Genomic DNA, 57671 nt, shown 5'->3' with positions numbered 1-57671 from the left:
ATTTTGATAACTACACCTGTGGATATAGAGAAATTAAAATTTCTAAAGGAAATAGAAAGATAAAGATTATGTCTAAGAAAAAAGAAAAGATGGAGTTTAATTTAAAAAAAGGAATTGATTATATTATTATTAATGGAAACTTTGATAATAAATGGAGTGTAACATTTTCAGAATATTTTCCTATAATGGAATGCTTATAGAACTATAAGTACAATGGAAAGGAATTGCAAGAGACTGGTATGTATGATTATGGGGCAAGGATGTATATGCCGGATATTGCAAGGTGGGGTGTTGTAGATCCGCTGGCGGAAACTTCCAGAAGATGGTCTACATATGCTTATGCTTTTAATAACCCCATTAGATTTATTGATCCAGATGGTAGACAAGGTACTGATATATATGAGTTGAATAAAAAAGGAGAATTAATTTGGAAAGCACAATCTGAAAGAGATGTTATTTATGCTTCCAAAAATTTTGATAAGAATGGTAATCTTAGCGCTAGTAATGATGGAGGTGTAGATGTGGGTGAAAAAGGTTATATAGAAAAAAACTCTCAGGAAAAAAAATTAAGTTCGCCAATGACAGATAATGAAGGTAATAGTAGTGACAAACTATCTACATTAAGTTTTTATAATAATGAGTCAAAAGCATCAGAAGTTGCCGAATATTTTTACAATAATACGAATGTAGAAACAGCAAATTCTACTTATAAATCATCTACTTCGGGTAATAATTTTTCTGTAATATCAACTTATCATTTACCCAGTACTTCTCCACTTGATCCTAAAGGAACGGGATATATGTCTAATTTTTCAGTAGGAGGTGATAACTTTTTTCAAAGTAATTTAAAAGCACAAGATCATAATCACCCTCCTAATTATCAATTATCTCCAAGTGGATTTGATTATGGGGCAAAAGGATTTAAAGTAAACACTTTTGATTGTGGTTTAGGTAAAAAATGTGATATAAACGTAGCAAGAACCCATGAGAATATTAAACTTAGGGTATACTCAACTTTTTTAAAAAAATATATTAAATATGATGGCTCAAATGCAAATATTGAATAGAATGATCTTTTTATGTGCTATAGCATTTGCAACTTTAAGTTGTTCTGCACAAAAATTTAATGTGAATCACATTGTTGATACTTACATTGACTATTATTCTCCGAGAAATAAGATTTTCACTCCTACTAAAACATTTCTGCAATTAGGAATCGATAATGAAGAAGGAAATCTTAAAGAAAAAAATATTCATATAAATAATAATTGCTTTGATTGTATGGGGAAAATCAGCGATCAAAATTCAATAATTGAATACAGAGGCTATAAAGTCGTTATCTATTCAGATAATGATGAGAATAAAAATATTTTGTTATCAAATTTTAAAAATACTAAGAAGACGAGCGCCTTTTTTCTAAATAAGCTTGATAATAATATTATTAATGATGTTGGAAGTTGGACGTTTAATTATAATGAAAATGCAAAAATATCTTTTTTTTGCAATAGTAACCCCATGAAAAATATGAAAGAGGATATGAGAGAGATTAAACAAAAGCTAGGTATCCAGAATGTCAGAGATTGTGTGTCAGCTCTACTAAATGATATTAATTGAAACATAAAACCACCGCATTTTGCAGTGGTTTTCTTGTTCTATTTTGTATTACGAAATAGAACAAGAAAAATAAATCTTTCCAGTTGATCCACAAGCATTAGGAATGACAAACTTTTCATCTTATGAGGGAGTTTTTACACTAACAAAACAAGATCATAATCACCCAGGAAACAGTCTTCCAAGTGGATATTTTCCTTGGGGAAATGTTGGCAAAAATAGAGATGCTTATGAAGGAACATATGATTATGATAACACAATTAATCCAATATATAAAGATACTATTTTTAGAGTTTATAGAAATGGTTTTTACACAACATACGATAAAAATGGAGCATATGAAAAATAAATTATTACTAATTCTGATTCTGATATCCCAGTTAGCTTGGTCGCAAATTCCATGCATATCAAAAAATTATAAAATTAATAATTTTATTGATGCATTTATTTATACAAATAATGATGAAAATTTTACACCAACTTTATCATCAATTTATGTATCAAGTTTATATTACGAGAATCAAGGATATATGATTACCATTACTAGGGAAAATAATAGTGATATTAATATAAATCCTAAAGCTAAAAATTTAACCTTCTTTAAGTATAAAAAATTTAATTTACTATTAAAGGGTAATACTCCTGAAGATCTTAACTTTTTAAATAAAGCCATTATAAATAAATCTATTTCAAATAACTCTGACTTAAAATTTACCCCCCCCGCTGGCGCGAGCATCTTGCTCGTGTCCAACATATAAAATAAACCTTCGCTATTGCGAAGGTTTTGTTTTCAACCACAATTCTTTTTCTTATTTTAGAACATGAGCAGAAAATATAAATTTCATGAGAAGGATGGAGCTTACTTTATAAGCTTTGCTACAGTGTTCTGGATTGATGTTTTTACCAGAATAGAATATTTTGATATTGTAATTAATGCTCTGGATTATTGCAGGAAGAATAAAGGCATGTCTATATTTGGATATTGCATTATGCCCAGTCATATTCATTTACTCTTCCGTTCAGAGAAAGGAGAACCATCCGAACTGATAAGAGATTTTAAAGGTTTTACTTCAAGAACATTGTTAAAATCAATTGAAGAAAATTCTCGGGAGAGCAGGCGAGAATGGTTGCTTTGGATGTTTGAGAAAGCAGGCAAAAACAATTCTAATGTAAAAAGATATCAGTTTTGGCAACAGCATAATAAACCAATAGAAGTCTGGTCTTTAAAAGTATTTGAACAGAAGTTGAATTATATTCATCAAAATCCTGTTGAAAATGGTTTTGTTGTAAATCCATGGGAGTGGAAATATAGTAGTGCCAGAAATTATTGTGATGACTATCAGGAAGTATTAGAAATAGATGCCAATGTATAGACAGAAGGCTAATGAGCACGAGCTGGAAGCTCGCGCCAGCAGGGGATTCTGCATCAGCAATGAGTGTTGCTGCTTTTGGTACTCCTGATAACGGTTCATATATAAGAGAAACTCCTGCATCCAATTCACCGGAAGCAGCAATGGGAAATCCATCGGGACAGTTAGCTGTTGCGGGTCTATATGGATTGCAAGGAGCAGCAGCAGAAATTGGATTTTCTAAGGCATTAGGAGCAGTAGCAAAAGTTGCAACTACTTCAGATGGGTTTTTATTTGGAAGTATTAATATGAAAGCTCCTTTTGATATTCCTGCTCAAAGATTTGGGCAAATGTATATTGGAAAGAGTGATTTTTGGGGTGTAAGAGTTGGAACTAGCGAATTTGCAAATAGAACAGTAGTGGCAATAAAACAAGAGTGGAATCCTTTAACACAATATACTTCAGGTATAGTCCCTAAAGGAACTCCAATTAAAATAGGAATAGTTGGACCTCAAGGTGGAGGATTCTATACAGGGGGATCTATTCAATTTTTGACAGAGTCTAAAAGTGTAGTAAATCAAGCAACTAGAATGATATCAAGATAAGATCAATGAAATTAGAAAACCCATTAAGCTTTAACGTTAATATAAAACTCCCAAACGGAAAAGAAGTTTTGTATTTAAACACATATGAAATTTGCCAAGGATGCCCTGAGGTTGGGAAGCTGTCCATTGATGGAAACATTTTAAAAAAAGAAGTGTTTGGTGGTCCGTTACTATATAACAATGGATTTATTTATATCCCTTGTTTTAAAAGAAGATGGTTTAACTCAGGATTTTATTTAGCTAAAATAAATACTTCTACTTTAGAGATTATTTTAATATCAGATATGTATCAGATAATAGACTTGATAAAAATAGAAAATTTCACCATTTATTTTTATGATAATTTAGAACAAAAAGAGATTCGAGAAGTTTCTTTTTAGTAATAATAAAGGCTCCTCAGCTGCCGCACGAATCCTTTCGCGTGGCCTTTTTATTATTGACAATGCAAAAAATAAGTATATTTACCACTATACATATCATTTAGGAAATGTACGTTTAAGTTATATGAACAACGGATCCGGAGTAGAGATCATTGAGGAAAGTAATTACTATCCTTTTGGGTTAAAGCATGAAGGATATAAGATCCTGACCGGAAATGCTGCGTATCAGTACAAGTACAACGGCAAAGAACTGCAAGAGACAGGTATGTATGATTATGGGGCAAGTATGTATATGCCGGATATTGCAAGGTGGGGTGTTGTCGATCCGCTGGCGGAAACCTCTCGAAGATGGAATCCTTATACCTATGTTTATAATAATCCTTTACGATTTATAGATCCCGATGGAAGGCAAGGACTGTATTTTGTAAGTTTTGCAGTAGTGGGTTGGCTTGATGTATTTATCAGAAATGAATATAAAGAGCTTTTGTTAGAAAGTATAAGATTTTGCCAAAAACAAAAGATTTAGAAATCATGTTTAGTGTATTATGTCCAGTCATGTACATTTGGTTTTTAGAGGTATAAACAAGCAGAAACCAGATTTATTGATTGGAGATTTGAAAAGATTTACAAGTAATTCAATTATAAGGGCTATTAAAGAAAATCTTAAGGAAAGTAAAAAAGAAATTTTATCAGATTACTTTTTAAAAGAAGGTACAAAAAGCTCAAATGTTAACAAATACCAGTTTGGGTGGCATGATACTAAACCTGTTAAGTTATGGACTAATAAGGTTATCAGTCAGAAAATTAACTATATTCATTAAAATCCGGTTGAAGCAGGTTTATTTTTTTGTGCAGAAGATTATAAATATAGCAGTGCAGTTGATTATTCTGATGAAAAAGGGCTTTCGGATGACAGTATAGTTTTTAGAATATTTGATTTATAGCTTGTTAGACACACGAAAGGAGTCGTACGGTAGCGTGGAGCGGTTTATAATGAAACCACAATTTGGCCAGGCGGATTTAATCCTGAAGATTTTGGATGCATTTTACTTTAATAAATTTCGTTATGAGACTTTTTTTAGATATTGACGGTGTAATGGTTCATGCTAATCCATATAAAAAAGTGGACATGGGAGAAGATGGGTTTTATAAATTTAATGCAAATGCTATTGACGTTATAAACTCAATTGATGATTTAGAAATAATTTTATCAACTTCACATAGATTTAGATTTGATATTCAAGAATGGAAAAATATTTTTCAGAGGAGGAATATTAAATTTAAAGAAATATCTATTATGAATTTAAAATTGGATTCCAAATTTTCAAGAAGAGAGGAAATAGAAAAATGGATAAATGATAATAAAATTGATCCTGATGATTTGATTATAATAGATGATGATAAGTCATTAAATGGGTTACCAGATAACTTAAAAAGAAGATTAATTTTAACAGATCCTTATATAGGTTTGAATAACGCTGCTCTCCAAAATTTGCAACTTCGGAACAGATAACAAAAAAACTCTTCAGCTGCCGCACGAATCCTTTCGTGTGGTATTTTCTTAATAATTACTTTCCATAAGATAGCTCATTTTATATCTTTACTTAAAAACATATTATGATGAGTAGAAATTATAAATTTCATAATCCAGAAGGGCTATATTTTGTAAGTTTTGCAGTAGTGGGTTGGCTTGATGTATTTATCAGAAATGAATAATAAGCATTAACAAAAAACACTTTCCCTACTGATGCATTTCATTATAAGAATAAACAAAAATTTGTATTTTTAGCTTATTCCTGAAAAGAAAAAGAAATGGCATCAGACACAAAAATTAAAACGTATCATTTTCTCCCCAATAAGTACGGTCTGGAACTGCTTTTGGATATCGGGCGCATCGAAACATTGAATCATTTTGTATTAGACGATACCCTACATCAGCTTAGCTTTTACGAAATTCTTTTCATTGAAGAGGGAGCCGGAACTTTTACGTTAGACGAAAATAAGGTATTGATAACCCCACGAACCATTATTTTCACAAGTCCCGGACAAGTTCGTCGCTGGGAAATTAAAGAAAAGGTAAAAGGATATATCTTATTTTTTGAAAAAGACTTTCTTCATCTTTTTTTCTCGGATGAATTATTTCTCTATCGGTTTCAATATTTCCATCAATATACAAGCCCTCCCGAAATGAATATTTCAGAAACCTCATTTGAAAAGTGCAGGGAGCTTTTATATGGCATAGAACAGGAATTCGGGCACCTTCAGAATGACAGCAGTCATTTGATCAGGTCACTTCTCTATCAATTATTAGTTATTCTCAATCGATACTATGCAGGTATTTATCATGTTCAGAGAGACACCTACGTTCATCCGGATTTTTATAGATTCCGGTCTTTACTGGAAAAACAATTTATGAAGGACCGGAGTGTTGAAGCCTATTCGAAAATACTTAACATCAGTGCAGGATTTCTTAATAAAATTTGCAGACAATATAGCGGACAATCAGCCCAGCAAATGATTCATTACAAATTGATTTCAGAAATTAAAAAACAGCTCCATCAAAACAAATCTGCAAAAGAAATTTCTTATGAGCTGGGCTTTTCGGATCCCTCAAATTTCAACCGCTTTTTTAAAAATATTACAGGCAATACCCCTCAACAATACCGAAAGAACATATAATGATCATTTTAAAGATAAAATGACCTTTTTATAAGGTCAACCTATTCCTAATTTTACAAAAAAAAAGGAATATGATAAAATATACATTGAGTTTTGTCCTGTTTATGATGGCTGTACTTTCGGTAGACGCAGAACAATTATACGTCAATCCCCGGACGGGCAACGATGTCAATACCGGAACAAAGTCACAGCCGTTAAAGACCATCATAGAAGCATCAAAACGTGTCAACCTCAACAAAGAGCCGGAAGCAACTACGATCATCCTTTCGGAAGGAATACATCTTCTCACCCAAACCGTTATATTTAATAATGACAAGTATACCCTCGCCAATCGCCTTGTCATTTGTGCAGAAGTGATGCCTGACGATTCAGACTGGACTCCGCAAAAAATGCCGGTAGTAGTAACAGCTTCTCCGCTTGAAGCGGGTGTAGGCGGACAGGAAGCCAAAGGGATACAACCGGAGGTTAGTCATGTGACGATAGAAGGCCTTCGCTTTACCGGCAGCCCGGATTACTCTTATATTGATGGTACCAATCTACGCCGTTCCTATCCCATATGGCGGGATGGTAAAAGCCTTGACGATCTGTTGATATCCCAATGTCTTTTTGCCGGAAATGTTGATGTATTGCCACTCCATGTAGGAGTTATTGCCAATGGTTATGGATTGGTTATTGATCATTGTGTTTTCTACAACTGTAAAATTCCTGTTGTTTTCTGGAAAAATGACGGAGGAACAGGTAGCCGTAGTGCCATGCGCCATTCACTGGTTTATGGTGGGTATTTCTGTGGCGTCTGGACTACACAAGGTACCAATGGGAACGAATTCGACTTCCATCACAATATCATTGCCGGCACCAGCACAATATGGATCAGAGAAAAAGGAAGTAAACGCCGGTACAAAGCTTCTGATTGCATTTTTACCGATTATTCTAAACTGGCAGGATATGGAAGTGGACCGTTAAGCGACAGTGATGCGACCTCAACCGATTTTCTGGAAATGAAAAATGTACAAACTACAGGAACCATCACCATTGAAAAAGATCAAAGTAAGCGTAATTACCTGCAATTAGCAGAAGGTTCAGCAGGTTCAAACCTGATGGCAGGGCTTTTTAAAAAGAAGCGCCAGTAACAATAAAAGATCATCCGTGAATAACAAAACATTTGAGAAATGGAAAAAACAGAATTTCAGATAATCATCCATCTACTGTTTTTAATTGTAATGGCAGGCAGTTCAGTGTCAAGTTGTAAAAACAGTACAAAGAAACCCTCCCCCGCTACAAAGACTTTAAAACAGGCACAATACCTTATTCCTGTTCATAATAATAAAATAAACGAAATGAAATTGGAATTGATTGGGGGATATTGAAATCTAACTTATCATCTTATTTACCCTTCCAGTATTTTGTTTATCAGAAAAATAAATGATAGGGTATAAATAAAAAAACCTTCAAAACTGAAGGTCTTTTTTATTATTTATAAGCTTCGATCTTATCGGTCAAAGTATTGATAAAATTCTGTAACGGTTTTTCTACCATCATTTTGATAAATGGATTGAATTTCCCTTCGAATAACATCTGTACTTCAGTCTGGTTTTCGCTGATAGGGTTCAGAGTTGCCGTTAATGAAAAATCTAAACTTGAACTTGCTGATTTCAAAACAGCTTTCTGATCATTTACCTCATCAATTTTCAAAGCAATTTCAGGCATTCCCTGTAGTCCGAACTTAAAACCGTTGTCTCTGGTTTCAAATTTCTGAAGACCGTCCGGCATAAAATCCTTATAATTTTCAGGGGTCTTCAACAACTCCGATAACTCTTTAGATGATTTATTGACAATTATTTTTCGTCCTTCTAAATTCATTTTTTATTTTTGTATTTAAATTCTTAACTATTACAAATGTATAAAGTTTTTGTCAACGAAAAAAAATTATTGATATCTAAGCATGCCGAAGAACTCGAAAAAAAGCTTAGTTATGAAAATTACACCACTTTAGAGATCGCATTGGATCTTTTGGAGAATACTTCTGTGCAGGAACTGAATGTTTTTGGTGAGAATATTGATGAAATCTGGAGTGAATTTCAGAAACTTTTCAGAATCATAGAGGCAGCAGGTGGAATTGTCAATAATCCTGAAGGAAAAACACTTTTCATCAGAAGATTAGGCAAATGGGATCTTCCCAAAGGCAAAATGGAAAAAGGAGAATCCAGAGAAGAATCTGCTGTACGTGAAATTGAAGAAGAAACCGGACTGAAAGATGTTGAACTGATACGATTCATCAACACCACTTATCATATTTATGTGGAAAGAAATGGTGAAAAAATCTTGAAATGCACGCATTGGTTTGAAATGAATTTCGACGGAGAAGATACCTCAAAACCTCAGATAGAGGAAGGAATCACTGAAGTAGCCTGGAAAAATACTTCACAGATAGAAACTGAAGTTTTTCCAAGTACTTTCAAAAATATTAAACTCATTGTAAAAGAGTTCTGGAATTCAAAGAAATAAATTATTTGGACCGGAAGCCGGAAGAATGGACCTGGAAGTACTGCCAAACGGTTTACTTCCGGTGATCAGCTAACGATCGAACCATTCATAAAAGAGAAATCATTTATATTCTGCTTTTCAGCAACTCCCCTCTTCCGGCCTTCTGTCTTCCTTCTAAAAGATATAAGACTAAATAAAATCTATTATTTTTTCTAAAGCAACCCCTCTTGATCCTTTTAACAATATGTTTTCTGAGGAAATTTGATGCTCCTTCAGATATTCGGTGAGTTCCGCTGTATTTTCAAAAGCAAGGTTGGATGGGTTTATTGCTTTAAAATGTTTACCTACTGTAATGATTTCATCAAAAGAAAGTTCCTGGGCCAGTTTTAAGATATACTGATGCTCTTTCTCGCTCTCAGCACCTAATTCCAGCATATCACCGATAATAATCGTTTTACGCCCCTCAAAAGTGATAAAATTATTCAATGACGCTGTCATAGAACTTGGATTGGCATTATACGTATCCAGCACCATTGTTCTGTTATTTTTTTTCACCACCTGAGAGCGCATGTTTGTAGGAGTATACTGTTCAACAGCATGTTTTATTCTGTCGAAACCGATTCCGAAATGAAGCCCAAGACATCCAGCCGCACAAAGGTTAGTAAAATTATACTCGCCTGTTAATTTTGAGACTGCTTTTACTCCTTCATATACCATTCCTACAAAATGTTCTTCAGAAAAAGATTCAAAATTATAATCAGAATTTTCTTTTCCAAAACCAATTTTTGAAGAATAACCTTCTGTTTTCTCAACCTGAATGGGATCATTTTCATTAACAACAATTGTTCTGTTGTTATGGATAAGATAATCGTACAATTCTGACTTTCCTTTAATCACTCCTTCAAAGCCACCAAATCCTTCCAGATGTGCTTTTCCGAAATTGGTAATATATCCAAAATCAGGTTTTGAAATTGTACACAAAAATTCTATTTCCTTCTGGTGATTGGCCCCCATTTCTATAACAGCCATCTCATGTTCAGGTTTAATAGAAAGAATAGTCAGGGGAACTCCGATATGATTATTCAGATTTCCCGATGTATACTGAACATTGAACTTTTCTGAAAGTACAGCATGGATCAATTCTTTTGTTGTTGTTTTTCCATTGCTTCCGGTAAGACCGATTACAGGTATTGAAAGTTGATTCCTATGATATATCGCCAGCTGCTGCAAAAACTCTAGTGTTGATGGCACATAGAAAATATTTTTATCTCTGTTTTCAAATTCTGTCTGTTCTACAATGACAGCCAAAGCACCATCATGGATGGCTTTTTCTGCTAAAGTTGCTGCATTAAAGTTTTCGCCGGAAAAGGCAAAAAAGATATCGTCCTTAGCTATTTTTCTGCTATCAATTGTTACTTTATCAGCCTTTAAAAATAGAGGATAAAACTGTTCTATATTCATGTGGAAAATATATATTTTTTTAAGAGGTCACATGCAATCGCCAAATCTATATGAGTATTTCAGACTTTTTAACCAAAGCAATTTCATGATCCAAAAATAAAAAAACCTTCCGGAATTCCGAAAGGTTTTTTATAAGTATTTTGATAAATATTATCTTCTTGTTCTATTCTTATCGTTCGTTCTTGCATCCTGAGCAACACGGAAACCAATCCAGCCATATGCTTTTCCTTGGTTTTTATATCTTCTTTGTCCCGGATCCAACCAATATGCTGTATCCTGCCAAGAACCTCCTTTTACTACTCTGATGTCGTTAGACATTGCTGAAGTTCTGTCCTTGGAATCTTTCTGCATTTTTACTCTACCTGTACCATCAACGATAAATCTTTGTCTAGGTGAATTGTACATATCGAAAGATGAAGCAGAATCTGAAGCTCTGTAATACTCTAAAGAAGATTGTCTGTCACCGTCTCTATAGTTTCTGTAGTCAGCAATGGTTTCTCTTTCAAATTGTCCCGGAAGACCTCTATACACTAATCTACCATCAGCTAAAGTATCATATTTGATAGTACCTTCGTCGATCATTTTGTAAGTTCCGTCACCATTTTTCACTACTGCCTGAGGCATATTTCCTCTGTAGTAGTTGAAGTCATTGAAATCTTCATCAATGATAGGTCTGTACACGTCGGCAGTCCATTCAGCAACGTTACCGTACATACCATAGATTCCTAAATCATTGGACGGATATTGTCTAACATCAGAAGTTTGTGCAGACCCGTCATTTTTCCATCCTGCAATACCAGAATAATCCCCTTTACCCATTTTGAAGTTTTCAAGGAACATTCCTCTGGTTTTTCCTTTGGTACCTCTTAATCTTTCAATTTCTGGTTTTTTACCTAAGTATTGGTTATATTCTCTGTTTTTTGCCATTCCCAAAGCTGCGTATTCCCATTCAACTTCAGTAGGAAGTCTGAATTTTTGTACCATTGCAGAATTAGGAGCTCTGTTTGCAGACAATAGTCTTTGGTTGGTCGTTTTCATACCACTCTTTTGCTGCATTCTTTTTTCATTAATATATCCCTGCATTTCCGGATCATTCGATTTGAATTTATCCATGTTGAATGCAGTTCCTCCCTGGTTATTGGATTCGTTGATATATAAATCTTTAGCGATAACCCCTGCCTGCATCAAAGCTTTTTCATTAGCTCTGTCAGTCAGCCATTCGCAGTATCTGTTGGCTTGAGTCCATGAAACCCCTACTACCGGATAGTAGTCGAATTCCGGAGAACGCAAGTAGGTCTCATTATAATCGTTTCTAGCTAATTTATTATCCCATAATAAGGTATCCGGTAAAGCACCGTTATAGATCTCCTTAAAACTTGGGTCACTTGGTGGGAATACATACTTCAACCATGTAAGGTATTCGCGGTATTCGTAGTTAGTAATTTCAGTTTCTCCGATAAAGAATGAACTCACCTGCATTCTTCGCGGTGTGTTATTCCAATCATGCATAACATCATCTTTCACTAATCCCATTGTAAAAGTTCCACCTTCTACATATACCATCCCCGGCCAACCTTTCTGCTTCTGTTGCTTTCCTGCAAAAAACCAACCCTGTTTTTCGTTTGGTTTCCAACCTGTTTTACTGACAAATTTTTTGGTACCGCCACCTTTGCTGGTTCCTGATCCGCCACAACTGGTTAATGCAAGTGTAGAACTTAATGCTATTAATGAAAACAACTTTAGTTTTTTCATAGTCGATATAAATATTTTCAAGAGTACAAAGAAAAAATAAATTATTCAATAAATCAAATAAAGATTTGATTTTTTTGAAAAACGTTAACAATTTAATTTTATTGTATCACAATTTAATTCTAAAATTTTCATTTATTTTGTAATTTAGCAATTTCAATAATAAACATGAGACGAAAAATCACGCTTTTATCCCTAATCGCTTTAACCTCAACATTATATGCCCAAAGAAACACCATAGAATGGAATGGTTCTAAAATTCAGGATTTTGGTGAAATAAAATTAAATCTTCCCAATTTCAAAAATGAAGGCTTTTCTTTCAGCCAAAATAATGTTTTTATAGCAACAAAACAAAAAATAGGTGAAAAGCAATTAAAGATTTCTGACCTGGTTTGGGAAAGCGTTTCCAATCAGGATTTATTTGAATTGAATAGAAACAGTCTTCCTGATTATGATATTGCTGATGTTTCCTATTATACATTAGAAGGTGACAGATATGCCAATATCAATGTCGCATTATTTAAAAATGTAAAAGGACGTATACTCAGACTATCTTCTTTTAATGTTTCCGAATCTTCAGCCTCATTAAATACCGCTGGTGGAGTCAATAAAATAGGAACTCAGGGAAACCCTCTGACTAGCGGCAATTTTTACAAAATAAAAGTTGATAAATCCGGGATCTTTAAAATCACCACTCAGTTTTTAAGAGATAATGGAATCAACCCATCTTCCGTAAATCCAAGAAATTTCAGAATCTATGGTAACGGAGGGATAATGCTTCCGGAATTCAATCAGGATCCGAGATTTGATGCCCTACAGGAAAACGCAATCCAGGTAGTTGGAGAAGATGACGGAATCTGGAATGATAATGATTATGCCCTCTTCTATGCTCAGGGACCCAACGGATTTAATCTTTATGACAATGGTAACGGTAACGGGTTCAAAAGAAGAGATACAAGAACGGACAGAAGCAACGGAGTAAAGAATATCTACGAAGATTTTTCCTATTACTATATTAATTTTGACAAAGGCGCCGGAAAAAGAGTTCAGCCCATTGACGGAACCCTTCCTGCCCAAATGATCACAAGATATGATAATTACCAGGTCATCAATAACGACCAGAAAAATCTCTTGAAAGTAGGACGAATCTGGGTTGAAGACACTCCTTTTATTAATGAAAAAACGGTGACTTTCACTACCAATTCCGCCATACAAGCTAATGATGTGATACGATTCAGAACGCAGGTAGTGGCTTACAAATCCCAACAGAACTCAATGGGGATTACAGTGAACAATCTGGCTCCTTTTAATCAAACCGTATTACAGGACAGTGGAACCTATGAATATAATTTTGTTCCCTTAAACCATAACGGAACCCTCACTAATTTAACAGGGAATCAGATTACATTTAAATATAATCCTGATATTTCTAAAAATCCTAACGGAACCTTTTACTTCGATTACGCTGAAGTACAGTATAAGGAAAATCTTGCCTTCAATGGCTCTCAGATGAATTTCAGAGATTTCTCCATTGCAAGTGGAAGTAATTCAGATTATGGATTCAGCATTTCTAATGCTTCTGCAATAGAGCAAGTATGGGATGTAACAGACATTACCAATGCCAACAAAAGAGTCAATAAATCCGGCGGAGGCTTTTTTAATTTTGCGTATACCGCTTCTGATCCGAATTTTAATAACGAATTTGTGGCCTTCCGTGCTGATGCTGCATTCAGCCCTCAATTTGTGGGAAGAATAGGAAATCAGAATCTGTCAGCATTACAAAATGTAGACTATCTGATCCTTACCGTTCCTGAAATGATGGGACAGGCACAAAGGCTTGCTAATTATCACCAGACAAAAAATAACTATAAGGTAGAAATTGTAGACGTTAACAGAGTTTATGAAGAATTCGGAAGTGGAAGTAAGGATCTTACTGCAATAAGAGATTTTGTAACCCGGCTCAACACTCCTACAGGAAGACTTAAATATGTATTCATTCTGGGAGATGCATCATACGATTATAAAAACAGGGTCCCTAATAATACCAATGTTGTTGCCAGCTATCAAGGTGAGCATTCATCAGATTATGTAGCGTCTTTTGTTACTGATGATTATATAGTGATGACTCAGCCCCAAACAGCAAGTATCATTGAAACGAACCTGCCTGATTTGCCTGTAGGAAGAATTCCTGCAGCCAATATAACTGAAGCAGGCATTATGATGGATAAAACACTGGCCTATTACAATTCATTGCCAGGACAATCCAGTCCCTTCGGAGAATGGCGTATGAGACTTGATTTCGTAGTTGATGATGACAGAGAAGGCGGAGGCCCTTTCCATGATGTAATGAATAAAACTCTGGCGAATGTATTCGAGCAACCGGGACAACAGGAGCTTAAAGAATATAATGTCAAAAAATTATATCTCGACGCCTTCCCTGCCCAAAGTACATCAGGAGGACAAAGGTATCCTCAGGTTAATCAGGCTATTTCCAACGCAATCGGGAACAGCTTGTACCTGTTCTATTTTGGACACGGAGGTATTAATGGTTGGGCACAGGAAAGAGTCTTAACCAGTACCGAAATTCAAAACTCTAATAACTTTTCCAATGTATATAGCAGATTTCCATTCGTATCGACTATCACCTGTGAATTTACATTATGGGATGAACCGGATACCAATTCTGCAGGTGAGCAATTCATCAAACTAAAACGAGGAGGTGCCGCAGCAATGATTACATCAAGCAGAGCTATTGGGGTAGACTATGGGCGTGATTTTACCAATACCTTCACTCAGAATATTTTTAAATTAACCAATGATGACTTTAATACGTTGGGATATTCTCATTTATTGGCAAAAAAACAAAAAGGAGCCAATAGTAACCATTTGAAGGTAAATCTATTAGGTGATCCTGCTATGAAACTTAGCAGACCACAAAGGCTTTTGGTTATTGATAACATTGAAACTCCTGTACCGGGATTGATCAGAGGATTGGATTTTGTTAAAATCAAAGGTCATATTAATAATCCTAACGGTACCCTGAACAGCTCTTTCAATGGAAAAGTTGCCATCAATATTTTTGATAAGAGGTTAAACAAAAAAACATTGAATAATGATGGGGTCCTTACCCCTGTATTAGACTACACAGAAGAAGGCAGCGCCATTGTAAAGGCAGCAGGAACTGCAGTAAACGGAGTATTTACAGCAGAATTTTACGTTCCTAAAGATATTAATTATGCTGTTGGAGAAGGAAGAATATTAGGATATGCCGACAATAAATCAACAGATGTTTTCAACAATCAGGCTGTACAGGTGGGAGATATCAATCCTAACGGAGTCAATGACAACCAACCTCCGAAAGTAAAATTGTATATGAACAATACTAATTTTGCAGATGGTGGGATTACGAATCAGAATCCAACGCTATTAGCCTGTCTTACAGATGATACCGGAATTAATTCCACAGGATCTGGAGTAGGCCACGATATCACTACTTATCTGGATGGTCAGATTATCAATACCGTTGTTTTAAATGATTTTTATGCTCCGGGAGAGGGTAACGGCTGTTTAAATCCTAGTCTTGCCGATTATCAAAAAGGAAATGTAACCTATCCTTTCAGAAATTTAGCAATCGGACAACACCAATTGACATTTAAAGTTTGGGACATAAACAATAATTCGTCAACTGCTACGTTAAATTTTGAAGTTAAGGATGAAGCCGACCAACGTCTGACGATCAATCGCCCGTTAAACTGGCCAAATCCATTCACCAACAAAACCTACATCCAGTTTGAGCATAACTGTGATGATATTTTGGATGTGAATGTACAGATTTATACAATCACCGGAAGATTGGTAAAAACATTATCGCAACCGGTAGTTGCAGAACCGTTCCTGCAGGGCTTTAGAACCCCGCGACAGGCTATAGAATGGGATGGAAGAGATGATTTTGGTGCTACAGTTGCAAAAGGTACATATATTTTTAAGATATTTGCAAAAAGTCAAAATCAAGAAAAATGCAAAGGAAGTGCTACAGCTGTAGAAAAAATGGTACTTTTGAAATAATTTAACAATACATAGATAATAAAATTAATAAAAAACTGATAATATATAAAAGACAACATATGAATTTAACTACTAAACTGCTTTTAGGATTTGGTTTAAGTGCTGGTTTTCTAGGCTATTCGCAAGATTTAGGTAGAGTAAATCCAGTTCTTACCGGAGCTCCTTTCCTAAGAATTGCACCGGATGCAAGATCAGGTGGTATGGGAGATCAAGGGGTGGTAACCTCTCCGGATGCATTTTCACAATTCTGGAATGCGGCTAAATATCCTTTTAGCAGAACAAGTTCTTCCATAGGTCTCAACTATACACCGTATATGGGAAAACTTACCAATGATGTATTCCTATTATATGGAGCATTCCATAAATTCCTTGGGCAGGACGAGAGATCTACGATCTCTGCAAGTATCTATTACTTCAACATGGGGCAGGTAGACCTTACTCAGTTGGTAGGTACTGAAGTTGCTTCAATGGGGACATCAAAACCAAATGAATTTTCTATTGATGTGGCGTACGGGTTGAAACTTTCTGATTCTTACTCAATGGCGGTAACCGGTAGATTTATTCGTTCGGACTTAGCCGGTGGATTCAATACAGATACTACTCTTAAGGCTGCTAATTCCTTTGCAGTAGATGTTTCAGGATATTATACTTCACCAAGATTCTCAAGTTTCGGAGGATATGACGGTAAAGTAAACGCAGGTTTTGCCATTCAAAATCTGGGTCCTAAACTGGATTATACAGGAAATGAAGAATCCAGATCTTACCTTCCTACTATGGCAAGATTAGGGGTTGGATATGATATGTATCTGGATGATATGAACAGAGTGGGAATTTCAATAGAAGGTTCCAAGCTTTTGGTTCCGGGATCAGAATACGTAGGAATCAATCCAAATACAAGACAACCGGACTATGCTATTCCTAATGTAGGACCAATGGCGGGTATCGGAAAATCTTTCAAAAATAAAAATAGTATCATGTACAGTGGTGCTGTGGAATATTCATATGACGATGCATTCTCTGTAAGAGGAGGTTACTTCAATGAAAGTGCAGAACAAGGAGCAAGACAATTTGCTACAGCAGGTATCGGATTAAAATATCGTTCTTTCGGGTTGGATCTTTCTTACCTGATCAACATGTCTAAAATCAACAGTGCTTTAGATAATACTCTTCGTTTTGGTCTTACGTGGAACATCGGAGATGAAACATCAAATAATGATCGTTAGTAATAACATCAATCTCATAAAAGCCTCAACATTTGTATGAGGCTTTTTTATTGCAATCCATTAATGTATACCTGCTCTTATTTTTCTATTAACAAACTTTACGCTTTACGTAAAAATTCATCATTGATATCTCAAAAACAGAAGATTAAAAAAATATAATATTTAAGTTTACAAAAGTCTTTTCTTTATGGGGATTTTCTTGTTTTCAATACCTATTTTTGTAGTATGAACTATTCTGCGGAGCTAAAGAAATTTGTAACAAGTCAGTATGTATATTCTGCGATCAGAATTACATTAGCTACCGTTTTGCCTTGTTTAGTCCTTGCCCACTTTGGTATTTTGAAAGAATATTTCCTCTTCCCTCTCGGAACCAGTTTTGTGGCGCTTACCGACCAGCCTGGTCCTTTTATCCGAAGAAGAAACTCCTTAGCTTTTGCCATTTGTTGCTTTGTATTTGTAGCAACAATTGCCAGTCTGGTGATGAGTATAAAAATTTTAGTTATTCTTGAAATTATCTTATTTGGGCTATTCTTCTCTCTCATTGGAGTCTACGGACAGCGGCTTGCAGCTGTGGGTTCACTGTCTTTAGTTGTATTGGCTATCTTTATTGACGGCCACCTTACCGGAAGCAATATTGTCAAAAGTTTATTCATCTTTGCATGCGGATGTATATGGTTTTTACTCATTTTCCTTGTGGTAACGACAATCCGCCCTTATAAACTCGCCGGGCAGATGATTGGAGAAAACTATCTTCAACTGGCTGAGTTCTTAAAAATTAAGGCTAACTATTACCAAAAGAATCCTGATTTTGATAAGCTGACGACTCAGGTAATTGCCAAACAGATTGAAATAAAAAACCTTCAGGAAGATACCCGCGAAACGGTTTTTAAAACAAGAACAATAGTCAACGAATCCACAACGACCAGTCGTTTATTAATGCTGATGTTTCTCAATTCAATGGATCTTCATGAAAAGCTGATGACTTCTGAAAGTGATTATCAGAAACTGCAGCAAAGCTTCGAAGATAGCATGATTCTGGTCAATGTTCATGATTATCTTAATTTATTGGCAGAAGAAATTACCAATATCGGGATTGCTCTTCAAAGCGGAACCAGAGCAAAACCCATGTTTAATCTGGAGCTTGAATTAAAAAATCTTAATTATAATTATTTCGAACTTAGAAATAAGCAGCTTTCTCCTGATAATCTTGAAAATTTCATGATCCTTCGTCAGATCCTGATGCGTATCAATGAGATTACCAAAGAGATTAATGAGATTTACAAAGTATTTTCACAAAACGTGAAACTGGCAAAGAGTTTATCCACAGGACTGGACTTGAAAAAGTTTATGCCCAATGAGCCGAAACTTAATGCTAAGGTTTTAAAAAATAATATTTCATTATCTTCCTCTCACTTCCGGCATGCAATAAGAATTACAACTGCTCTGTTGCTGGGATACCTGTTTTCAATGTTTGAGTTTCTCGGACTGGGGCACACCTATTGGATATTAATCACAATTACTGCTATATTGAAGCCGGCCTATTCTATTACCAAACAACGGAATCTTCTGCGTTTGTATGGTACCATTACCGGAGCTGTCATTGCCTATATTATTCTACATTTCATCCATATCAATGGAGTGCTTCTTGCCATTCTTCTGATAAGTATGATCATGTGTTTCAGCTTTTTAAAAGGACGGTACTATTGGGCGGTATTATTCATGACTATTTATGTTTTTCTGAGTTTCAATTTCTTAAACCCCGGAAAGGTAGATATTATTTTTAAAGACCGGATTTTCGACACTGCCATTGCAGGAATTATTGCTTTTGCCGTATCTTATATTGTACTTCCTGTTTGGGAACATACCCAGAATCTGGACCTTATGAAAAAATCTGCGGCAGACAATCTTATTTATTTCCAAAGTGTTATTTCCAAATTTTTGCAGGGAAATTTTGATATTGAAGATTATAAAATAAAACGAAAAAATGCAATCATTTCACTGGCCAATCTTTCTGATAACTTCCAGCGAATGATTTCAGATCCAAAAAATCAGCAGAAGAAACTGGAGGTAGTTCATCAGTTTGTAGCGACATCGCACCTGATTACCGCCTACACAGCTTCCCTTTCACAATATTCCAAAAGCAACGAGCAATATCCCGAAATAGACGCTGAAAGCTGGAGCAGAAAAATTGAAGCAGAAATGCAGCAAACCTCCACATTATTGAACGGTGATGACATCAGTGAAACCCTGAAAATGGAAAGCCGCCTTGAACCTGAGGACTCTTCAATCGAAGATATGTTGATGAAAAGGAAAACCGAAATTGAAGAAAACGACATTGTGGACCGAAGAGATCCTGATAAAATTTCCCACTTAACGGAACTTAAAAATATCCTGGATATTCTGGAACTGATCTATGATGTTGCCAAAGAACAACGAAAAGTAATAGAAAAATACCGAAACGAGAAGCATACTACGCCTCCACAATCGTAAAACAGTAATCATCAAAAAATTCTACCCGGGCTTTAAATTCATCTGAAAATTCTTCATCATACACTCTGCAGCTTATTTTATGAAGATGCTTCAATTCAAAAGGTTTTACTTCGTAGTTTTTCTTTAAGGACCAATATTTTGAGTGATGGATTTTGTACATACTTTCCTTTACGCTCCAGATAATAGTATAAAAAGTATCAGACTTATCTTCAGGAATGAATCCCCTTTCATTTTCATAAGTGAATTTATCAATGACCCTTAAAATTTTGGGATTGAACTTTTCAACATCGATTCCTATTTTATTTTTGGAAATTGCAATGGCTGCAAAAGGAAAAGAATGCGTAATTGATATTTCTGCATCCTTAGGTGAAAGAAAAGGTTCTCTTTCATTATATAAAATTTTGGAATGGGGTTTTAGCCCTTTCAGAAGTTTACGAACCATTAAGACCTCAAGAAGTTTCTTGGGATGATAATCTTTTACCTTTTCAGCATTTTCCGGCTCCAGCAGTTCATTGATATCAAGGTCTTCACTTTCATCATACTTCCAGACAAGGATGGTGGCATTATCATCAGAAAAATCTCGGTAAAGGGGCATTCTTTTTTTTATTGTACAAAAATAAGGAAAAAGTTGGAAGATGGGAGCTGGAAGTTTCTATTGGTCAATAAAAGTAAATATAAACTTATTGAAAAAATCTGTTAAAAAACAAATTCCCCAATTAGCTTAACAACTGGATCCTCCAGCTTCCCTCCTTATTTAGACCAACAATTAAAAAACTTCCAGCTCCCAGCTTAAAGCTTCCCTCCTTATCTAGACTGATGATTCACATCGTTTCTGTGCTCTATAATCTCCAAATTCTCATCCACAAAATAAGCACTTCCAAATCCATTAACATAAGATCCTTTTACCGGTTGCAAAGCAATCAGAATAAAATCTCCCATATCAGAAATAATGTTCACTACTTTCCCATGGGTTTCTTTAAGGGTTGTAATTACATTATTCCATGTTTCAGAATCTCTTTCTATCGGGGAAGTTGATGCTTCAAGTGTTAAACGTTCACGGGCATAGATCTGCTTCGTTGCAGACTCGTCTTCAATAAACATCACGGATGTTTTTCTACCGTCAGCAAGGTTTTTAGTATGTTTTGCCATAAAAGAAACCAGGATATAAAACGTGTTCCCGATCTGCACAAAAGGAGCATAGCTGGAATTGGGGCTTCCTTCTGCATCAACAGTTGCCAGAATTACACTTTGAGTTCTGTCTATCAATTCTTTTACTTTCGGAGCAACAGGTTTTGTTTTTCTTTGAGATTCTTCCTGAGAATGGTTATGATTCATAATGATAATAATTTATGAGATAAAAGTAATTGTTTTTATTAAGACTAAATAATTATTAATCCTGTTTAATCTCATAAAACTGAACTTAATCAGGTGTTTTTTTATCTTAATTATTAATTGTAATTTTGCATTTCGTAATCCATTGAATTAAAAAATATTCATTACATATGAGTACTACAACACAATACGTTCCTTATAAAGTTAAGGATATCTCCCTTGCAGAATGGGGAAGAAAAGAAATTACCCTTGCAGAAGCAGAAATGCCAGGTTTGATGTCAATCCGTGAAGAATACGGGCCATCTCAGCCGCTTAAGGGAGCCAGAATCGCCGGATGTCTTCACATGACAATCCAGACAGCTGTGCTTATCGAAACATTGGTTGCTTTAGGAGCTGAAGTTACCTGGTCTTCTTGTAATATCTTCTCTACACAGGATCACGCTGCTGCTGCTATTGCTGCTGCAGGAATTCCCGTATACGCATGGAAAGGTCTTAATGAAGAAGAATTTGACTGGTGTATTGAGCAGACTTTATTCTTCGGAGAAGAAAGAAAACCATTAAACATGATCCTGGATGATGGTGGAGATTTAACAAACATGGTGTTTGATAAATACCCTGAATTCACAAAAGATATCAAAGGTCTTTCTGAAGAAACAACTACAGGAGTACACAGATTATACGAAAGAATGAAAAACGGAACTTTGGTAATGCCGGCTATCAACGTAAACGATTCTGTAACTAAATCTAAATTCGACAACAAATACGGATGTAAAGAATCTGCAGTAGATGCTGTAAGAAGAGCGACTGACGTAATGTTGGCAGGAAAAAGAGTGGTAGTTTGCGGATACGGAGATGTAGGTAAAGGTACTGCAGCTTCTTTCAGAGGAGCAGGTTCTATCGTTACAGTTACTGAAATTGACCCGATCTGTGCACTTCAGGCTGCAATGGACGGATATGAAGTAAAAAGATTAGATACTGTGGTAGACAACGCGGATATCGTGATTACAACAACCGGTAACTTCAACATCGTAAGAGGAGAACATTTCCTTAAGATGAAAGATAAAGCGATCGTTTGTAACATCGGTCACTTCGATAACGAAATCGATATGGCATGGTTAAACAAAAACTATGGTCACACTAAATCTGAAGTGAAACCTCAGGTAGACATCTACACCATCGAAGGAAAAGAAGTAATCATCCTTGCTGAAGGTAGATTGGTAAACTTAGGATGTGCAACAGGACACCCAAGTTTCGTAATGTCTAACTCTTTCTCTAACCAGACTTTGGCTCAGATCGAACTTTGGAACAACTCTGCTGCTTACAAAAATGAAGTATACATGCTTCCTAAGCACTTAGATGAAAAAGTAGCTGCTTTACACCTTAAAAAATTAAGCGTAGAGCTTGAAACTCTTTCTCCTGAGCAGGCTGAGTATATCGGAGTAGAAGTACAAGGGCCATTCAAACCTGAGTACTACAGATACTAAGATTCAAATAATTTTATGATATGATCCCATTATTGAAAAATAGTGGGATCTTTTGTTTTTAACCATTCTTGATTCCTTATTTTTGCACCCTAAAAAATATCATGAAAAACAAATTATTTTTAAGTCTTTTCAGTTCTGTTGTATTCTTTAACAGTTGTAGTAATAATGAGGATCTTCCAAGTTACTCTACGAGAAAACAAAAATTATTGCGGAGTATATTTGTAACCCATTATGACAATTCGTTTAAACCCAAATACATCCAGCATACATTCAGATACAATCCAGCTGGAGAAGTGATAAAAATAACTTCTCAAGAAGGGCTTACAACTTTTGAATATAGTAATGGGAAACCATCCAAAATAAATTATTATAATGATAAAGAGCAATTAATATATTATAATACATTCACTTATAATAACGATAAATTAGCCGAGGTAAAAGCAATCTATGCCAATTCTGAATATAACAGAACAACTACATACACTTATAATTCAAACGGTCAGCTTATAGGGTCTATCCTATGTCAGTCTCCAGACTGCTCCAAACAAAGCACTATCTCATATACATATGACGGTGATAATATTTCAACGGAAACCTCAACCACAGGAGGAACATTAAATTCAATTAAAAAAGATTTTTTTTATGATAATAGATACAGTCCATTTACTGATACCAATAAGTATCTGAGAATAGCAATGGGTGGCGCATATTCATTAAGCAAAAACAATTACACAACCGAGAAAATTAGTTATAAAAATGACGATGGCACCTGGACCCAAAAGCAGACCAACTATTACATTATCGAATATGATAGTAACGGATTACCTCAATCGGTTGTGGGGAAAGATGCAAAAGGGAATGATATTGTAGACTACTATTATCAATATGATTTAAATTAATCTATTATAAATTTTTCATTTTGCTTTAGAAACTTGCTCCCGTATTTTGCCCATATTTCATACGTGATACATTGAGATTTCTAAAAATTGAATATATTTACCCCTTAAACAAAACATTAATACATGAAAAAACAAAGAGTATCAAATGCGTTTGTCGCGGCATCGTGGGTCGCATTAGGAGCTGGAATGATTGGTTATATTGTAGGTCTTGCAAGAGCCGAAATGCAACTCAATGAAAAAGGATATTATTTTACTATCCTTTTATATGGCTTATTTGCTGTGGTTTCTTTACAGAAAGCTGTTCGTGACCGTTTGGAAAATATCCAGGTGACAGATATCTACTATGGCATCTGTTGGTTTGCTACACTATCTTCTATTGTATTACTGGCCGTAGGTCTCTGGAATGCCACCATACTTCCAAGTGAAAAAGGTTTTTATGCATTTGCATTTTTACTAGCCCTTTTTGGTGCTATTTCGGTTCAGAAGAATACCCGGGATAATATGATTCAGGAATAAACCAAGCTCTCCGATCCGGAGAGTTTTTTTATTTTATGAAAATCTATATTATTTAAAATGAAATTAAAAAATAATCTAAGTTATTCATTTTTAGTATATTTATTTCATAAACTACTACCATGATCAAAAAGTATTTGCTTTTCACCATTCTTATCCTTTCATTTCAAATAGCAAAAGCTCAGCAAGAGTTTATCACCATCTGGAAGCCTTCGTCCAACGTAATTCCGCCCATCGATGTAGATGCTCCCTATCAGGCAAACTCTCAACAAATATGGTTCCCCGGCATTGGTGATAATTATACCATTGAGTGGGAAGAGGTAGGTGCCCCTCAACATAAAGGAACGCTCACCGATGTAACTTCCACCAAGCAGGTGCTTATTGATTTCGGAGCTCCAATGGGAGATGGAGAGCCAACCTATCGGGTAAAAGTAAGCAATGGAAATGGTGCTTTCCGACAGATAAAATTCGGAGAAGCCCAACTCTTTCAACTTCCTATACATATTTTCCCTTTCTGGCAGATCAACGGAAGTGCAGATAAAATACTGGAAATAGAACAATGGGGAGACATCTCATGGACCACAATGAACAGTGCTTTCGCCAATTGTAAGTTGATACAGTTAACAGCAACAGACACTCCCATCCTTGATCAGATTACCGACGCCTCTTTCATGTTCTATGGTACTGTCAGCCTTGCCGGAGCCCCTTCTATGCAACACTGGAATACCTCAACAATTCAGAATTTCAGCTTTATGTTTTCCCTTTCATTCAATCTCCTACCCAATACCCCATTAGCCCATCAATTCAATCCTCCCTATTTCAATAGCTGGAATATGTCTTCCGCAACGAATCTCAGTTATATGTTCTCAGGAAGACCACTTTTTAATCAAAGTATAAACGATTGGGATGTTTCCAGGGTAACAGATATGAGCTGGATGTTTGCAGATTGCAAAAGCTACAACCAGCCTATGAATAAGTGGAATACCGAAAATCTTGAGGACATCCATTATATGTTTCACTTTATTCCTGTTTTCAACCAGCCCTTACCGTGGAATACTTCTAAAATCAAGAATATGGCACATGCAATCCACGCCTGTACAGCATTTAATCAACCTCTGGAAAGCTGGGATACAACAAACGTAACCTCCATAGAGCAGATTCTTAATGAAACACCCAGTTTTAATCAACCTCTTGGAAAATGGAATTTGACTTCAGTTAATAATGCTTTCTACGCATTATCACAAACAGGTATGGATTGTGAGAACTACAGTAAAACCCTTGCAGGATGGGCAGATAACCCCAATACCGCAAACAATATAATTTTAGACAATGTGGAACCATTAAAGTATGCATCAAATGCCACCAGCAAAAGAGATATTCTGATCAATAAAGGATGGACAATAAGTGGTGATACGGTTGGCAATTGCTTATTGTCTTCATCTGAAGAAACACTCAATAAGAAACCTTCTCTATACCCGAATCCCGCAACGGATGATATCTATATTGAAGGTTTAAACGATATGAAAGGTTATAAAATTTTAGATGCAAGCGGACGACTGATCAAAGAAGGAAATTCCAGCAAGGACATGATTAATATAACTGATCTGCCAAAAGGAAACTACATCATACAACTCATCTTAAAAGAAAAAATCTTCTCCTCAAAATTTATTAAAAAATAAAGAAAGCCTCACTGCATTGGTGAGGCTTTCTTTATTTTTAAGCTTGATTCAAACTATATATCAAAATGATTGGGGTGCTGTGCCTTAATATCATCAACAGTTCCCAGTACTTTATCTTTTAAAGAATCCTGGTATTTCTGAAGATTTTCAGCTACTTTTTCATCTGCACTTCCCAGAATTTTTGCAGCTAAAATCCCCGCATTCAAAGCTCCGTTCAAAGCTACAGTTGCTACAGGAATTCCTCCGGGCATCTGAAGAATAGATAATACAGAATCCCATCCATCAATAGAATTGCTTGATAAAATCGGAACCCCGATTACAGGAAGAGTCGTACAACTCGCTACCATTCCCGGAAGATGTGCTGCTCCTCCGGCTCCGGCAACAATTACTTTAAGCCCTCTCTCTTTAGCGGTCTTTGCATAATCAAACATCCTTTCCGGTGTTCTGTGTGCCGAAACCACAGTGAGCTCATAAGGGATATCCAGACTTTTCAGAAAATTTGCTGCTTGTTCCATGATTGGCAGATCGCTCTGACTGCCCATAATAATTCCTACCATCTTCAATTTTTATTAGATCTTCAAAGATAAAAAAATTAAAACGTAAAACCGATCCCCTTCAAAAGCCTATTCTGCCCACATTTCCATTTTCAACTTTCAACTTTCAACTTTCAATTTTCAACTCTTTACCATCTGTATCATCAAAAATAGAAACAACTGTATCCTTAAGATTAATCATAAAACCCTTAAATTTGTTTGTTACACCTGACTTACTTTGAAAGATTATAAACTTATTTTCGCTGTTCTTACCGTTGCACTGGTCTGGGGAACTACATTTTTAGCCATTCGCGTTGCTGTAGAAACTATTCCTGCCTGGTTTGTGGCCGGAATTCGTCAGTTTCTTGCTTCTGTTATTATGCTGATTATACTTCTTTCAAGAAAAGAATTCAAATGGATTGGCTGGAAAAGTCTGGGCTACCAGGTTGTTTTTGCTTCTTTGATGCTTGTAATAGCCAATGGAATGACAACGGTGGCTGAAGAAACCGTAACCAGTAGTCTTGCTTCATTAATCAGTGCCTGCTCCCCTATCCTTGTTTTCCTGGGAAGTGTAGCTGTGGGATTGCAAAGATTCAGCCTGCGGGCATTAAGTGGTGTTCTGATGTGTTTCAGCGGAATACTTTTCATTTTTTGGGACGGACTTAAAGATCTTGCTAACCCTGAGTACAGAATGGGGATGATTTTTCTCTTTTGTGCGATCGCAGGATGGGCTTCAGGAACCATTTTTACCAAAAAATTAAATATCCAGAGTGGCAACATAACATTAAACTTATTCTATCAGTTTCTCTTTGCCGGCATTGTACAGATTATTCTTGCCTTCCTGTTTTCAGAAAATTATAACTTCGGAAACTGGACTTTGAAAAGTATTTCTGCCATGTTGTATTTGTCCGTTTTTGGATCTGTAGCTGCATTTTTTGCATTCCATTATGCGCTGACTAAAATTTCTCCGGTACAGGTTTCTATTCTTGCCTACATCAATACAATCATTGCTATATTTTTAGGATGGCTGATCATGGATGAAAAAGTGACGTTTAAATTTATTCTTGCCGCAGTACTGATTATTTGTGGGGTATTCATTATCAACTATAAACCGGAGATGTTTAAAAAGCAGAAAACAATACAGTAAAAGTATAGTTTAATTTAAATAAATACAAAATTTATAAAGTGAGAATTTCCCTCCTCCTTAGGGGTGGCAAATCAAGGATTTGCCGAAGTGCCTAGAATCCCATTCACCTTCAACCACTTTAAAAATAAATCCGGCCATTCTCCGGTATTGGTCCCTTTCTTCCCCAGTCCCCAGCCATGTCCTCCGGACTGAAACAGATGTAATTCTGCAGGAATTTTATGATTCTTCAAAGCCTGATACATCAGGATACTGTTTTCTACGGGAGAAATCGGATCATCTTCAGACTGAGCCAGAAAAGTGATTGGGGAGTGCTCTGTTACTTGCTTTTCGACAGAAAGTTGAATCTGGTCTTTCGTGTCCGATGATTTTCCCAGCAAAGATTTAAAAGAATGGGTATTGTTATTAGGTGGAAGCATAGATACCACGGGATAAATCATCGCTGTAAAGTCTGGCTTTGCTGAAATTTGATCAATGGCATCTTGTGGTGGATAATATACCGTATCAAAAGTAGAAGAAATATATCCTGCAAGATGACTACCAGCAGAAAAACCCAGAACTCCTATTTTATCAGGATCAATCTTATATTTTCCTGCATTGCTTCTGATTATTCGTAAAGCACGTTGCGCATCCTGAAACGGAACTGATTTTGTAGTCCAACCCTCTCCGGGAAGCCTGTATAGTAATTCAAAAGCTGTAATCCCCTGTGATTGTAACCATTCTCCTACCGGATTTCCTTCTGAGCCTGATTCAATATGAGCATATCCTCCTCCACTAATAACTAAAACAGCAATTCCGTTAGGTGTTTGGGGTTGATGAACAATGAGCTGGGGATTGCTGATATTTGTAAACGAACCTTTGGGAGAAATTTTGTTCTCTCCTTTAGGTCCCGGCCCATCTGGAATGGTTTTCCATAGAGCAATAGAAGGGGTTTGACCTTTAACACAAAGCCCCCTTGATCCCAAAAACAGGTTGCTTAAAAGCAAGAAAAAGAACAGGATATTATTCATTCAATCTAATTTTCACTATAAATATTGGTCAAAAAAAACACCTGATATATAAAACTGTTTTTCAATACATTAAAGATACTTAAAATCATATAGACTTCAAACCGGTTTTCATATTCTCTTCATTTTTCTTATATTGTATACTCAACCCTACAACATGCAGAAAAACACATTTTTTATTATTCTCGCTGTCTCTTTTCTTTTGATAAGCTGTGATTACAAAGAAAAGGAAAAGAACCTGACAGACAGAGAAAAACAATTACTGGAGAAAGAAAAAATTTTCGCAAAGAAAGAATCTGAATATCAGTCGCTCGTAAAAATGAGAGACAGTATTTTTGCCAAAAAAGATTCTGTAGTCATTGCGAGATGGCCTGCCGAGATTTCAGGTGCCTGGAATGGCAAAGTAATCTGTACAGAATCCAACTGCAGTGATTATGCTGTGGGTGATCAGCGTACGGATATCTGGGAATTCGATAACGACCCAACCCAGCCGGTCACCAAAATCATCAATAACAACAATCTGATCAGGTTATATACTGGTAAGTTTGAGAATAACGAGATCAAACTTTCTTTCAAAACAGATTCTACAGCCAAAAAAAATGTAGAAATGAATGTCCTTCTTAACGACATTTCAGACAACAAAATCAAAGGAACAAGAACTGTTACCTCCGATGGTTGTACCGCCAAGTTCTCTGTTGAATTAATACGTTCCATCAAATAAACACCTATGATTTTACTGAGTATACACAATCTGAGTTTTCCCATTGAAGATCCGGTATTAAAGTTCCTTTTGGTACTGGTCATCATTCTCGCTGCTCCGTTATTATTGAATAAAATTAAAGTTCCCCATTTGCTGGGACTCATCATAGCCGGTGCCATCATTGGTCCCAATGGCTTCAATGTATTGTCCAGAGATAGTAGTATTGTGGTCACCGGAACCACCGGATTACTTTACATTATGTTTCTGGCCGGGCTGGAAATCGATATGGGCGATTTTAAAAAGAACAAATGGAAAAGTCTTACGTTTGGGCTTTACACTTTCATTGTCCCCTTTGTTTTAGGATATCTGGGAGGATATTACCTTCTTCACTTTTCAATGCTGACTTCGATCTTATTTGCCAGTCTGTTTTCTTCTCATACCTTAATTGCCTATCCGTTGGTCAGTAAATTAGGGATTGCAAAAAATAAGGCAGTCAATATTACCGTGGGAGGTACCATGATCACCGATATTCTTGCTCTATTGGTACTAGCGGTTATTGTGGGAATGTCTCAGGGAGATGTAGGAACAGAATTTTGGGTTAAACTCTCCGTTTCTTTTATTCTTTTCGCCTTGATTGTACTGATTGTGTTCCCTATTATAGGACGTTGGTTTTTCAAGAGAGTAGATGATAAAATTTCGCAATATATTTTTGTATTGGTAATGATTTATCTGGCAGCAATGCTGGCAGAACTTGCAGGAGTGGAAGCCATTATTGGTGCTTTCTTTGCCGGATTAGCATTAAACAGACTCATTCCTCACACCTCATCATTGATGAACAGGGTCGAGTTTGTAGGAAATGCCATCTTTATCCCATTCTTCCTGATCAGCGTGGGAATGTTGATTGATTTTAAAGTTTTTATTCAAAGCTGGGAAACCCTTGAAGTAGCCGCCATTATGCTTGTAGCTTCTATTGGTGGAAAATATATTTCTGCCGTGGCGACTCAAAAGACCTTCAGGCTTACCAAAGAAGAAGGAAAACTGATCTTTGGATTAAGTTCCGCCTCAGCAGCTGCAACCCTGGCTTCAGTAATGGTAGGATACAATATCATTCTTTCTGAAACTGAAACCGGAGAACCTGTAAGATTATTGAATGAGCATGTATTGAACGGAAGTATCTTGCTGATTCTGATTTCATGTACGATATCATCATTCATCTCAATGTCAAGTGCTCAAAAAATTGCGGAAGCAGACAATGAGGATACCGTCTCAGGAAATACACATGAAGAGGAAAATATTCTATTAGCCATTAATCATGAAGAAACCGTGGAAAGAATGGTTAATCTGGGCATTCTGATCAAAGCACACTCCAACACGGAAGATTTATTTGCCTTAAATGTAATCAATGAAGATAAAAACGAATCATCTGTAAAAAATGCGGAAAAACTTCTTCATCAGGCTTCTGATGCCGCAGCAGCAGCGGATGTAAAACTTCAGGCTCTTAAAAGATATGACAATGATGTCATCAATGGGGTAAATAATGTCATTAAGGAACAAAAAATCACTGATCTGATTATCGGATTGGAAGATGAAAAGGGCTTCTCGCCTTCTTTTGTTTACAATTTATACAATGGTTATCTTCAGAATGATGACGCCAATGTATTGGTGTACCATGCAGCACAGCCGCTTTCTACCATTAAAAAGTACGCTGTAATGATTCCTGAAAATGCGCATCAGGATGCCGGATTCTTCCATGCTCTTCTGAGAGTTTGGAACATCGCCAGAAATTCAGGGGCTACCATGGTTTTTTACGCTCCTGAAAACATTCTCGACATTCTTCAGAAAATCATTAAAAAAGCCAATATAGAAGCTGAATTTATCATTATGAATACGTGGCAGGATGGTGAAAGAACGGCTGCCCAGCTTAAAGATGATGAAGCCTTGATTATCTTCATGGCCAAACGAGGTATGAAGTCTTATATTCCAAGGATGCGACTTATTCCTGAGCTTCTGAACAGGTATCTGAATGATAACAATTATTTGTTGATCTTCCCGTTCTCCGAATATGATAAAAACAGTCCTGAAATACGTTCTGTAGGCAATCATGGTGACTTTGTAGAGATCGGAAATGTGATTCAGAAGATTTTTAAGTAAAGGAAGAAAGCTGAGAGCCGGAAGTTATGCTTGTTAATAAGCAAAGAGGAGAAGTGTTTTCTAAATTCTCCCTAACTTTTGAGCCTGATTCTTATTTAAATAGAGTTTTTAAAAAAATAGCTGTAGATCTTTTCTACAGCTATTTTTATGTCTTTTTATTTCAATTATTCAGAAATCACCCTTACCATTCCTTTCACCATGACAAGTTTCTCCATCAACTCTTCTCTTGAATCAGCAAGGACATTGATGTGTCCCATTTTTCTTCCCGGTTTGGTTTCTGTTTTCCCATACAAATGGATGTAGGTCTCAGGGAGCTGAAGGACATCTTCCATTCCTTCATAGATTACTTTTCCTGTATATCCTTCTGCTCCTACCAGATTCAGCATTCCGCTATATGTGATCGCATCAGTGTCTGCCAGCGGTAAGTTTTTCACCACACGATACATCTGTTCAAACTGGGAGTTTGTATTTCCCTCCTGGCTTTGGTGTCCAGAATTATGTAATCTTGGTGCCGTTTCATTCACCCATACTTTTCCGTCTTTATCAAGGAACAATTCAATGGCAAAAAGCCCCGGAGAGTTTACAGTATTTAAAAATTTCTCTGTAATTTTATCAATTTGCAGCTGAACATCTTCAGTCAAAAGAACCGGGCACACGTTGAAATCCAGCAGATTCAATTTCGGATCAGCAACCATTTCCGTCACAGGGAAAGTATTGGTTTCTCCTCTTTCATTTCTGGCAACAATCACAGAAAGCTCTTTATCGATGTCTACCAGGCTTTCAATGACAGAAGCTTCAGTCCAGATATGCTGATAATCTTCTTCAGTTCTGATCACCTGAACTCCTTTTCCGTCATATCCTCCGGTATTCATTTTCTGAACAAAAGGTAATGGCATGATAATCTTTTCGTCACTATTCCATACCACCTGGAATTCCGGGCTTGGTATATCGTGTGTTTTATAAAATTCTTTCTGAAGGATTTTTTGCTGGATAGTCTTAATAATATTAGCATTGGGGACTACTTTTATCCCCTGTTTTTCTAATTCAGCCAGTGCATCAGCATTCACGTGTTCTATTTCAATAGTTACCACATCTTTATCCTTCCCAAAATTCAAAACAGTATCATAATCATTGAAATTTCCTTGTGTAAAATATGAGATATTATGGCATGGTGCATCAGAAGCAGGATCCAGAGTATAAAACTCATCATCATACTTCAGTGCACTTTGTATCAACATTCTTCCCAGCTGTCCGCCTCCCAGAATTCCTATTTTCATTTTTTATTTTTATTAGATTCTTTCTTATTGAACTTTATCAATTTTTAAATATCCCACTCCCATTGGGTTCTCCTGATTTTCTGCATCAGACTTTGTAAGAACAATGGAATATTTTTCTTTCATATTTTCAGGAAGTATATCATTTACATTGAAAATATCATCGATATCTACCCCGTGTTTATCATCAATATGACTTACTGCTCCTTCAAAACCCATAGTTTGATAAAATTCAGTACCTCTGGCTCTTTTTACAATCTCTGCCATAGACTGCCCTACCATCAGGTGTTGCTCATGAAACTCTTCAAAAAAACCGGGTTTATATCCTCCTAAATTCAGGAAGTACAATTGTTGCTCAGACGTTTTTTCTCCTTTTTCTACGATTTTTACTTCATACCCATCCGCAAATCTTACTTCCTGATGACAATCAAGGTGAATTTTACCTTCTGCTTCCTTCCAGAAGTCTTTCATATCCGGAACCAAATCTTTAAGACTTTCAGCGATTCCGAAAAACACATCATGTTGTTCAATGTTTCTTCCTTTTGGTGTAGCTCCAAGGATCACATAAAATAATTTCATTTCACTTTTCATGCATACAAAAATACGTTAAATTTATCTTTTTCAAATGTTTGGCAGACTACAACAATAATTTTATATTTGTAACATTATTTGTAGTATGTCAGAAATTATCATACTCTTCCTGGGCGCAATTTCCGCCGGTCTGTTGGGTTCACTTACAGGTTTAGGAGGAGGAGTCATTATTATTCCATTATTAACGCTGGGTTTCGGCGTCCCAATGCATTATGCTATCGGAGCATCATTGATCTCTGTCATCGGAACTTCTTCCGGTGCAGCGGTAGCTTTTGTGAAAGAAGGTTTTACCAATATGCGAATTGGCATGTTCCTGGAGATTGCTACCACCGCAGGTGCTATTATCGGAGCATTGGTTTCGGGAATGCTTAATCCCAATACAATAGGAATTATTTTCGCCAGTATCCTTCTTCTGACGGTGATCCTGAACCTTAAAGGAAAACCGGATCATCAGGAGCCTTTAATCAAAGGAAGCCTGGAAGAAAAACTAAAATTATATGGTACTTTCCCTGACAAGGGAATACTCAAAAGCTACTCTGCAAGAAATACAGTTCCCGGATTTTTGATGATGATGTTTGCCGGAGCGATGTCAGGACTTCTTGGAATTGGTTCCGGAGCTTTGAAAGTATTGGCTATGGATAATATGATGAAACTGCCTTTCAAAGTTTCTACTACCACCAGTAACTTTATGATTGGGGTAACAGCTGTAGCGAGTGCCTTAATCTACTTCCAGAGAGGTGAAATTATCCCTGTCATTGTAGCTCCTGTACTGATAGGGGTTGTCATAGGAAGTTTTATAGGATCGAAAACATTAATGGTATCCAAAACCAAAAAGCTAAAGGTATTTTTTGCGATTGTCATTACCATTCTTTCTATTTATATGATGTATAACGGTATCAACAAAAGTTTCAGATAATGAAAAAGAATTTCACAGACGTTGACCTGAACCGTTCGGTAGGAAATCTTCTCAGATTGGGAGTTATTCTATCGGTAGCTACGTCATTAATTGGGTTTGTTAAGCTATTTATTGAAGGTTTCGAAATGCCTAAAAAATACAGCAGCCTGAATGTAGGAACCTCTTCAGAAAAAGTATGGAGTCATTTTTGGGATTCTTTATGTAAGGGACAAGGTTCTGCAATTATTCAGTTGGGTATCCTTCTTTTGATTTTTACTCCATTAATGAGAATTGTATTTGCTCTGATAGGCTATTTAAAGGAAAAAGACTACGTATATGTAGTCATTTCCTCTATTGTTTTAACCATTATGGCAGTAAGTTTCTTTGCAGGTTACGCTCACTAATTTTCACATTTCATAGAACTCCAACGGCAATTGATCGGGATCCTGAGTAAAGAAAAATTCTTTTCCTGTAAATTCATCTATTCTGATGTCTTCACAATCTAGTCCTTTCCCTATCAGTTCATTTCGTTTTTCAGTAACGTTTTCAACTGAAAAAGCAAGATGCCTTAATCCACAAGCCTCCGGACGTGAAGGTCTTTGAGGCGGGTCCGGAAAGGAAAATAATTCAATAACATAATGGTCTCCGATAGCGAGATCAAGCTTGTAAGATTGTCTTTCTTCACGATATACTTCGCGGATAATATTCAGCCCCAGTACTTCTGTATAAAATTTTTTAGAAACTTCATAATCTGAACAAATGATGGCAATGTGATGGATCTTCATATGTACTGTTGAATTAACACGTAGTTGTATATTATTTGATTTCTTGGCAATGGTCCTTTCTTCGGGTATCAATGATATATTGAATTTTCCACTCATTATTTTGTTTTACCAGCTGAAAACTATTGGCTCCGCAATGTGAAAACTTTCCTTTCAGATAAAAAGAATAAGGAGTAAATACACTGGCAAGATTACCATCAGTATGAACCGCTTCTATTATGATTCTCTCTTCCAGATCTCCTTTTGGAAATTTTGAAACAGATGTTATAAAGTCTTCTATGCTATCATTTTTTACGGCACCGTCCTTTGTGATGGTCTGAAGAATGGCGTTTTCTGTAAATACGGTCTTCATCAATTCCGGATCTGTATTTTTCATAGCAAGAAAGAGATTATGGATAGGTTTTTCTATCTCCTTATTTTGCTGGCCAAAACCTGAAATGCTGATCAGAAGAAAAAGTATAATTATTTTATACATATAATAAATTTACAGGAATAAAAATAAGTAAAATAAAATTTACATTGAATGATGAATTTTAAAATTGATTTTACTTAAATTGTGTCAAAAATTATTTCAGCCAAAGAATTTTCATATGTGGATTATTTATACGATTCTGGCCCTACTTTTAGTGGTCTTCACAATACTTCCAACAATTCAGCATTCTCATTGGGTATTCCGGGTTCCTGAATTTGCTAAAATACAAGTCACCTACCTTATATTTTTTACTTTTCTGTTAGGACTTTTCATAAATACTACAGAGCCTATATGGTATTATCAGGGATTTTTACTTGTTTTATTTATATATCACGGCCATACTCTTATCAGGTATACTCCTCTTTATCCTGTAAAAAAACACAAACAACGTCACAAATCATCTGAAAAACTGCATTTTATTTCTGCCAATGTATATCAGTTTAATAAAGAATATGAAAAATTCTGTACGCTTATTCAAAAATATAATCCTGACTTTTTCATGACAATGGAAAGCAACGGAGATTGGGAGAAAGCGATGAGACCTTTAGAGGAAAAATATCCCTATCAGCATAAGGTAACTCTCGAAAACACTTATGGGATGCATTTTTACTCAAGAGTTGAAATTAAAAGTGCCAGAACTCATTATTTTGTGGCAGACGATATCCCCAGTATTGAAGTGCATATGAAAACAGGTGATGGTTTTTCTTTTGTTTTTTTTGGAGTGCATCCTCCGCCACCAAGTCCTACAGAAGAGGAAACATCAAAGGAAAGAGATGGGGATCTTCTGAGTACTGCCCAATGTGTAAAAGATATCAAAAAACCGGTTATAGTAGTAGGTGATTTTAATAATGTAGCCTGGTCAAGATCCTCTGTACTTTTCAGAAAAACAAGCCATTTGATAGACCCTAGAATCGGGCATTCCTTTGTTTCTACGTTCCATGCAAAATATCGCCTTTTAAGGTTCCCTATTGATCTGATGTTCCACAGTGAAGATATTTTTATTAAAGAACTGAAAACACTTGAAAATTTTGGGTCGGACCATCTTCCGGTATACTGTGAATTCTTCATAGATCATCACAATGATGAGCAGGAAGAACTTGTGGAGACAGCGACTGCCGAAGAAAAAGCTGAGGCCGAAAAAATCATTGAGGAAGGAAAAGAAGAAGATGGGGACAGACAGTCTGTTGTCACTGAAGATTAGGAATAAAAAAAGCAGGTCTTAACCTGCTTTTATTGAATATTTTTAAAGTTTAAAACCTCATCACATCCTTCACGACTCCATTCTTTTGGGTATGCCGCAATAATTCTGTTTCAATGAATACCCTGATCTGGTCTTCAGGATCATCACCAGGAAATAAAAGGTGAACATTGGCACCGGCATCCAGTGTAAAGAATAAAGGCAATCCTGTTTCTCTTCTGAAATCCCAGATCTTATTGATCACTTCCAGGGTTCCGGTTTTCATCAGAATAAAGGCAGGCTCACTCATCATCATCATCGCGTGTAGCGTCAGCGCTTCGTGCTCCACCAGCTTGATAAAACGATCCATATCACCGGTTTTTAAAATTTCTTTCATCGGAACAAAGTTTTCTCTCGCCTCCTGAAATCTTCTTTCTGCATACGGATTGGTTTTCATCAAACCATGCCCTACTGTAGAAGATACACTTTTCTGACCTTCATGAATCAATAAAACCCAATCATTGAAGTTTTTAAAAACTTCATGAATTTCAGTATCGGGATAAGGTACCGCAAACAAATCAGAACTTCCTTCAACCTCTTCAGTTTCTCCCCAAACGATAAGTCCGTTATACAAACTTCTGCAGGCACTTCCGCTTCCCAGTCTTGCTAAAAAAGAAGCTTTTCTCAATGATTCATCTTCAGATATTTTTCCTGTAAAAGTATCATCCAGTTTCATCAGGCATTTTGCAATCGCTCCAAATCCTGAAGCAGAACTTGCGATTCCTGAACTGTGTGGAAATGTATTTTCAGTTCTGATGATATACTTCCCTTGTAAAATCCAGGGAAGGTATTGCTCTATATTTCTGAAATATTTTTCAATTTTCTCTGCAAACTTCACTTCTTCGTTTCCAGCCAGGAAAGTCTGTACAGAAAAAGTTTCACCTGCAATAAACTCCATTGAAGTATTGGTCTTGCAGTGATTCAGCGTATAACTGATACTAGGGTTTGCAGGAATCTGATCCGCATATTTCCCCCAATATTTAATCAGGGCAATATTGGATGGACAGCTCTCTGAAACCGTTTGTGTAGAGATCGTAAAATCTGGTTTTCCTATAAATTGTGTTGTCATAGTTTAATTTGGTTGCTAACAGTACTTTTTTAAACCACCCCGTCAAAAATTCTTTGAATTTTCGTCACCCTCCGGAGGAGGGGAATTTCGCGGCATCAACTGGGATATCCGTGAAAGTTGGGGAGGTATACAACTTAAGTGTACTTCATCTATGCAAAGCAGGTCACTTAAATAACTAAAGTCTTTACTGTGTGGCTTGTGGTTGATGAGTCAATTAATACATATTCTCGATGATATCTGCATATTTTTTAATAACCACATTTCTTTTCACCTTCAATGTTGGGGTTATTTCGCCTGTATTGATATCAAATTCTGCCGGCATTAAAGTAAATTTCTTCACTTTTTCATAGTCAGCAAGATGGTTTTGCAATTCTTTAAGTTTTTCCTTGTAAAAACTTATAATTTTTTCGTTTTTTACTGCTTCTGCCCAATTGGTAAAAGGAATGTTATTCCCTTTCATAAAGTCTTGTAAAAATTCAAAATTCGGAACAATCAATGCTGAAACGAATTGTCTTCCTTCTGCAATCAGCATAATTTGCTGAATGAAGTTATTATTGGTCAGAAGGTTTTCAATCTGCTGTGGAGCAATATATTTTCCGTTAGAAGTTTTCATCAGGTCTTTGATTCGGTCTGTAATAACAAGATTTCCGTGTTCATCAAATTTACCGGCATCTCCTGTTTTAAACCAACCGTCTTCAGTAAAGACTTTTTGAGTTTCTTCGGGTCTGTTGTAATATCCTTTCATGATTCCGTTTCCTTTGGCCTGAATCTCATCACTTTCACCAATACGGATTTCTACTCCCGGCAATGGTTTTCCGCTTGTAGCATGTTCAAAATGAGTGAGCGGGAAAAGTGTTAAAGTAGCAGTTGTTTCTGTTAATCCGTATCCTACTGTGACATGGATCCCGACCGATTCAAAGAATCTGGTTACTTCAGGAGACAAAGATGCCCCACCGCATGGCAAGAACCAAAGTCTGCCGCCCATTTTCTCTTTGATTTTACTGAAGACCAGCATATCGGCAACAGATTCTTTTAACTTTAAGCCAAAAGGAACGGGTTTTTCATTTCTTCTCAATTCGGCAGTTTCCCAACCGGTTTTCAATGCCCAATCGAATATTTTTTTCTTGAGTGATGATCCTTCTTCCGCTTTTTCCAGAACACCTGCGTAAACTTTTTGGAAAAACCTTGGAACGGCGCACATCATAGTAGGTTTAACCTCTTCCAATGCTTTGGCTATATTTTTCGGATCTTCAAGGAAATATACCCTGGCTCCTCCGTATAAACAAAGTAAACTCCAGCTTCTTTCAAAAACATGGCTTAATGGTAAAAAGGCAAGAGAAAGCTCTTCTTCAAAGTTTTTAAACTTAAAAAATTCAAAGTGGGAATCAAAAGCTTTAATGAAGTTCCCATGGGTAAGCATGACGCCTTTCGGGGTACCGGTTGTTCCTGAAGTATAAATCAGTGTAGCAGTATCTTCATTTTCTTTTTTACAGATTTCCAGTTCCGGGGAAGCTTTTGCGATAAAATCTTCAAGATAGAAGCTATTAAATTCTTTCTTGATCCACACTGCTTTTTTAGAAACAATAATCGTTTCAAGATTATTTTCTTCTTTATGTAAAAACTCAAGGCATGCATCATATTGAACCTGATTTCCAACCAAAACAGCTTTAGATCCTGAGTCATTGATAATATATTCTGCCTGTTCAGCATTATTCGTTGAGTAAATAGGAACGGTAATCGCTCCGATAGCCATAGCAGCTAAATCCATAATCATCCATTCAGATGAATTGTCGGAATAAATAGCAACTTTATCACCTTCTTTGATTCCTGAAGTCTTTAATGCATTCGCTGTTTTGAAAACAATTTCATTCAATTTTTTCCAGCTCAGCTCTTTCCAGGCTTCATCTTTCTTTTTAAAGCCAATAGCAGCTTTTAAAGGATGTTTTTCTACATTTTTTAGGATAATTGCCTCTGCAAGATTCATTTCTTCAGCTTTTTGTCGTTAATATAATTGTTCAGATGAAAGTCGATACTTTCTTGTACAGGAATAAACTGATAATTGAGTTTTTCTTTGACTTTATGATTGGAAATGGTGTTGAAAGAAGATATGGCCTCAATATTTGTTTTTGTGACCATTTTTAATTTGGGGATCAACCATCCGAAAAGTGTATTGGCTAATCTTCCGATATTCAGAATAGATCCGGAAAGTATTTTTGCGTCTTTAAGACCTAATTTTGTTCTGATCTGTTTTGCAATTTCAGTAAATCTTTTATTTTCGGAAACAATAATAAAACGGTCACCAAAAATATTATTTTCCATCAATTCGATAGCTGTTTTCGCAACGTCTCTTACATCAACATAGGCAGATCCTCCGGCGAAAGTAAAACTGTTATCCTCAAAGGTAGAAAAAAGCTCTCCACTACTCTGGCTCCAGTTTCCGCTTCCTACAATCATTCCCGGATTGATAATAACAACATTCATTCCTTCTGCTGAAGCTCTCCAGATTTCCATTTCGGATAGATGTTTAGAAATAGCATAGGCTGAATGCTCTAATTTTGGATTAAAATCAGACTCCTCATCCAGCTCTCCCTTTTCATTAAAATTATCTAAAACAGCGACAGAACTTACATGCAGAAATTTTTTAACACCTGATCCTTCGCAGGCAAACAATAAACTCTCCGTACCCCTGATATTGGTATGGTACATCTCTTTTTCATCTTTAGGATGAAAGCTTACTTTTGCAGCACAATGATATACTTCTTCAACCCCTTTTAAAGCAGTCTCTAAAGAATCAGGATCATCAAAATCCACATCCACCCATTGGATTCTATTGAAAAAATCATCCGGATGGTCTGTATAAAAGCTGTATGAATGTCTTACTTCGTTTAAATTGCTACCCGTTCTTTTGGAAGCACGTACATTTTTACCTCTTTTAAGAAGCTCCAGTACAATTACTCTTCCCAGGATTCCGGTCGCACCCGTTACAAAAACCATTAATTATTTTACTTGATTGCTGACTAAAATATGACAATATTTTCTATTCGGCAACTCTTCAGATTCCCGCAAAAGCTCCTTTGAAAAACTGCTTTTGCAAATTTGCGATTTTTAAAGCACAATTCAATTTAATTTAACCAATATTATCATTATTGGGGAAACAAAAAACGAAACTGATTGGCTAAAATTTTCCTTCTCCTAAGGAATGGCTAGAATTCAAGGATTTTCTGATGGATAGGTTAAAAAAAATCCTGAAAGATATGAATTAAAACCTTTCAGGACTTCTATGATAATATGCTTCTTTTTAAGCCATTACCATATTATTTCTTCTTGGAGCTTTATCACAAAGAACATCTGCAATACTTTTAGAGATCAGATTTCCTTCGGTAAGGTTATCCAACCAGAAGAATTCTCCGGCAGCATTGATTTCGATAAAATAGTATTCATCTTCGGGAGAAACAATAATATCTATCGCTCCATAATCAACATGATAAACATCCAACAATTCCAACAATTTCCCTTCAACATCAGCAGGAAGTTCTGTTCTCACCCATTTATCAATAAGGTTAATACCATCTTTCCTCCAATCAACTTTTGCCTCTTCAGATTGCTGAGAATCGATTTCGAAAGCGTACACATCTCTGCCTACGATGGTCACACGGAGTTCTCTTTTCTTTTCAATCATTTTCTGAAACTGCATCGGGCAATACAACAGTGAATCGAGCTCTTCCAATTTATCTTCATGGACAACATTGGTAAAAACCACGCTTTCTACTCCATCTTCGTAAATCGCAAAACCAGTTTGCATTTTGGCCACTACATTCTGGTGTTTTAGAATAAACTTCCTTGCTTCTTCAGGATTATTGGTAAGACAGGTATCAGGAATGGTAAGCCCTATCTTTTGAGCTACTTTGAGTTGCTCTTCCTTACTGTCAAGTCTTCTGTAAACACTTGGTTTCCCTAACGAATAGGCATCTACAGATTCAAAAAATCCGAAAAGTGTATTGCGGATTTCTCCCATGGCAGCACCATAAAATTTGGAATCCATTTCTTCTTTCAAGCCTTTCCCGATATTATATGCTCTTCTGTACCAAATGGCTGAAATATCTTCTAAACGATATTGTGTATCGGGAGTTTCAAGAATACTGATCCATTCTCCGTCCTGGAAAATAGTGGATAGTTTGTTGTGCAGGGGATATAGATCTACATCAAAACGGATTACTTCACAGTTATTCTTTTCGACATATTCTGTTACTTTTTCAATTGAAAAATTATCTTGAGTATGGGTTATAATTAAAATTTTATTCATGGAAATTGATTCTTTTGATAAGGTTATCGGCAATTTTTTCTGCTATTGGAAAGTTGAGTTCTTTCTGTAACATTCCCCACTCTCCTTGTGGGTTCACTTCAAGGAAATAATATTTTCCGTCTCTTCCCTTGATCATATCGATAGCCCCCATATAAAGGCCCATTTCTTTCATCATGGCAGTAAGACCTGTTTTTATGGCATCAGGTAGCTCATAGACTGACCAGAAATACCCTTCACGCGTTAGTCTCCAGTCTGTATTTTCGCTGTTATTGATTTTTCCTGTAAAGAATTCGCCATCAATATATACGATACGTAATTCATATTCTTTTTCAATATACGGCTGAAAAATCATAGGGCAATACGTAATGTCTGAAAGATGTTCCAGAGAATCTTCGTCAATGATTGTCGTAGAAATCATATTTTCTCCTGACATTGTTTTCGCCGCTACGCCATGAAGTTTGGCAATAGCTTTTCCGTTACAATCCTGGTGAAAAAAGGAAATTATTTTTTCTTCGTTATTTGAAAAAATTGTTTGGGGAATTATTAGATTATTTCTTTGGGCTATTTTAAGCTGAAACATCTTATTTCCGTCGATCTTTTTTTCATTTTCATAAGGGTTAATCCAGGGAATGTCTTCTAAAACAGTCATAAGGTTATATCTAAGGCTTCCATACTCACTCAGAAAGATTTTTTCATAATCCTGATCCAATTCTTCAGGAATACTTATTTTCCAGGCTTTTCTGTGCCATACTCCCTGAATTTGGTCAGAGTGAATTCTATTTCCGGATTCATCGGTTAATTCAAATGAATTTTCATTCACGCTGATCTTCTGATAATGATTCAAACGATCAGAATTTAATCTGAAATAAGCAATATTTTGAGAAGCAAGATATTCAAAAAAAAGATCAATAGTATAGTAATCCTGTGAGTGGGTGATGCAGAGAATCATTTTGCCGGTTTTATTAAAAAGGGAAACTTAATGTGTAAGTTTCCCCTGATATTCATTTTTAGTATTGACTACTTGATTTTACAATGGAGCAGTAAGAGTATCTTCGTCACCATCAGAAGGATACTTCATCGTTTGCTGCAAATCATCTTTTGGCGATGTCACTGTATCGATCACCGGCTTTGTGATGGCATCTCTTTCAGGAATAGACATATCTGTTCCTCCTTTTACTGTTTCCGGATCTTTAACCTGCTTTTCCAGGAAGGATGCGAAAAACGGTTTCTTTTTTGAATTGTTACCTTTCATAGTGTTAAGTTTTGGTTTGATTAATGACCAGATTTTGTTTTATTATGCTTCTAAAACATCCTCGTCACCATCAGACGGGTACTTCATCGTCACATTGTCATTTTTGTGTGTAGAAACACTATCCTCAAGAGCTGCGGTAACAATCTGATCTTTAATAACAGACGTAGCATTGTCTATCGCTATTGTAGTAATCGTCCCTCCTTTCACTGTTTCAGGATCTTTAATTTGTTTTTCTAAGAATGTTGCGAAAAACGGTTTCTTCTTTGAATTTTTGTTTTCCATAAGTTAATATTTTTATTTTTTTGACAAAACCAAAGTACAAAAAATTCAACTCATGGAGAAATAATCCATAGTTTTAATAAAATTTTAACATAATATGAAAATACAAAGAATAATATTAACCTATGTTCAAAAATTCTTTAACAACAATTGCAAAATCAACAGGATTTTCAGCCTGCACCCAGTGTCCGGCGTTTTTTACAGTAACAATCTTAGCTTTCGGAAACTGCTGCTTAATCCCGTATTCATCCTGTGGTAAGATATAATTAGACTTTGCTCCTGCAATAAATAAAGCTTCACCTTCAAAAACACCAAACTTTATAGCATTCGAAACAAATTCGTTATATTTTTCCGATAATGTCTTAAGGTTGAATCTCCAGTTTAGTTTCTTATTATCATCCCAATACAGATTCTTTGTTAAAAACTGAACAGTAGATCTTTCAGGAATATATTGATTGAGAACAGCTTCCACTTCATTTCTTGAGCCGACCGTATTAAAGTCTACCGTTTCCAGTGCTTTTATAATTCCTTGATGGTGTGGCGGGTACGCTTTGGGTGAAATATCTACAACAATCAGTTTTTCAACTCTTTCGGGATATTTTATGGCAAATTGCATCACCGCCTTACCCCCTAAAGAATGCCCTAAAACATGAGCTTTCTGAATTCCGTAATGATCCATATAACGGGCAATATCATCTGCCAGATCATCATGTGACATTTCTTCAGAATGAAAGCTTCTTCCGTGGTTTCTAAGATCAATAAGATGTACCGGAAGAAACTCTCCCAGATCTTTTCCAAAGCTTCCCCAATTATCAAGCATTCCAAATAATCCGTGGAATACAAGAAGCGGCGTCCCTGATTGGTCTTCGCCGAATATTTTTGAATTTAAAATTTCCATACTTTTATAGATAATAGATTTAAGATATGAGATTCCGGATGATGAATGAAACCACAATAACAGGGCCTGCAATTCAACAACAAGTATCCGTTATCTATTTACCATGCTGCCAGTCTCTTCAGATAAGCCTGTACCGTATTTTCTAATCCCATATATAGGGCTTCAGAAACTAAAGCATGCCCAATTGATACTTCAAGCAGATTCGGGATATTGTTGGCAAAATATTTTAAATTGTCTAAGCTTAAATCATGCCCTGCGTTGATTCCCAATCCGAACTTTGTTGCTTCCACTGCTGTATCGTAATAAGGCTTTATAGCTTTCTCTTTATTATTAAAATATTCTTTTGCATAGGCCTCAGTGTACAGTTCTATTCTGTCTGCTCCTGTTTTTGCAGCCGATTCTACGAGCTCAGGCAGAGGATCTAAAAAGATTGAAGTACGAATTCCCGCATTTTTAAACTCCGCAATGATTTCTGTAAGATAATCCATGTGTTTTCTAGTATCCCACCCTGCATTTGAAGTGATAGCATCATCCGCATCAGGAACCAAAGTCACTTGCTCGGGTCTCACTTCCAGCACCATATCAATAAAACTCTGATGAGGATTTCCTTCAATATTAAACTCAGTCGTAACCAATGGTTTCAGATCATAGACATCTTTTCTTGTGATATGCCTTTCATCTGGTCTGGGATGAATGGTAATTCCTTGTCCTCCGAATTCCTGAATTTTAATCGCTGCTTCTGTGACACTTGGTGTCTCACCTCCTCTTGCATTTCGTAAAGTCGCAATTTTATTAATGTTTACGCTTAGTTTTGTCATTTTATATTTAGATATTTGATATGAGAAACCAGAAATCAGAAACTTAGGCCTGGAAATTCACCCGGGCTGTATGCTTCTTTTGTTTTTCTATATTTTATTCTCATTAAAATTCAATTTACAATTTGTGGAAAGAGGTATAACTGCAAAGTTTCTCTTTCAACCTTTCGGCTTTATACTTTTACACTTACCTGCATTACCTGAAGCTCAAATTCCTTTGATGCTACCAGTAAATGGTCAAAAATATCTGCCTGAATCTCTTCGAAACGTTCCCATTTGGAATCACTGGCAAAACAATAAATCTCCAGAGGAAGGCCTTGTGGTGTTATTTCCAGCTGACGAACCATTCGGGTCCCATTTTTATCTACATCAGGATCGTTTTCTATATATTTCTGTGCATAATATCGGAAAACTCCTATATTGGTAAGCTGTCTTCCATTCACTATTTTATCCCCGTGTTCCAGGCTTTCTTTTTCTTTTCTGATTTCAATCGTTCTTTCTTCAAGATAATCTGATATCAAATTAATCTCCTTTAAACGTTCAATATCTTCATCGGATAAAAACTTAAAAGAATTGATATTAAAATAAATTGATTTTTTAATTCTTCTGGTATTGGACTCAGACATGACCTGCATATTTTTGATCTCAGTGGTCATCAGATCATAAGTGGGAATCGTTGAAACGGTTTTATCAAAATTGGTAATTTTTGTTGTCAAAAGGTTAATCTCCGTAATATTTCCTTCAATACTATACTTAGGAATACTTACCCAGTCTCCTACCTTAAGGTTTTTAGAAGTCGCTACATGCAATCCTGTTACAAATCCTAAAATGGTATCTCTAAAAACAAGTACTAAAACCGCTGTAATAGCTCCTAAACTTCCAACAATTGTAGTTCCTTTTATTCCAAAAACCACACAAATTCCAACAACAGTAAATACAAAAAGTCCTAAGATTTTCACGGTCTCTGAAATAGCATTAAGTGCCATGATCTTGTAAAAGTCCTGTTTGATACTGAAATAATTTCTAAAAGCAGCCAGTGATCTGTAAAGCATTCCGGCAAGTATCAGTACCAACCCAAGGTTAATACATCTTATAATAAAGATCGTTGTTTTAGGCAGTGCATTTTCAGGAAATATGGAACCCTGTATGGAACCCACAACAATCAGGGCTGCAAAATGGGCAACAGAATTGGTAATCTTGGATTGATAAATAGATTTTAAAATCGGAAATTTCTGTTCATTATGAAATGACCGGAAAACAAAATTGATGACAAACTTAAAAACAAAATCTGTGATTAAAAGTAAGACCAGCAGTAAGCTGAGCTTTACGATGATATGAAAAACCCAATCTAATCCACTTGGTGAAATCCGAGTAATATAGATATAAAGCTGCTCACTCAGCTCCTGTATAAAATTTTTGGTTTCTTGTAACTGGTCATTCATCACAGCAAATTTATGAAATTAAGAATCATGATTTTACTATTGACAATCAATTTTCATCCCAAATTTTAAAATCTGCGATAAATTTTCTTTTTTCATATCTTCGTTTATAATTTAAAAAATGGATACAACAATCATAAATATTCTCTGCCTTATTTTGTTATTTGTCGGAATATTGGGAACTTTTCTTCCTGTCCTGCCCGGGCTTTTATTAAGCATCTGTGGTCTTTTGATTTATAAATTTGGAACGGATGCTGATCTTCCTATGATTTATATCTGGGCATTCAGTATTCTTACCTTAGCTTCTGTAGTACTCAGCTATGTGATTCCTGCCAAAACCAATAGGAAATATGGTGGTACCCGATGGGGAAGTGTCGGGTCAGTGGTAGGAACTATTGTAGGATTATTTCTTCCCATTCCACTAGGCTTTCTGATCGGAATGTTTGCGGGAGTATTTATTGGTGAAATGCTTCATGACAGTAAAGATATGAACAAAGCACTGCAATCTACCAAGGGGGCATTAATCGGGTTCATTTATGGAACAGGATTCAGCTTTGTAGTAGGGGTGGCAATGTTTTTGGTGGTACTTCTAAATATGTTTGATATTATTTAACCTAAAAAAATAAAGTATGTTCCATAAAATCTTCGTACTGAGTCTGGGAATCTTCGCATTAACAGGATGTGATGCCCAAAAGAAAATTAAAACGGATAAACAAACGCCTCCAATCATGACCGACACAAAAGCAACAAAATCCGATGGTCAAAAGGAAGGTATCATTTACTTCACTGAAGGGGAAAATAAGTTCCTGAAAGCCTATCAGATGAATGTGACATTCAAAGGTATTTCTGAAGATAGTCGCTGTCCTGAAGGGGTAAACTGTATATGGGCCGGAGTAGCTGTTGCTCAGATTCAGGTAATGGGAACTGCTACAAGACCTATGACTTTAGAGCTTGCCAGTATGGACCATCCGGCGAGAAACTACCATCAGTCTGCCGATTTTAACGGATATACCATAAGTTTACAGGAGGTAACTCCTTACCCTAAATCGGAAGGCGGAACGGCTGCTCTGACCGGAAAATACAAAATAGGGATCAGTGTAAAAAAAGCTGAAGGCTCTTCGGACACTACCACGAAATAGGCTTCTTCCCTTTAGAAATAAGATAGTCATTAATTTTTGAGAAAGGCTTGCTTCCAAAAAAACCTCTATAGACTGAGAAGGGTGAAGGGTGCGCAGATTTCAAAATAAAATGCTTAGCCGGATCGATAAATTCGGCTTTTTTTTGTGCAAAAGCGCCCCATAATACAAACACCACATTTTCTTTTTTATCGGAGATCTCTTTAATAATGAAATTGGTAAACGTTTCCCAACCCAGATCTTTATGAGAATTAGGAGTATGAGCACGAACTGTAAGAGTTGCATTCAATAATAACACACCTTGTTTTCCCCAATCATCTAATTCTTTTGTACTTCTTACCACTCCTACATCATCTTTTAATTCAATAAAAATGTTTTTCAGTGAAGGAGGCGCAGTCACCTGCTCAGAAACAGAAAAGCATAATCCGTTGGCCTGATAATCATTATGATAAGGATCCTGACCAATAATAACAACTTCTACATCTTCAAAAGGGGTAATTTCCAATGCTCTGAAAATTTGATTTTTCGGTGGAAAAACTTTTGTTGTTGCATATTCATTTTTCACTTTTTCCCAAAGTGTTTTAAAATATTCTGTGCTTTTTATCGGGGCTAAGATTTCTGTCCAGGTCATACTGCAAAAATAGATATTTTAAAATAATGACATCCATTACGTCCTAAATATCTTTATTTTTCTTTCAATCAAAAAATAAGAAAAATAAGCCAGCACAATGGAAAAAGCAATCAACAGTAAATTATTCAAATGATATGAACTGACAATGGTTATTTCCTGTTTGACCACCATATAATGTACGATATACAATGAATAAGAAATATTTCCCAGAAAATAAACCGCCTTCATTTCCAGAAATGTCTTTACAAGGTTTTTCTCTCCTTTATAAAGATATTTTATCACCACGGCTGCCAATAATGGGATGAAAAGTAAGCCCCTTTCTGTATACAGCAACAGTACAGACAACATCAACGTCAGGTAGACAACAATATTATCCTTCTTTATTTTTATAAAGGGTAAAAGAGCGATACCAATTCCTAAGAAATAAGAGGAAATAGTCCTTATTAAAGAGTTTAAACCATAAGGAATATCAAGATATTTTGAAGATTTCCCCATGTCCATAGGTACCTCTGAATGAAAATAGAGATGATCTGGAAGATATGGGAGAGAAAATCTTAACACCAGACTGAGAACAATTAATATTTCTCCACGAATTTTATACCGGAGAATCACCCAGAGAATAAAAGGAAAAACCAGGTAACACATCCATTCCGTGCTTAATGACCAATACACAACATTTAACAGATAATTTGGATTAAAGAAACATTGAACTAAAGTTGCATTAATTAAGAATTCGCCAATGGAAGTATCAGTAAAAAATAGTGCGATGACAATAACGGATATAATATATACCGGATATATCCTATTGACTCTTTTCTTGTAAAAATTTTGTATTACTTTATAATTCAGGTTTTTAAATTTCTCCGAATAAGAAACAGTCAGTAAAAACGCACTGAGTACAAAAAAAATATCTACAGCCACGTACCCCTTCCCTACTATACTTTGAATAATATCATTCCTAAAATAGCTGAAGTGAAAGAAAGTCACCCATAGTGCTACAATTCCTCTAAGCCCTGTTAATGATTTTATTTCATTTTTCATGTGTAATATAAGTCAGGTATAGTTTTCCACAGCGAAAATAAAAAAAAATTGAGAGTTCTTATATGATTATTTTTTTATACTAAAAATGACATTTTCAACATTTCCTTCATCTACTTTTCCTTCCTGCAAGACAAAACCTTGCTTAATAAGGAGGATCTGAGATTTTGTATTATTTCTGTGGGTCAATGCCAGAACTTCACGCAGATTGAGAATATTGAACCCATATTCTAAAACAGACTTCAATGCTTCTGTCATGATTCCCTTCCTGTGATATTCCGGCAGCAGTTCATAACCCACTTCAGCAGTTTTTCTATCCTGTGCGAAATTCCAGAGACAAATGGTTCCGATAAGATTCCGTTGATCTTTATAAGAGATACCCCAGAAGATAATTTCATTGTTTTGGGTCCTCCTTCTAATATGTAAAATGAATTCCAACGCATCATAATTGTTCTTTGGAGAATTTCTTTTTACATATTGATTAATCAGTTCATTACTTCTGATTCGTAAAATATCATCAATATGACTTTCATTGATTTCTCTTAAAAGCAAACGGTCGGTCTTTATTTCCATATTTCAAATGTACTAATCCTTTTGATTAAAAAAGATCTTAAGTCTCATACAACGTATTCTCAAACCTTCAAATTGTCTCATTTTCAAATTACCACCGCCTCATATTCACTTTTTCTCACTAAATTTGCAGTGTGTATATAGATAAAGAAGATTTAGACGAATTAGAGTTTCCGCAATTGCTCGCGGAAATCTCCCCATTTGCATATTCTCCAAAAACAAGAGAAAAAATTCTTCAACTTCGTCCGATGGAAATTGACGAGGCGGAACTTTCATTAAAAAAAACGTCAGAATACCTGTCGAGTTTTGAAAGTTCAAATGCAATTCCGTTTGATGAATATGAGGATATTGAAGATGAGCTGAAATTGATGCTGATTGAGAATTACCGCTTGGAAAATAGTGCTTTCATCAAAATAAAAACCCTCACAGAACAAATCGGAAGACTTCAAAAGTTTTTCCCTACCATGCCGGAAACCTTTCCTAATTTAATAGAAGAAGTTTCTGTGTTGGAATTCAGAAAAGAAATTATTGATAAAGTAGATAAGGTTTTCAACCGTTTTGGTGAAGTAAAAAGTGAAGCATCCCCTGCCCTTAAAGGGTTGAGGACTGAGATTCAACATGCTAAAAAGGCCATTCAGGAAAATTTCAACCGGGCACTCACCACCTACGGGCAGAGTGATTTTTTGGATGATATAAGGGAAACAATCATTGACGATCAGAGAGTACTGGCTGTAAAGTCGGGATTCAAGAAAAGAGTTGCAGGAAGAACCCTGGGAATTTCAAAAACAGGTTCTATTACATATATCCAGCCGGATAGTGTGGTAAAACATTATTTCAAACTTCGTGAAAATGAAGAGGAAGAGAAAAAAGAAATTGATAAAGTTCTTAGAAAACTGACTGCTGAGCTGGCAGAATTCCAACCTCAACTCTGGAGGTATCAAATGTATATTTTTGACCTCGACCTGACAAGAGCCAAAGCTAAGTTTTCTGAATTGATCAACGGAGTTCTTCCAAAAATCAACCGCCATAAAACGCTAAAGTTAAAGGATGCTTATCATCCCCTGTTATGGTTGAGAAATAAGATTGAAAATAAAACAATTCATCCACAAACTCTGGCATTAACGGAGCACAACAGAATCATCTGTATTTCCGGACCTAATGCGGGCGGAAAATCGATTACGCTGAAAACGGTAGGTTTATTACAGCTCATGATTCAGAGTGGAATTCTTGTTCCGGTACATCCAAAGTCTGAGATGTTTTTCTTTGATAAGGTCATGACTGATATTGGTGATAATCAATCCATCGAGAATCATCTTTCAACCTATTCATCCAGACTGAAGAAAATGTCCGGAATTATTCGTGAAGCTGATTCAGATACGTTATTACTGATTGATGAATTCGGAACAGGTTCTGATCCTGAGCTTGGAGGTGCACTGGCAGAAAGTTTCATGGAATACTTTTATGACAAGAAGAGTTTTGCTATCATTACCACCCACTACACCAATATTAAACTGGTGATAGAACAACTTCCCAATGCGCAGAACGCAGCCATGCTCTTCAATGAAGAAACTCTGGAGCCGATGTACAAACTGGAAGTAGGACAAGCAGGAAGCTCATTCACATTTGAGGTAGCTGAAAAGAATAAAATCCCAAGGTTTATCATTCATTCTGCCAAGAAAAAAGTAGAACATGACATTGTCAATCTTGATAAAACGATTGTAAAACTTCAACAGGAGAAGTTTGAAGTTGAAAAACTGAAATCTGATCTTGCAGAAAGAAAAGAATCTGTAGAAGACAAACGTGACAATCTTCAGAAACTAAATGAGCAGCTTCAGCAGAAGTTGTTCAATTTCCAAAAGCTGTATGAAGAGGAACACCGCAAACTTCAGTTCGGAAATAAGATTGAAACCTTCATTGAAAGCTATACAAAAGGTAAATCCAGAAAAGACGTGGTAAAAGATTTTGTAAAACTGCTCGAACAGGAAAAGTTCAGGAAACTGGGGATAGATAAGGACGAGTCAAAACGTCTGCAAGTTGTGAAGAGAAAAGTAACACAACAACTCAAGAAGGAGGAAGTCATTGAGAAAATTACCGAGACGAATGAAAAGCTGGAAGAAAAGCGCAAAAGTGACCGTGCCATTTGGATGAAAATAGGTCAACGTGTTCGTATTACAGGAAGCACGAGTGTAGGAACGATTGAAAAGATCTCCCGAAACAAGGTGATTGTGAACTACGGAACTTTCAAAACAACGATTAATGCAGATGAACTTGAAAGAATTTAATGGATTGAAAAATTAATTGAATATAAATAATGAAAGAGAGTATCAAATGATGCTCTCTTTCATTTTATCTCGTCCGGTGTATTTTTCACCATATATAATGATGATCAGTACAATATGCTTAAAGTTTTTTAAAATGTTTTTCATCAAAATTTAAAAAACTGCAATAACATAAATATCTTTCCAACAATTTTTAATTTATATATTTGGGGGATCAAAAATTTGTGACAATGATTTCAGTAAACAAAGCATTCTATGTATCCGTTTTCAGTGTTTTTTCTTTAGCATTCGTTAAGGGGCAAAATAAAGTTCCTTTTGGTGTGGTAAAAGCAGAGGAAGGATATGCTAACGTACGCGTACATAAAGACAACTACCGAAAAATAGTAGATAAAATCCGTATGCGTAAAGGTGATGTGTTTGTTTATGTAAAACCCGCTCCCGGAGAAACGGAATGGATCTGGATCAAATATCCTGAAAAACAGGACGAGGATAAACCTTTTGTAAGATATGAAACTCTGGATAAAGAAGGAATGGTCAATAAAGAACGTATTGCTTATATTGATCAGCTTCCGGCTTATACTCCTTCCAAATCGAAAAACGGAAAATCAATGATCTTCACAGATAATTCTGATCCTAAAATTCCTACAGCCCAAAGATCTAAAATAGTAATTGACGTCTACCCTTCCAATGCCGGTTACCGAAAAAAGGAAAAAGATGCTGAGGGAAAAATTCTTACCATCGATAAAGTAAAACCCTGGGGAATTGCTAACGACCTTCCTGAAGGGATGACCGAAATCAAATCGATCAGAGTTCAACAGCCAGGAAGAGGATCCGTTTTTGTAAGAGAAGCCATCAAAAATATGTTTCAGCCAACCATGGATTTCAACAATGTAGCAGTAACTGCATTGGACAACGATAATATTTTTCTTTATATGATCAATGGTTCAGGAGAAAACAGATATACCACGCTCTGGACCATTAAAAAAGGAAGAGTGATCAGCCAGATTATTTACCATAATCCGGAATAATTTCATTATTTTTGCACCCGAAAAGTTTTACACTTATTCATCATAGAAACTGGTTCTGCTTAACTGTAGATTAAAAGGGAATCGTGTGAAAATCACGGACTGTCGCGCAACTGTAAGTAACTAAAATCTTTTATTAAAGATCCACTGTGCGAGGCATGGGAAGGAGATAAAAGATGTTACGAGTCAGGAGACCTGCCTTTTTCTTAAACAAGAAACTTTCGCGATCTGAAGTTTTATTGATCTGATGGATTGTTTCAGGGATTCTTAAGATTCCTGTCATTATTCTGTTGTTTTGATACCATTTCATTTCGCTTTAATAAATAATGAAATATGACTACAGAAGAAAGAATTGAAGCATCCGAAACCAGAATTTTTAAGGCGGTTTTCCCTAATACAACCAACCATTACGATACTCTTTTCGGAGGTACTGCCATGCAGCTGATGGATGAAGTAGCTTTCATTACCGCTACCCGATTTGCAAGAAAAAGAGTAGTAACGGTGAGCAGTGATAAAATTGACTTTAAAAAACCTATTCCTGCAGGAACTATTGTTGAGTTAATCGGAAAAGTTTCATACGTTGGAAAAACCAGTATGAAAGTAAATGTGGAGATCTTTACCGAACAAATGTACTCTTATGAAAGAGAAAAAGCAATTGTAGGTGATTTCACTTTTGTAGCCATTGATGAATTCAAGAAACCAATCCAAATATTATAATATTACGGAGATTCGGGCGGCCTTTGGCCGCCCGAATCTCCCCATAAAGAAAAAGACCATATCCGTACTTTCCGGATATGGTCTTTTTCTTTATAAAGGAATATTATTTATTTTACTACTTTTTCAGTCTCCAGACTTCTGGTCAGCAATAGTTCAAAAGCTTCACCCATCTCATCTGATGCTCTCGTAATAGCATTTTCAAGCATATTCCTGATTTGTTTTTCAGTAACTCCTGCTTCTGTCCAGCTCTTTCCTGAGGTGTGGGAATTTAAGATGAAAGGCATAATTCGATCAATAGAGCAGGCAAAAACAGCATCCGGAGTTTTTTCCTCTTCAAATTCAAGCCATAAATTAAAGAATTCTGTACATAAAGGTTCATCCAGTATTCCAAATATTTTTTGAGCAGAAGCTTTTTCTCTTTCAAACTTTCCTATCATTGCTTTTTCATCAAACAGGAAGGTGTCTCCCGCTTCAATTTCTACCAGATCATGAATAGAAAGCATTCTGATCACTCTTAATAAATCGATATCCGCACGGTTTTTCGCATAGGGATAAAGGATCTGTGCCAGAATGATAATCTGCCATGAATGTTCTGCAGTATTTTCTCTTCTGGAATCATCTGCATTATAATTTCTTCTCTGTACGTTTTTCAAAGCATCTACTGCCAGGATAAAATCGATCTCTTTCTGAATCTTCATTATACTTTTTATCTTTTATATTGATCAGATGGATATACTTTGGTTCGGGTAATCCATTTATTATTTTTTTTCTCTTTGGTAATCACCTTTACCTGATCTTCTTGTGTCATATCTTCTTTTTTCTCCAACATCACTTCTAATCCCTTATTGGGAATCACCGCATACTCTGTAGTGAAAATCATACAACATCCCGATTTGCCCGTAGTAATAAGTCTTTTACGTTGATGATCTACATCAAATAATCCAAGGGCATTGGACCCGATTTCCGTAAGTTCTGCACTTTTCACAAATGCCATTCTGGAACTGTTAAATACATAGACATCATAAGAATCAGCACTATAGTTTCCCATATTTCCGTTTCTTATAGCTATATCTTCTGTTCCATCGAAATTAAAGTCATCAATAATGACCGGACTTTGCTCCTGAGTTAACTGAATCGTTTTACCAGGTACCAGCTTTTGTCCTTCTTTTAATTGAATGACAAGATCTTCAGATGTAAAAGTCTGAACCTTAGTATTTTTATTATCAAATAATTCTACCGTCCCCTTCTCTCTGCACTGCCCGTCAAAACAATTATTTATATGAATAATTGCATTATAATTTTTTGATGCATTTTTCACCTCAAACTGGTATTGTCCAAAGCATAAAGGTCCCAGTAGTACAATAGCTGCCGATAAATTCTTACACGTATTTAAAATTTTCATAGTAATAGTTAATAATTTGATGTGTTCAAAAAATATGTAATAACAAAAATACAAATCATATCAGCGATCTCAAAATCTCAGTTTAATTATATTTTAGGATAATATTATTCTATGAAAACTATATTTATTTTAATAATAAATTTCCTCTCAAATCATCTGATTTTTGATCAAAATTTTCATTTTCTTAAAAAATCCAGGCACTTAATTGATTTTCTCCAAATCCGTTATAAAAATTATTACATTGATAATCAATACATTAATGTAATTATTTTAAAAAATTCACTACTTTGTATTGCATAATACCATTTTATTTACATATCTTTGTAATGTAAAATTAGAATAGGCTCAACTAGCTAGGAGCATTTTTCTAAACATTATAACTAATTAACAAAACTTATCAAAGATGAATACTGAAAATACCAAAGCGCAAATGCGAAAAGGAATTCTGGAGTTCTGTATTTTAAGTCTCATCAATCATCGCGAAATGTATGTTTCCGACCTTATCGATGAACTTAAAAAAGGAAAGCTGGATGTAGTGGAAGGCACCCTCTACCCCCTTCTCACAAGACTTAAAAACGGGGAATTTCTCTCTTACAGATGGGAAGAATCAACAGGAGGACCACCCAGAAAATATTATCAGATCACAGAAAAAGGAAAACTTTTCCTGAATGAACTTCTCAATACCTGGAATGAACTGACGGCTTCAGTCAATCAAATCACTCAAAAAAATTAAAAAACAAAGCTATGAACAAGACACTCTCAATAGGACTCGCAGGTTTTTCTTTTACCATAGAAGAACACGCATATATAAAGCTCAGCGATTACCTGAATGCTCTGAGAAGCTCACTGGATGCTTCGGAAGCTGATGAGGTAATGCATGACATAGAAATAAGAATGGTGGAGATTTTCAATGATTCTCTGGGGAAACGCGAAGTAATCAACGATACTGATGTAGAAAAAGTAATCGCACAGATCGGGACCCCTGAAAAAATCGAAGAACAGGAAGAAGCTTATTTCTCTGAAAAAACATCAACAAGAAATAATAATTCAGGCTCTCATTATACAGATAAAAAACAATTGTTCCGTGATCCTGAAAAACAAAAAATCGCAGGGGTTTGCGCAGGTTTAGCTCAATATGTAGGAATGGATATTACTGCTATGAGAGCCATCTGGTTAGGAATTTTTGTTCTGGGAATCTTTACTGCAGCAATTTCCTCTTCATTGATCGGACTTCTGTATGTCGTTCTTTGGCTGGTACTTCCAAAAGCTGAAACAGCAGCAGATTTTTTGAAAATGCAGGGAAAGCCTATGAACTTCGACAATCTTAAAAATGAATCAAACAAACTGGTTCAGTTTGCCAACGAATCTACTCAGAGAGTCGGAGAAATCTATAACGAAAACAAACCTTATATCAATAATGCAAGCAGCGGAATCTGGAATGTATTCAAGTACATTGTAGGGGGAATTTTCGTAATGCTCGCAGTAAGTAGCATCATTGGAGTATTTGTAGTATTTGGTCTTTTCGGAATGGACACCGATTTTCCGGGCGCCAATCAGATCAGATTCTATATGGATGATAATGGACTTGATAAAGTATTAGCTGCCATGATGGTTATCGGAAGCTTGATTCCTGCAATTATCTTCAGCTTATTAAGCATCAAAATATTCTCTCCGAAAACTAAACTGAGAAATATCGGATGGGTAATTGGCGGATTATTTCTTCTACTTATCGGATTAGGAACTTACTTTGGAATTAGTATGGCTAAGAAAAACCTGATCTACAGAGGAAGTAAAGAAGATGTTGAAAATGTTGCGATCAACACCAATTCAGATACAATTTATGTAGATGTAAAACAAATCAACATCCCTCAGAACTTTAAAGCTTATGATGATGATATCTACTCTGATAAAAAGACAGTATATGAAGAAGATTATATCTCTGTAGATGTAACAAGAAAAACAGATATCAAAACACCTTATCTGATTATCAAAAAAGAAGGAAATGGTTATAATTATCCTGTTCAGCTTA

The 57671-nt window shown here is 35.9% G+C and carries 59 protein-coding genes, 2 pseudogenes and 1 riboswitch (2 of these 62 cut by a window edge); of the genes and pseudogenes, 35 read left to right on the top strand and 26 right to left on the bottom strand.

Features of this window, described 5'->3' with window-relative positions:
- From C1631_RS12025 to C1631_RS11960, 14 genes and pseudogenes are all read left to right on the top strand, one after another.
- On the top strand, positions 1-200 hold the 3' portion of the coding sequence (locus tag C1631_RS12025; RefSeq protein ID WP_103247752.1) for a hypothetical protein. It extends 241 nt beyond the left edge of the window; 200 of the gene's 441 nt are visible here — the last part of the coding sequence; its start codon lies beyond the left edge, outside the window; its stop codon occupies positions 198-200.
- 3 nt (positions 201-203) lie between these two features.
- A pseudogene (locus C1631_RS25105) lies at positions 204-383 on the top strand (RHS repeat-associated core domain-containing protein); the annotation flags it as partial.
- Between the two features lie 655 nt (positions 384-1038).
- The gene (locus C1631_RS12015; protein ID WP_103247754.1) at positions 1039-1614 is read left to right on the top strand and encodes a hypothetical protein; all 576 of its coding nucleotides are present in this window, start codon (positions 1039-1041) and stop codon (positions 1612-1614) included.
- Between the two features lie 103 nt (positions 1615-1717).
- Complete coding sequence (locus tag C1631_RS12010) at positions 1718-1960, top strand: hypothetical protein (RefSeq protein ID WP_109712315.1); 243 nt, start codon at positions 1718-1720, stop codon at positions 1958-1960.
- A complete protein-coding gene (locus tag C1631_RS12005; RefSeq protein WP_109712313.1) occupies positions 1950-2369 on the top strand; it encodes a hypothetical protein in 420 nt (139 codons plus the stop codon). Before C1631_RS12010 ends, C1631_RS12005 begins: the two co-directional genes overlap by 11 nt.
- Positions 2370-2432: 63 nt before the next feature.
- Positions 2433-2984 (top strand): REP-associated tyrosine transposase, encoded by a 552-nt coding sequence (locus tag C1631_RS12000; protein WP_109712311.1) that lies wholly within the window; start codon positions 2433-2435, stop codon positions 2982-2984.
- Between the two features lie 11 nt (positions 2985-2995).
- Positions 2996-3565, top strand: a complete 570-nt coding sequence (locus C1631_RS11995) for a hypothetical protein (protein WP_103249878.1) — start codon at positions 2996-2998, stop codon at positions 3563-3565.
- A gap of 5 nt (positions 3566-3570) precedes the next feature.
- Positions 3571-3945, top strand: a complete 375-nt coding sequence (locus C1631_RS11990; protein WP_103249879.1) for a hypothetical protein — start codon at positions 3571-3573, stop codon at positions 3943-3945.
- A gap of 58 nt (positions 3946-4003) precedes the next feature.
- Positions 4004-4360 (top strand): annotated as a pseudogene (locus tag C1631_RS24275) (RHS repeat-associated core domain-containing protein); the annotation flags it as partial.
- A 130-nt stretch (positions 4361-4490) separates the two neighbouring features.
- Positions 4491-4766: a hypothetical protein gene (locus C1631_RS24270; protein ID WP_185144664.1), complete on the top strand. Its 276-nt coding sequence runs from the start codon at positions 4491-4493 to the stop codon at positions 4764-4766.
- A 245-nt stretch (positions 4767-5011) separates the two neighbouring features.
- The gene (locus C1631_RS11980; RefSeq protein WP_109712309.1) at positions 5012-5458 is read left to right on the top strand and encodes an HAD domain-containing protein; all 447 of its coding nucleotides are present in this window, start codon (positions 5012-5014) and stop codon (positions 5456-5458) included.
- Positions 5459-5757: 299 nt separating this feature from the next.
- Entirely contained in the window at positions 5758-6624 is an 867-nt protein-coding gene (locus C1631_RS11970) for an AraC family transcriptional regulator (RefSeq protein ID WP_103248945.1), read from the top strand.
- A 71-nt stretch (positions 6625-6695) separates the two neighbouring features.
- Entirely contained in the window at positions 6696-7754 is a 1059-nt protein-coding gene (locus C1631_RS11965; RefSeq protein WP_109712307.1) for a hypothetical protein, read from the top strand.
- Between the two features lie 39 nt (positions 7755-7793).
- Complete coding sequence (locus C1631_RS11960) at positions 7794-7991, top strand: hypothetical protein (RefSeq protein ID WP_103248943.1); 198 nt, start codon at positions 7794-7796, stop codon at positions 7989-7991.
- A 103-nt stretch (positions 7992-8094) separates the two neighbouring features.
- Here C1631_RS11960 and C1631_RS11955 read toward each other — a convergent pair whose 3' ends face one another.
- Complete coding sequence (locus tag C1631_RS11955) at positions 8095-8484, bottom strand: orotate phosphoribosyltransferase (protein ID WP_103248942.1); 390 nt, start codon at positions 8482-8484, stop codon at positions 8095-8097.
- 36 nt (positions 8485-8520) lie between these two features.
- On the opposite strand from C1631_RS11955, the gene C1631_RS11950 reads away from it, so the two are divergent.
- On the top strand, positions 8521-9129 hold the full coding sequence (locus C1631_RS11950) for an NUDIX hydrolase (protein ID WP_109712305.1): 609 nt from the start codon (positions 8521-8523) through the stop codon (positions 9127-9129).
- A 168-nt stretch (positions 9130-9297) separates the two neighbouring features.
- Here the strand turns inward: C1631_RS11950 and C1631_RS11945 are convergent, their stop codons facing one another.
- Together C1631_RS11945 and gldJ are read right to left on the bottom strand one after the other, a co-directional pair.
- On the bottom strand, positions 9298-10569 hold the full coding sequence (locus C1631_RS11945; protein WP_109712303.1) for a UDP-N-acetylmuramoyl-tripeptide--D-alanyl-D-alanine ligase: 1272 nt from the start codon (positions 10567-10569) through the stop codon (positions 9298-9300).
- A gap of 150 nt (positions 10570-10719) precedes the next feature.
- Entirely contained in the window at positions 10720-12321 is a 1602-nt protein-coding gene (gldJ, locus tag C1631_RS11940) for a gliding motility lipoprotein GldJ (protein WP_109712301.1), read from the bottom strand.
- Between the two features lie 165 nt (positions 12322-12486).
- Between gldJ and porU the strand changes: the two genes are divergently transcribed.
- From porU to C1631_RS11925, 3 genes are all read left to right on the top strand, one after another.
- Entirely contained in the window at positions 12487-16383 is a 3897-nt protein-coding gene (gene porU / locus C1631_RS11935) for a type IX secretion system sortase PorU (protein ID WP_109712299.1), read from the top strand.
- A gap of 59 nt (positions 16384-16442) precedes the next feature.
- Complete coding sequence (porV, locus tag C1631_RS11930; protein WP_103248363.1) at positions 16443-17606, top strand: type IX secretion system outer membrane channel protein PorV; 1164 nt, start codon at positions 16443-16445, stop codon at positions 17604-17606.
- Between the two features lie 225 nt (positions 17607-17831).
- Positions 17832-20096 carry an FUSC family membrane protein gene (locus tag C1631_RS11925; RefSeq protein ID WP_103248364.1) on the top strand — a complete coding sequence of 755 codons (2265 nt, stop codon included), beginning with the start codon at positions 17832-17834 and terminating at the stop codon, positions 20094-20096.
- Here the strand turns inward: C1631_RS11925 and C1631_RS11920 are convergent.
- Positions 20077-20691, bottom strand: coding sequence for a 4'-phosphopantetheinyl transferase family protein (locus tag C1631_RS11920; RefSeq protein WP_109712297.1), 615 nt, complete (start codon positions 20689-20691; stop codon positions 20077-20079). The genes C1631_RS11925 and C1631_RS11920 overlap by 20 nt on opposite strands.
- Positions 20692-20900: 209 nt before the next feature.
- A complete protein-coding gene (locus C1631_RS11915) occupies positions 20901-21431 on the bottom strand; it encodes a HugZ family pyridoxamine 5'-phosphate oxidase (RefSeq protein WP_109712295.1) in 531 nt (176 codons plus the stop codon).
- Positions 21432-21598: 167 nt separating this feature from the next.
- Between C1631_RS11915 and ahcY the strand changes: the two genes are divergently transcribed.
- The 4 genes from ahcY (at position 21599) to C1631_RS11895 (ending at position 26003) form a co-directional block, all read left to right on the top strand.
- On the top strand, positions 21599-22912 hold the full coding sequence (gene ahcY, locus C1631_RS11910; protein WP_109712293.1) for an adenosylhomocysteinase: 1314 nt from the start codon (positions 21599-21601) through the stop codon (positions 22910-22912).
- A gap of 101 nt (positions 22913-23013) precedes the next feature.
- Complete coding sequence (locus C1631_RS11905) at positions 23014-23811, top strand: hypothetical protein (RefSeq protein WP_103248756.1); 798 nt, start codon at positions 23014-23016, stop codon at positions 23809-23811.
- A 123-nt stretch (positions 23812-23934) separates the two neighbouring features.
- Positions 23935-24327 (top strand): inner membrane protein YiaA, encoded by a 393-nt coding sequence (yiaA, locus tag C1631_RS11900; protein ID WP_109712291.1) that lies wholly within the window; start codon positions 23935-23937, stop codon positions 24325-24327.
- 119 nt (positions 24328-24446) lie between these two features.
- Positions 24447-26003 carry a BspA family leucine-rich repeat surface protein gene (locus C1631_RS11895; protein ID WP_109712289.1) on the top strand — a complete coding sequence of 519 codons (1557 nt, stop codon included), beginning with the start codon at positions 24447-24449 and terminating at the stop codon, positions 26001-26003.
- 53 nt (positions 26004-26056) lie between these two features.
- Here C1631_RS11895 and purE read toward each other — a convergent pair whose 3' ends face one another.
- Positions 26057-26560, bottom strand: a complete 504-nt coding sequence (gene purE / locus C1631_RS11890; RefSeq protein WP_109712287.1) for a 5-(carboxyamino)imidazole ribonucleotide mutase — start codon at positions 26558-26560, stop codon at positions 26057-26059.
- A gap of 214 nt (positions 26561-26774) precedes the next feature.
- On the opposite strand from purE, the gene C1631_RS11885 reads away from it, so the two are divergent.
- Positions 26775-27683, top strand: a complete 909-nt coding sequence (locus C1631_RS11885; protein WP_103249951.1) for a DMT family transporter — start codon at positions 26775-26777, stop codon at positions 27681-27683.
- Between the two features lie 71 nt (positions 27684-27754).
- Here C1631_RS11885 and C1631_RS11880 read toward each other — a convergent pair whose 3' ends face one another.
- Positions 27755-28690 (bottom strand): alpha/beta hydrolase, encoded by a 936-nt coding sequence (locus C1631_RS11880; RefSeq protein ID WP_109712284.1) that lies wholly within the window; start codon positions 28688-28690, stop codon positions 27755-27757.
- Between the two features lie 154 nt (positions 28691-28844).
- On the opposite strand from C1631_RS11880, the gene C1631_RS11875 reads away from it, so the two are divergent.
- The gene (locus C1631_RS11875; protein ID WP_103249442.1) at positions 28845-29408 is read left to right on the top strand and encodes a hypothetical protein; all 564 of its coding nucleotides are present in this window, start codon (positions 28845-28847) and stop codon (positions 29406-29408) included.
- A 6-nt stretch (positions 29409-29414) separates the two neighbouring features.
- On the top strand, positions 29415-31538 hold the full coding sequence (locus C1631_RS11870; protein WP_109712282.1) for a cation:proton antiporter: 2124 nt from the start codon (positions 29415-29417) through the stop codon (positions 31536-31538).
- A 164-nt stretch (positions 31539-31702) separates the two neighbouring features.
- Here the strand turns inward: C1631_RS11870 and C1631_RS11865 are convergent, their stop codons facing one another.
- The gene (locus C1631_RS11865) at positions 31703-32815 is read right to left on the bottom strand and encodes a 5-(carboxyamino)imidazole ribonucleotide synthase (protein ID WP_109712280.1); all 1113 of its coding nucleotides are present in this window, start codon (positions 32813-32815) and stop codon (positions 31703-31705) included.
- A gap of 24 nt (positions 32816-32839) precedes the next feature.
- Positions 32840-33391: a DUF1543 domain-containing protein gene (locus C1631_RS11860; RefSeq protein ID WP_109712384.1), complete on the bottom strand. Its 552-nt coding sequence runs from the start codon at positions 33389-33391 to the stop codon at positions 32840-32842.
- Between the two features lie 97 nt (positions 33392-33488).
- On the opposite strand from C1631_RS11860, the gene C1631_RS11855 reads away from it, so the two are divergent.
- Positions 33489-34319 (top strand): sulfite exporter TauE/SafE family protein, encoded by an 831-nt coding sequence (locus tag C1631_RS11855; RefSeq protein ID WP_103249094.1) that lies wholly within the window; start codon positions 33489-33491, stop codon positions 34317-34319.
- Positions 34319-34702 (top strand): DUF1634 domain-containing protein, encoded by a 384-nt coding sequence (locus C1631_RS11850; protein ID WP_103249095.1) that lies wholly within the window; start codon positions 34319-34321, stop codon positions 34700-34702. The genes C1631_RS11855 and C1631_RS11850 overlap by 1 nt, the downstream gene beginning before the upstream one ends.
- Before the next feature lie 3 nt (positions 34703-34705).
- On the opposite strand, the gene gloA2 is transcribed toward C1631_RS11850, so the two are convergent.
- On the bottom strand, positions 34706-35083 hold the full coding sequence (gene gloA2, locus C1631_RS11845; RefSeq protein ID WP_103249096.1) for an SMU1112c/YaeR family gloxylase I-like metalloprotein: 378 nt from the start codon (positions 35081-35083) through the stop codon (positions 34706-34708).
- A gap of 31 nt (positions 35084-35114) precedes the next feature.
- Positions 35115-35555: a nuclear transport factor 2 family protein gene (locus C1631_RS11840; RefSeq protein WP_103249097.1), complete on the bottom strand. Its 441-nt coding sequence runs from the start codon at positions 35553-35555 to the stop codon at positions 35115-35117.
- A gap of 115 nt (positions 35556-35670) precedes the next feature.
- Between C1631_RS11840 and C1631_RS11835 the strand changes: the two genes are divergently transcribed.
- On the top strand, positions 35671-36753 hold the full coding sequence (locus tag C1631_RS11835) for an endonuclease/exonuclease/phosphatase family protein (protein WP_103249098.1): 1083 nt from the start codon (positions 35671-35673) through the stop codon (positions 36751-36753).
- A gap of 49 nt (positions 36754-36802) precedes the next feature.
- On the opposite strand, the gene C1631_RS11830 is transcribed toward C1631_RS11835, so the two are convergent.
- The 10 genes from C1631_RS11830 to C1631_RS11785 form a co-directional block, all read right to left on the bottom strand.
- Entirely contained in the window at positions 36803-37858 is a 1056-nt protein-coding gene (locus C1631_RS11830) for a diphosphomevalonate decarboxylase (protein WP_109712278.1), read from the bottom strand.
- Between the two features lie 214 nt (positions 37859-38072).
- Positions 38073-39842, bottom strand: a complete 1770-nt coding sequence (locus C1631_RS11825) for an AMP-dependent synthetase/ligase (RefSeq protein WP_109712276.1) — start codon at positions 39840-39842, stop codon at positions 38073-38075.
- A complete protein-coding gene (locus C1631_RS11820; protein WP_109712274.1) occupies positions 39839-40852 on the bottom strand; it encodes an NAD-dependent epimerase/dehydratase family protein in 1014 nt (337 codons plus the stop codon). Before C1631_RS11820 ends, C1631_RS11825 begins: the two co-directional genes overlap by 4 nt.
- 304 nt (positions 40853-41156) lie before the next feature.
- A complete protein-coding gene (locus C1631_RS11815) occupies positions 41157-42161 on the bottom strand; it encodes an MvdD family ATP-grasp ribosomal peptide maturase (protein WP_103249476.1) in 1005 nt (334 codons plus the stop codon).
- On the bottom strand, positions 42154-43110 hold the full coding sequence (locus tag C1631_RS11810; protein ID WP_103249477.1) for an MvdC/MvdD family ATP grasp protein: 957 nt from the start codon (positions 43108-43110) through the stop codon (positions 42154-42156). Before C1631_RS11810 ends, C1631_RS11815 begins: the two co-directional genes overlap by 8 nt.
- Positions 43111-43188: 78 nt before the next feature.
- Positions 43189-43413 (bottom strand): microviridin/marinostatin family tricyclic proteinase inhibitor, encoded by a 225-nt coding sequence (locus C1631_RS11805; RefSeq protein WP_103249478.1) that lies wholly within the window; start codon positions 43411-43413, stop codon positions 43189-43191.
- Positions 43414-43455: 42 nt separating this feature from the next.
- Positions 43456-43695 carry a microviridin/marinostatin family tricyclic proteinase inhibitor gene (locus C1631_RS11800; protein WP_103249479.1) on the bottom strand — a complete coding sequence of 80 codons (240 nt, stop codon included), beginning with the start codon at positions 43693-43695 and terminating at the stop codon, positions 43456-43458.
- Between the two features lie 115 nt (positions 43696-43810).
- On the bottom strand, positions 43811-44590 hold the full coding sequence (locus tag C1631_RS11795; protein ID WP_109712382.1) for an alpha/beta fold hydrolase: 780 nt from the start codon (positions 44588-44590) through the stop codon (positions 43811-43813).
- Between the two features lie 98 nt (positions 44591-44688).
- On the bottom strand, positions 44689-45408 hold the full coding sequence (locus C1631_RS11790; protein ID WP_109712272.1) for a pyridoxine 5'-phosphate synthase: 720 nt from the start codon (positions 45406-45408) through the stop codon (positions 44689-44691).
- 170 nt (positions 45409-45578) lie between these two features.
- Positions 45579-46847 carry a mechanosensitive ion channel family protein gene (locus tag C1631_RS11785; RefSeq protein WP_109712270.1) on the bottom strand — a complete coding sequence of 423 codons (1269 nt, stop codon included), beginning with the start codon at positions 46845-46847 and terminating at the stop codon, positions 45579-45581.
- Between the two features lie 118 nt (positions 46848-46965).
- On the opposite strand from C1631_RS11785, the gene C1631_RS11780 reads away from it, so the two are divergent.
- Both C1631_RS11780 and C1631_RS11775 read left to right on the top strand, forming a co-directional pair.
- Positions 46966-47457, top strand: a complete 492-nt coding sequence (locus tag C1631_RS11780) for a DUF456 domain-containing protein (protein WP_103248220.1) — start codon at positions 46966-46968, stop codon at positions 47455-47457.
- A 16-nt stretch (positions 47458-47473) separates the two neighbouring features.
- Positions 47474-47983: a hypothetical protein gene (locus C1631_RS11775; RefSeq protein WP_109712268.1), complete on the top strand. Its 510-nt coding sequence runs from the start codon at positions 47474-47476 to the stop codon at positions 47981-47983.
- Here the strand turns inward: C1631_RS11775 and C1631_RS11770 are convergent.
- The 3 genes from C1631_RS11770 to C1631_RS11760 form a co-directional block, all read right to left on the bottom strand.
- Entirely contained in the window at positions 47970-48611 is a 642-nt protein-coding gene (locus C1631_RS11770) for a uracil-DNA glycosylase (RefSeq protein WP_103248222.1), read from the bottom strand. The genes C1631_RS11775 and C1631_RS11770 overlap by 14 nt on opposite strands.
- A 36-nt stretch (positions 48612-48647) precedes the next feature.
- Complete coding sequence (locus C1631_RS11765) at positions 48648-49652, bottom strand: acyltransferase family protein (RefSeq protein ID WP_103248223.1); 1005 nt, start codon at positions 49650-49652, stop codon at positions 48648-48650.
- A 66-nt stretch (positions 49653-49718) separates the two neighbouring features.
- On the bottom strand, positions 49719-50222 hold the full coding sequence (locus C1631_RS11760) for a GNAT family N-acetyltransferase (RefSeq protein ID WP_109712266.1): 504 nt from the start codon (positions 50220-50222) through the stop codon (positions 49719-49721).
- Positions 50223-50353: 131 nt separating this feature from the next.
- Between C1631_RS11760 and C1631_RS11755 the strand changes: the two genes are divergently transcribed.
- The 3 genes from C1631_RS11755 (at position 50354) to C1631_RS11745 (ending at position 54240) form a co-directional block, all read left to right on the top strand.
- A complete protein-coding gene (locus tag C1631_RS11755) occupies positions 50354-52501 on the top strand; it encodes an endonuclease MutS2 (RefSeq protein WP_103248225.1) in 2148 nt (715 codons plus the stop codon).
- Between the two features lie 227 nt (positions 52502-52728).
- Positions 52729-53526, top strand: a complete 798-nt coding sequence (locus C1631_RS11750; protein WP_103248226.1) for a hypothetical protein — start codon at positions 52729-52731, stop codon at positions 53524-53526.
- A gap of 33 nt (positions 53527-53559) precedes the next feature.
- A riboswitch (cobalamin riboswitch) is annotated at positions 53560-53740 on the top strand.
- Between the two features lie 116 nt (positions 53741-53856).
- Complete coding sequence (locus tag C1631_RS11745; protein ID WP_103248227.1) at positions 53857-54240, top strand: acyl-CoA thioesterase; 384 nt, start codon at positions 53857-53859, stop codon at positions 54238-54240.
- Between the two features lie 107 nt (positions 54241-54347).
- On the opposite strand, the gene C1631_RS11740 is transcribed toward C1631_RS11745, so the two are convergent.
- Positions 54348-54938, bottom strand: coding sequence for an HD domain-containing protein (locus C1631_RS11740; protein ID WP_109712264.1), 591 nt, complete (start codon positions 54936-54938; stop codon positions 54348-54350).
- 8 nt (positions 54939-54946) lie between these two features.
- On the bottom strand, positions 54947-55642 hold the full coding sequence (locus tag C1631_RS11735) for an XAC2610-related protein (protein WP_103248373.1): 696 nt from the start codon (positions 55640-55642) through the stop codon (positions 54947-54949).
- Positions 55643-56045: 403 nt separating this feature from the next.
- On the opposite strand from C1631_RS11735, the gene C1631_RS11730 reads away from it, so the two are divergent.
- Positions 56046-56375, top strand: coding sequence for a PadR family transcriptional regulator (locus tag C1631_RS11730; RefSeq protein WP_027374395.1), 330 nt, complete (start codon positions 56046-56048; stop codon positions 56373-56375).
- 11 nt (positions 56376-56386) lie between these two features.
- Positions 56387-57671 carry the 5' portion of a PspC domain-containing protein gene (locus C1631_RS11725; RefSeq protein WP_109712262.1) on the top strand. It continues 446 nt past the right edge of the window, so only the first 1285 of its 1731 coding nucleotides appear in the window; its start codon is at positions 56387-56389; its stop codon lies beyond the right edge, outside the window.

Origin of the sequence: Chryseobacterium phosphatilyticum, assembly GCF_002899825.2 — a bacterium.
Classification (GTDB): Bacteria; Bacteroidota; Bacteroidia; order Flavobacteriales; family Weeksellaceae; genus Chryseobacterium; species Chryseobacterium phosphatilyticum.
This window is presented reverse-complemented; position numbering and strand designations above follow the sequence as displayed.

Coding starts and splice junctions, on each gene's coding strand:
- C1631_RS12015 (WP_103247754.1), top strand. CDS start 1,039: ATGATGGCTCAAATGCAAATATTGAATAGAATGATCTTTTTATGTGCT.
- C1631_RS11795 (WP_109712382.1), bottom strand. CDS start 44,590: ATGGAAATTTTAAATTCAAAAATATTCGGCGAAGACCAATCAGGGACG.
- ahcY (WP_109712293.1), top strand. CDS start 21,599: ATGAGTACTACAACACAATACGTTCCTTATAAAGTTAAGGATATCTCC.
- C1631_RS11925 (WP_103248364.1), top strand. CDS start 17,832: ATGAACTATTCTGCGGAGCTAAAGAAATTTGTAACAAGTCAGTATGTA.
- C1631_RS11820 (WP_109712274.1), bottom strand. CDS start 40,852: ATGGTTTTTGTAACGGGTGCGACCGGAATCCTGGGAAGAGTAATTGTA.
- C1631_RS11955 (WP_103248942.1), bottom strand. CDS start 8,484: ATGAATTTAGAAGGACGAAAAATAATTGTCAATAAATCATCTAAAGAG.
- yiaA (WP_109712291.1), top strand. CDS start 23,935: ATGAAAAAACAAAGAGTATCAAATGCGTTTGTCGCGGCATCGTGGGTC.
- C1631_RS11980 (WP_109712309.1), top strand. CDS start 5,012: ATGAGACTTTTTTTAGATATTGACGGTGTAATGGTTCATGCTAATCCA.
- C1631_RS11945 (WP_109712303.1), bottom strand. CDS start 10,569: ATGAATATAGAACAGTTTTATCCTCTATTTTTAAAGGCTGATAAAGTA.
- porV (WP_103248363.1), top strand. CDS start 16,443: ATGAATTTAACTACTAAACTGCTTTTAGGATTTGGTTTAAGTGCTGGT.
- C1631_RS11765 (WP_103248223.1), bottom strand. CDS start 49,652: ATGAAAAATGAAATAAAATCATTAACAGGGCTTAGAGGAATTGTAGCA.
- C1631_RS11810 (WP_103249477.1), bottom strand. CDS start 43,110: ATGATTCTCTGCATCACCCACTCACAGGATTACTATACTATTGATCTT.
- C1631_RS11830 (WP_109712278.1), bottom strand. CDS start 37,858: ATGACAACACAATTTATAGGAAAACCAGATTTTACGATCTCTACACAA.
- C1631_RS11905 (WP_103248756.1), top strand. CDS start 23,014: ATGAAAAACAAATTATTTTTAAGTCTTTTCAGTTCTGTTGTATTCTTT.
- C1631_RS12010 (WP_109712315.1), top strand. CDS start 1,718: ATGACAAACTTTTCATCTTATGAGGGAGTTTTTACACTAACAAAACAA.
- C1631_RS11760 (WP_109712266.1), bottom strand. CDS start 50,222: ATGGAAATAAAGACCGACCGTTTGCTTTTAAGAGAAATCAATGAAAGT.
- C1631_RS11735 (WP_103248373.1), bottom strand. CDS start 55,642: ATGAAAATTTTAAATACGTGTAAGAATTTATCGGCAGCTATTGTACTA.
- C1631_RS11865 (WP_109712280.1), bottom strand. CDS start 32,815: ATGAAAATAGGAATTCTGGGAGGCGGACAGCTGGGAAGAATGTTGATA.
- C1631_RS11960 (WP_103248943.1), top strand. CDS start 7,794: ATGGAAAAAACAGAATTTCAGATAATCATCCATCTACTGTTTTTAATT.
- C1631_RS12005 (WP_109712313.1), top strand. CDS start 1,950: ATGAAAAATAAATTATTACTAATTCTGATTCTGATATCCCAGTTAGCT.
- gldJ (WP_109712301.1), bottom strand. CDS start 12,321: ATGAAAAAACTAAAGTTGTTTTCATTAATAGCATTAAGTTCTACACTT.
- C1631_RS11745 (WP_103248227.1), top strand. CDS start 53,857: ATGACTACAGAAGAAAGAATTGAAGCATCCGAAACCAGAATTTTTAAG.
- C1631_RS11740 (WP_109712264.1), bottom strand. CDS start 54,938: ATGAAGATTCAGAAAGAGATCGATTTTATCCTGGCAGTAGATGCTTTG.
- C1631_RS11895 (WP_109712289.1), top strand. CDS start 24,447: ATGATCAAAAAGTATTTGCTTTTCACCATTCTTATCCTTTCATTTCAA.
- C1631_RS11785 (WP_109712270.1), bottom strand. CDS start 46,847: ATGAATGACCAGTTACAAGAAACCAAAAATTTTATACAGGAGCTGAGT.
- C1631_RS11790 (WP_109712272.1), bottom strand. CDS start 45,408: ATGACAAAACTAAGCGTAAACATTAATAAAATTGCGACTTTACGAAAT.
- C1631_RS11730 (WP_027374395.1), top strand. CDS start 56,046: ATGAATACTGAAAATACCAAAGCGCAAATGCGAAAAGGAATTCTGGAG.
- C1631_RS11775 (WP_109712268.1), top strand. CDS start 47,474: ATGTTCCATAAAATCTTCGTACTGAGTCTGGGAATCTTCGCATTAACA.
- C1631_RS11840 (WP_103249097.1), bottom strand. CDS start 35,555: ATGTATAAAATAATTATACTTTTTCTTCTGATCAGCATTTCAGGTTTT.
- C1631_RS11750 (WP_103248226.1), top strand. CDS start 52,729: ATGATTTCAGTAAACAAAGCATTCTATGTATCCGTTTTCAGTGTTTTT.
- C1631_RS11825 (WP_109712276.1), bottom strand. CDS start 39,842: ATGAATCTTGCAGAGGCAATTATCCTAAAAAATGTAGAAAAACATCCT.
- purE (WP_109712287.1), bottom strand. CDS start 26,560: ATGGTAGGAATTATTATGGGCAGTCAGAGCGATCTGCCAATCATGGAA.
- C1631_RS11990 (WP_103249879.1), top strand. CDS start 3,571: ATGAAATTAGAAAACCCATTAAGCTTTAACGTTAATATAAAACTCCCA.
- C1631_RS11950 (WP_109712305.1), top strand. CDS start 8,521: ATGTATAAAGTTTTTGTCAACGAAAAAAAATTATTGATATCTAAGCAT.
- C1631_RS11780 (WP_103248220.1), top strand. CDS start 46,966: ATGGATACAACAATCATAAATATTCTCTGCCTTATTTTGTTATTTGTC.
- C1631_RS11920 (WP_109712297.1), bottom strand. CDS start 20,691: ATGCCCCTTTACCGAGATTTTTCTGATGATAATGCCACCATCCTTGTC.
- C1631_RS11860 (WP_109712384.1), bottom strand. CDS start 33,391: ATGAAATTATTTTATGTGATCCTTGGAGCTACACCAAAAGGAAGAAAC.
- C1631_RS11970 (WP_103248945.1), top strand. CDS start 5,758: ATGGCATCAGACACAAAAATTAAAACGTATCATTTTCTCCCCAATAAG.
- C1631_RS11850 (WP_103249095.1), top strand. CDS start 34,319: ATGAAAAAGAATTTCACAGACGTTGACCTGAACCGTTCGGTAGGAAAT.
- porU (WP_109712299.1), top strand. CDS start 12,487: ATGAGACGAAAAATCACGCTTTTATCCCTAATCGCTTTAACCTCAACA.
- C1631_RS24270 (WP_185144664.1), top strand. CDS start 4,491: ATGTCCAGTCATGTACATTTGGTTTTTAGAGGTATAAACAAGCAGAAA.
- C1631_RS11915 (WP_109712295.1), bottom strand. CDS start 21,431: ATGAATCATAACCATTCTCAGGAAGAATCTCAAAGAAAAACAAAACCT.
- C1631_RS11855 (WP_103249094.1), top strand. CDS start 33,489: ATGTCAGAAATTATCATACTCTTCCTGGGCGCAATTTCCGCCGGTCTG.
- C1631_RS11880 (WP_109712284.1), bottom strand. CDS start 28,690: ATGAATAATATCCTGTTCTTTTTCTTGCTTTTAAGCAACCTGTTTTTG.
- gloA2 (WP_103249096.1), bottom strand. CDS start 35,083: ATGAAGATCCATCACATTGCCATCATTTGTTCAGATTATGAAGTTTCT.
- C1631_RS11805 (WP_103249478.1), bottom strand. CDS start 43,413: ATGAAAGGTAACAATTCAAAAAAGAAACCGTTTTTCGCATCCTTCCTG.
- C1631_RS11870 (WP_109712282.1), top strand. CDS start 29,415: ATGATTTTACTGAGTATACACAATCTGAGTTTTCCCATTGAAGATCCG.
- C1631_RS11800 (WP_103249479.1), bottom strand. CDS start 43,695: ATGGAAAACAAAAATTCAAAGAAGAAACCGTTTTTCGCAACATTCTTA.
- C1631_RS11770 (WP_103248222.1), bottom strand. CDS start 48,611: ATGACCTGGACAGAAATCTTAGCCCCGATAAAAAGCACAGAATATTTT.
- C1631_RS11815 (WP_103249476.1), bottom strand. CDS start 42,161: ATGAATAAAATTTTAATTATAACCCATACTCAAGATAATTTTTCAATT.
- C1631_RS11965 (WP_109712307.1), top strand. CDS start 6,696: ATGATAAAATATACATTGAGTTTTGTCCTGTTTATGATGGCTGTACTT.
- C1631_RS11875 (WP_103249442.1), top strand. CDS start 28,845: ATGCAGAAAAACACATTTTTTATTATTCTCGCTGTCTCTTTTCTTTTG.
- C1631_RS12000 (WP_109712311.1), top strand. CDS start 2,433: ATGAGCAGAAAATATAAATTTCATGAGAAGGATGGAGCTTACTTTATA.
- C1631_RS11835 (WP_103249098.1), top strand. CDS start 35,671: ATGTGGATTATTTATACGATTCTGGCCCTACTTTTAGTGGTCTTCACA.
- C1631_RS11995 (WP_103249878.1), top strand. CDS start 2,996: ATGAGCACGAGCTGGAAGCTCGCGCCAGCAGGGGATTCTGCATCAGCA.